This is a genomic window from Bradyrhizobium sp. I1.14.4 (genome assembly GCF_050435825.1).
Classification (GTDB): Bacteria; Pseudomonadota; Alphaproteobacteria; order Rhizobiales; family Xanthobacteraceae; genus Bradyrhizobium.
Window position 1 is genome coordinate 56,111 of record NZ_JBNDLA010000020.1, and the last position, 55,458, is coordinate 111,568.

Here is a 55,458-nt window from a genome sequence, read left to right on the forward strand (position 1 = left end):
AGTATGTGCAAATCAACAGCATCGTGCCACGCCTGTACTTGACGACGCGCATGATCATGGACCTGTCCGACGGCAAGGTGAAATAGACCGGCAGGGATACAGCACGGCGTTGCCACGGGCCGGGCCTCTCAGGCGGTCGCCGCCTCCGCCTTGGCGAGGCGGAAGCTCAGCGTGAACTGGGCACCGCCGGACGGCAGGTTCTCTACCCTGATCGTCGCGTCGTGATCGTCGACGACGCCGCGGACGATCGAGAGCCCGAGCCCCGCTCCGTCGGTGCGATGGCGTTGACGATCGCCGCGCCAGAAGCGCTGGAACAAGAGGCCCTGCTCGGCGGGCGCAATCCCCGGCCCGCAGTCGCGCACCTGCACCGAACCGTCCTCATGCACCTCGACATCGACCGAGGTCTTATCGGCGGTGTACTTGATGGCGTTCTCTGCCAGATTGAAGATCGCGCGCTGCAGCATCTCGGCATTGCCCCTGACCCGCACCGGACTATCGGTGCCGCGCAGCGCAATGTCCTTCCGCTGCGCCAGCGCGTAGGGCGCGATCGAGCCGACCACCTCGGCGCACACCGCGCGCAGGTCCGCGGTTTCGCCGGGGTCCAGCACCAGCGTATCGAGCTCGGCGATCTCCAAGAGCTGGCTGACGATGCGGCTCATGCTCTCGATGTCGGCATGCAGCTCCTTGGTCCCCTTGCCCACATCCAGCGTCTCGATCCGGGTCGTCAGGATCGCGAGCGGGGTGCGAAGCTGATGCGCGGCATCGGCGGTGAACTGGCGCTGCACGTGAAACCCGTCCTCCAGACGGTCGAAGGCCTGGTTGACGGCGGTCACCAGCGGCAGGATCTCGCTGGGAATCCCCTCCGTCGGCAGACGGATGTCGGTCCTGGCCGGTCCGATGCTCCTGGCCTCCTCCGAAGCGCGCAGCAGCGGAATCACGGCGCGGCGAAAGATCAGGATGTCGGTCGCAAGCAGGATGAGGAGGATCGGGATGGTGATCCAGCCGACCCGGCGGAAGAAGTTGGAAACGATGTCATCGATGATGACGTCGCGATGCGACAGGTCCTCGGCGACCTGGATGCGCAGCGTCTGGCCGGCAACGAGCTTGGTGGCGCTGGCGCCGGAAATCCGGTCGGCCAGGGTCGGCAATCGCGGAGCTCCGCGATGCGACGAAAACAGCAGATTGTCGTCCGCATCGTAGATGTCGTAGCGATAGCGGCCGTAAGCGTCGGAATAGAGTCCCCTCAGGCTGTCCGGCAGGTTGAGCTGAACCTTGCCGGTGGAATCGACCACGAGGTTCTGGCCGAGATCGGCGGCCTGATCGCGCATCGCTTCGCGATGCAGCTGGTTGATCTCCGAATTCAACAACCACAGCAGCAGTAGTGGCAGGAAGATCGCCGCGACCGCGACCGCCACGATATGCAGGAACACGATCCGCGAGGTCAGCGACTTGAAGCGGAACACCGCTACTTCTCCTCCGCCATCAAATAGCCGACGCCGCGAATGGTGTGGATGATGACCTTGGCGCGGTGCTCGGCGAGCAGCTTGCGAAGCCGCGACACATAGACCTCGACCGCGTTCGAGGCGACCTCGCCCGACAGACCGAAGATATGGTCCTCGACGTTCTTCTTCGGCACCACCCGCCCCTGCCGCCGCAGCAGGATCTCCAGCACAGACGTTTCACGCGCGGAGAAGACGTGCGGAGCACCGTCGACGAACACCTGCTTGCTCTCGGTGTCGTAGACAAGATTGGCGAGCTCCAGTGAGGAGCCGAGCAACTGGCCGGGCCGGCGCAGGATGGCTTCGAGCCGCGCCACCAGCTCTTCCAGCGCGAACGGCTTCGCCAGATAATCGTCGGCGCCGCTGCGCAGGCCGCTGACGCGATCCTGCAGACCGTTGCGCGCGGTCAGTACCAGAACCGGAAGCGGGTCGTTCTTGCGGCGAAGCTCCGACAGCACCGACAGGCCATCGCCATCGGGCAGGCCGAGATCGAGGATCATGGCCGCATAGCTGACGCTGCGCAACGCATCACGCGCCTCGGCAACGCTGTTGACGATATCGGATTCATATCCCGCCGCCATCAGCCCGCTGGCCAGCAGCCTCGATAGCTCGGCATTGTCCTCGACGATCAGAAGGCGCATCGCAGCAATCCTGTCTTCATTCGGTTCGTTCTCCGCACCCGTCGCGATGTGCCAGCCACGCAAAGCGGATCGCATTTCAGGCGTTCGCGCCTTGCAAACGATACACAGGTCGCCTCGAAATCGTGATCACGATGTGGAAAAGCCCCGGGACGTTGCCCCGGGGCTGTGCGCGTCGCGATCGCGGAGCCGGGTTTAGCTCTGTGCGTGGCGCGCCATGAAGTTATCGTAGCCGACTTCGGCGACCTGGAACCACTGATAGCCGTTGCTGGCAAAGCTGTTGAGAGACTCGTACACCTTCTTGAAGTCGGCGTTAGAGGACGAGACCTCGTTGTGCAGCTCCTTGGCGGCCTTGAACGATGCCTCCATCACCGGGGCCGGGAAAGCATGGAGCTTGGCGCCCGCCGCCAGCAGGCGCTTGAGCGCCGGCGGATTGGCCTGATCGTATTTCGCCATCATCCAGTTGTTGGCGTAGTGACCCGCCTGTTCGAGAACGGCCTGATAATATTTCGGCAACGCATTCCATTTGTCGAGGTTGACGAACGATAGCAGTATCGGCCCGCCTTCCCACCAGCCGGGATAGTAGTAGTGCGGAGCGACCTTGACGAAGCCGAGCCGCTCGTCGTCGTAAGGGCCGACCCATTCCGCGGCGTCTATGGTGCCTTTCTCGAGTGCCGGATAAATGTCACCGCCTGCGATCTGCTGTGGCACGGCGCCCATCTTCTGCAACACGCGCCCCGCAAAGCCGCCGATACGGAATTTGAGGCCCTTCAGGTCGTCGACGCTAGCGATCTCCTTGCGGAACCAGCCACCCATCTGGCAGCCGGTGTTGCCGGCGAGCAGCGAAGTGACGTTGTACTTCTTGTAGAATTGGTTGAGCAGATCCTTGCCACCCCCAAGCATATACCAGGCCTGGTTGATGCGCATGTTCGGGCCGAAGGGTACCGAAGAGCCGAAGGTGAAGGTCGGGTCCTTGCCGAAATAATAGTAAGATGCCGTGTGGCCGATCTCGACGGTGCCGTTTTGCACGGCATCGAGCACTTGCAGTCCGGGCACGATTTCGCCAGCGGCGAACGTCTGGATCTGAAATTTGTTGTCGGTTGCCTCGCCAACCATCTTGGCCATCACCTCGGCGCCGCCATACAGCGTATCGAGCGATTTCGGCCAGCTGGTCGGCATTCGCCATTTGAGCTCCGGCATCGATTGGGCGATCGCCGGCGCTGCGACGGTCGCGGCGCCCGCGACGCCCAAGCCTGTAACCTTGATGAAATCTCTTCGCTTCATTTTGAATCCTACCCTTTGTGATTGTGCTTGCACGAACGGCGAGGTTCGAGACCGTTCCGCTCGATCTTTTCTTGCCTTGACCCAACCGGGGTCATGCGCGCCTTCGTCGAGAGGCTTGGGTACGAGCATGGAACATCCCTCCGCCGAACGCCAGACGCAAAAAACCCGGCCTTCTTGCGAAGGCCGGGCGACTAAAGTCGAACGGAGGCTTGATCAGCCGCGCGTGCGCGAGCGGATCATGAAGCTGTCGAAAGTGTATTCGGCGACCTGCCACCACAGATACTGGTCGGAACGATACGCCTGCATGGCGTCGATCGACTTCTTGAAGTCGGCGTTCTTGGCCGAGATTTCACCCCACAGCTCGTTGGTCGCCTTGAGGCAGGCCTCGAGCACTTCGTTGGTGAACGGCCGCAGCTGGGTGCCGCCGGCAACCAGCCGCTTCAGCGCCGCCGGGTTCTGCATGTCGTAGCGTGCGGCCATCCAGCTGTTGGCGTTGGCGGTGGCGTTGGTCAGGATCGCCTGGTAGCCCTTCGGCAGCGCATTCCACTTCTCGAGATTGGCGAAGGCGTGCACTGTGGGACCGCCCTCCCAGAACCCCGGATAGTAGTAATATTTCGCGACCTTGGCGAAGCCGAGCTTCTCGTCGTCATAGGGGCCGACCCACTCGGCGGCGTCGATGGTGCCCTTTTCGAGCGCCGGATAGATGTCGCCGCCGGCGAGCTGCTGCGGCACCACACCGACCTTCTGCAGCACCTGGCCGGCGATGCCGCCGATGCGGAATTTGAGGCCGGAGAGATCGGCGACCGTCTTGATCTCCTTGCGGAACCAGCCGCCCATCTGGGTGCCGGTGTTGCCGCAAGGGAAGCCGATCACGCCGAACTTCTTGAAGAACTCGTTGCCGAGCGCTTCGCCGCCGCCCTGGTACCACCAGGAGTTCTGCATCCGGGCGTTGAGGCCGAACGGCACCGACGCGTAGATCGCAAACGTCGGGTCCTTGCCGACATAGTAGTAAGACACGGTGTGGCACATCTCGACGGTGCCGTTGGAGGTTGCGTCGAGCGCCTGCAGGCCGGGCGCGAGCTCACCGGCCGCGAACACCTGGATCTGGAACTTGTTGTCGGTCATTTCGGCGACGTACTTCGACAGCTGCTCGGCGCCACCGTAGATGGTGTCCAATGACTTCGGGAAGCTCGAGGTCAGACGCCACTTGATTTCAGGCGAGGACTGCGCGATCGCCGGCGCGGCAACCGCCGTCGCGGCAGCACCGGCCGCAGAAACTTTCAAAAAATCACGACGCTTCATCGTAAGGCTTCTCCTTGAGGGACGTTTCCCAGTGACCGCAAGCAGTTCTCCGGCAGGACGCTCGAAGGCCTGCCGAGGCGCTCTGGGTCGGCCCTTTAACACGGAAGGCGCCTCACGGAAACGCGACAATGGCATGACCGCGCCAATTAAACGAAAGTCTGATGATGCGGGAAATCCGCTGGAAAATACGGGCTCAGGCGGCGGCGATGGCGCGTTCCGGCTGCACGGGGACCTTGCTGCCGACCGCGCGGTAAATCGCCGCGTACGGGCCGACCGGTTCGCCCTCAACCATCGGTGGACCTGAAGCGATCAACGCCGCATCGCCTTCCGCGCCTTCTTGGCTTTATCGGCCAGATGCCGCCCGCGCCGGATCCAGCTTTGCGCGGTCGTCTTGCTGACGCCATACGTCTTGGCAATCGCCTCGGCAGCCTCGCCGATCGAGTCGGATTTCTTCGCAACGTTGAACGCCATCCGGGAGGCCTCTTCGCGCTTCTCCCGTGTCAGATGCTTGCGGCGTTCTTTCTTCGCTTCGCGTGCTGCCATGTGACGGTCGCCTCACGACCCTTCCGCAGTTTCGGCTTCACCTGCGGCCGCCTCCACTGCTCGACGAGTGGTACGATTCGGCCGACAAGGCACAAACATACAGGCCGGAACCGATTCAGCAATCGTCCGAGGCGACAGACCTGTGAAGAAAGGGATCCCTGCCCTTAAGGGCCCGTCGGCCCGCCAGGACAGCAACGCGGGCTCAGGCTGCGGCGATGACGCCTTGCAGCTGCTCGCGGACCTTGCCGCCGATCGCGCGGTAGATCGCCGCGTGCGGGCCGTCCGGCTCGCTCTCAACCACCGGGTTACCGGAATCGGAAGCGGTGCGGATCGCGATGTGCAGAGGCACCTCGCCGAGGAACGGCACCCCGAGCTTTTCGGCCTCGTGGCGGGCGCCGCCATGGCCGAAGATGTCCGAGCGCGTGCCGCAATGCGGGCACTGGAAGTAGCTCATGTTCTCGACAATGCCGAGCACCGGCACATTGACCTTCTTGAACATCGCCAGTCCCCGCCGCGCATCGATCAGCGAGAGGTCCTGCGGCGTCGAGATGATGACGGCGCCCTTGAGCGGGACGTTCTGCGCCAGTGTGAGCTGGGCATCGCCGGTGCCGGGCGGCATGTCCACGACCAGCACATCGAGCGTGCCCCAGGCGACGTCGCGCAGCATCTGGGTGATCGCCGACATCACCATCGGCCCGCGCCAGATCATCGCGGTGTCCTCCTCGACCAGGAATCCGATCGACATGATCGACAGGCCGAAGCGCTGCAGCGGGATCATCTTCTTGTCGTCGTTGAGCTGCGGCTTCTCGCGGATGCCGGTCAGCCGCGGCACCGATGGGCCGTAGATGTCGGCATCGAGCAGCCCGATGCGCAGGCCGAGGTCGCGCAGACCGAGCGCCAGGTTGAGCGCCGTGGTCGACTTGCCGACCCCGCCCTTGCCGGAGGCAACCGCAATGACGGCCGCGATACCGGGGATCTCGGCCTGGCGAGCCATCGGCGATGCCGCGCCGGGCGGGTGCGGATGACGGTGCGCGGATGCAGGCGGGACACCGCCGGCCGGTCGCGGCGCAGGCGCCGCACTGCCCGCCTTGCGCTCCGCGGTCAGCGCGATCATCGCGACGCTGACACCCGGAATGGCGCGCACGGCGTTCTCGGCCTGCGCGCGCACGCTCTCCCAGGCGCGGGCTTCCGCGGCATCGACGTTGATCGAGAAGAACACCTTGCCGTCGGTGACCGTGATCGCCGACAGCACATTGGCGTTGGTCAAGGCTGTGCCGCGCGGCGACATCACCTTGGCAAGGCAATCGAGAACCTGTTGCTGCGTCACGCTCACCGCGCATCTCCTGCTCTTAAGCGGGGAGTGATCTCCGCGCAAACGCGTCGCGTTTGCGCGCCGGAAAACCTCAGTTCCGGATCACGCCCAGGAGACGACCCATAGAGCGTTGCAGCGCAAAAGGCTACCTCGCTCCGACGTCGTCCCGCCGCTCGGCCGGCGCCGCGCCCCCTTCCTTGGCGGCCTCGTAGTTCAGCTCGATCATCACCCCATTCGGGTCGTTCACGAAGATCTGCCAGAGATCGCCGCCGGGAACCTGGCGCGAGTCGAATTCCATGCCCTTGGACTCCAGCCGCTTCTTCATCCCGTCAAAGCCGTGACTGGCAAAGGCAACGTGATGGACGACGCCGGAATCCGGCTTTTGTGCCTCGTCGGTCGATGAAATATCGACCAGATGCACGACCGCCTTGCCCTCGCTGTACATCCACGCGCCGGGGAACGCGAAGTTCGGCCGCGCGCCTTTTTCGAGGCCCAGAATGTCCTCATAGAACCGCACCGTGGCGGAGAGATTCCGGGTCCGGATATTGAAATGATCGAGCACACCGACGCTCATGCCCATGCGATACACTCCCTTTTTTGTGAAGTTCTTTGGTGGGGCGATCCTAGCACAAAACGGGGTTCTGCCATCCAACGAAGCCGTTGCCCTCCGCTGCGCAGGGGGTATGGTGCGGCTCCTTCCATGGACGGAATGCCCCGCCCGCCGCGACATTGCCGGCAGGCCACGGAGGCGATCACCACGGCAATCACAAGGTAACAGATATGGCTAAAGTCGCTTTTCTCGGTCTCGGCGTGATGGGTTTCCCGATGGCGGGACACCTCGTGAAAAAAGGCGGCCATGAGGTCACCGTGTACAACCGGACCGCGGCGAAGGCGAAGGAATGGGCCGACAAGTTCGGCGGCAAGACCGCGCCGACGCCGAAGGCCGCCGCCGAAGGCCAGGACTTCGTGATGTGCTGCGTCGGCAACGACAACGACCTGCGCTCGGTCACGATCGGTCCCGACGGCGCCTTCGCCGGCGTCAAGAAGGGCGCGACCTTCGTCGATCACACCACCGCCTCCGCCGAGGTCGCCCGCGAGCTCGATGCCGCCGCCACCAAGGCCGGCTTCAAGTTCGTCGACGCGCCGGTGTCCGGCGGCCAGGCCGGCGCCGAGAACGGCGTGCTGACGGTGATGTGCGGCGGAACCGAAGACGCCTACGCCGGCGCCGAGCCGATCATCACCGGCGCCTATGCGAAGATGTGCAAGTTGCTCGGACCGGCAGGCGCCGGCCAGCTGACCAAGATGGTCAACCAGATCTGCATCGCCGGCCTGGTGCAGGGCCTCTCCGAAGGCATCCACTTCGCCAAGAAGTCCGGTCTCGACGTCGCGGCCGTGATCGAGACCATCTCCAAGGGGGCGGCACAGTCCTGGCAGATGGAGAACCGCTACAAGACCATGAATGAAGGCAAGTACGATTTCGGCTTCGCAGTCGAGTGGATGCGCAAGGACCTGGCGATCGCGCTGGCGGAAGCCCGCCGCAACGGCGCCACGCTGCCCGCCACCGCACTGGTCGACCAGTTCTATGCCGAGGTCGAGAAGATGGGCGGCAAGCGCTGGGATACGTCGAGCCTGCTCGCCCGCCTGCAGCGCTAGCTGCTCGCATAGGCCGCGGTGACCCGCGTCGGCGGGTCACCAGCCATGCAGCGTCGTCTCGCGAAGGAGAATTCCCCTTTGAAGGTCGCGCCGCCAAAATATCGAAAACAACCCCATGCAAAGGAGCTGGCCGGCCGCCGACATTCGATAGGGCAACTTGACACGTCGGGCAAATCAGGGGCACACTTCCATTATTCCGAAATTGTAACTTCTAGTTGGCGGTTTAGTGCACTGTCACCGTAATCCGCCTATCGAAAAACTGCGCTCCTTATCATGGGCTTCTCCCGACGAATACTGTCGAACCATTCGGAGTTACGACGTTAAGCTGCGCACCCGGCGGAAACATGCGCGGAAGGAGATTTGTGCAGCTCGAGCAGACGGTTGGGTTGTTTATAAACAGAGTGCCCTCTGAAAGTCCCTGCTCCTGCATAACAGCCGCCGCGTGACCTTCGACGTGAGTTCGCGTGACTATATCGAAGCCCGAGGTCCCGCGCGGAATGTCAGCAGCAGGTCCAGCCCACCCACTTTCGAGGGATAGATCTCCAGCGGAATTACGGTGACAGTGCACTAAATTGATTGCCCTTCTCGATGCATCATGCCGCATGGCCCGCCTCGCCAGTCTCGTCGTCCTCGGTCATCCGCACCATGTCACCCGGCATGGCAATGGCCGGGCGCGGACCTTCTTCGGCGACAGCGGCTACGCGCTCTATCGCGACCTGCTCGCGGAGATCAGAACACCGCAGCTGCAGCCCTGACGAAACCCGATCTCGAGCGGACCGTGTATCTGCGCGGCTGGCCGTTCGGTGCGGTTCCGCCCGTGATCCTGGTGGGTGCCGCGGCGCTGCTGCTGGTGAGATGGTGAGATGGTGAGATCCCTCGTGCGCCACGGCGCCCGGCAAAGGTTAATTTAACCTGCGGTTAACGAGTTTCTTTAGCTCTTTAAGTCATCGCTTAATGATTTAGCTGCACAGATAGACAATGCAAAAGGCCCGCGCGGTTCGCGGGCAGGATTTGTGTTGTTGATGAGTAATCCCGCAGAAAAGCCTGAAGTTGTGCAGCTTCCGGCAGGCCCTCAGGTGGCGGCGCCGGTGAACAGCCGGCGCGTTGCCGCGCAGCGGGTGCGTGAGGCGCGGGATCGGTTAACGTCAACCAGTGGAACCCGCCCGGCGTTCGACGCCGAACTGCTCCGCCAATACGCCCAAACCCGGATCTCGGCGTCCTATGTCGTGATGCTGCTCGTGGTGGCAACCGGCGTCCTGTTTGGCCTCTGGATGAAGCCGATCCTGGCCGGGGCCTGGACCGTCGGCATCCTCTGCGTCCATCTCGCGATCATCCGCAGCTGCTCGCGCTTCCTCGCCGAGCCCACCTCGGTCGCGGTGACCCGCAAATGGCGGACGCGCTTCGTGCTGCTCGACCTGCTCTACGGCCTGTGCTGGACCGCGATCCTGATCCACCCCGCCGGGCGCGATCTCGCCTCCAACACGCTGATGATGTTCCTGATGCTGCTGGTGATCGCAGTCTCCAGCATGCTGGCGGCGAGCCTGCCGATCGCAGCACTCGCAGCAACCGTTCCGGTGACGGTCGGGATCGCGCTCGACCTCGTGCTCAACGGCGCGTTCGACAATTACGTGCTGGCGCTGCTCGCGCTTGCGGCCGAGGGCTATTTTGCGCTGCTGGCGCACCGCCTGCATTCGACTACGCTGGCGACACTGGAAGCCCGCGCCGAAAAGGACGCGCTGATCGGCGAACTGGAACAGGCCAAGGCGATCTCCGACGAGGCGCGGCACCGCGCCGAATCCGCCAACGTCGCCAAGTCGCGCTTCCTGGCCCAGATGAGCCACGAGCTGCGCACGCCGCTCAACGCCATCCTCGGCTTCTCCGAGGTGATGAAGAGCGAGATCTTCGGCGCGCACGCCGTGCCGGTCTACAAGGAATATTCCGCCGACATCCACAATTCCGGCGTGCACCTCCTCAACCTCATCAACGAGATCCTCGATTTGTCGCGCATCGAGGCCGGCCGCTACGAGCTGAACGAAGAGGCCGTGGCGCTGGTGCATGTCGTCGCCGATTGCCACCATCTCTTGAAGCTGCGCGCCTCCAGCCGCGGCATCACCATCCACGAAGTGTTCGAGCATGGCATGCCCAGGATCTGGGGCGACGAGCGCGCTATCCGCCAGGTCGTGCTCAACCTGCTCTCCAACTCGATCAAGTTCACGCCGCAGGGCGGCGAAATCTGGCTAAAGGTCGGCTGGACCGCGTCGGGCGGGCAATATCTGAGCGTCAAGGACACCGGAAGCGGCATCGCCGAGGACGAGATTCCGGTCGTGCTGGCCTCATTCGGCCAGGGCTCAAACTCGATCAAGTCGGCGGAACAGGGTGCGGGCCTTGGATTGCCGATTGCGAAGAGCCTGATCGACATGCATGGCGGCACCTTCACGCTGAAATCGAAGCTGCGCATCGGTACCGAGGTGATCGTGACCTTGCCGCCGGAACGGGTGATGAGCGCGCTGGCGCCGATGTCGGAGGAAGCGCCGCCGATGCAGCCGGAGCCCGTCGAGTCCACCATGGGCGCCGACCGGAAACGGGTGCGCCGCAAGTCTATCATGAGTGCCGGCACCGGATTGTAGAGCATGTCGCGGACAATCGTGACGCGGTTTTGGCCAGAGCCGTTTCCGTTCCGATGGAATCGGAACGGGGCTCCACATTCCAGTTTTGACGTGTCTGCTTTACGCGAACCGGTATCCACTTCGCTCGAAAACGCTTTAGCAACGAACGCAGGGCGTTCGCGCGACGACCATGCTCGCGACAAAAAGCCGGGGCGTGATGCAGCATCCCGCCTCAGTCGGCTTGCAGTCACGGCTGAAACCGTTCAACACTTGAAGCATGAGCTCAGAAACACCGTGTATCGCAGTCTGCATGATGGACCCCAGGACGAAGCTCTGCTTCGGGTGTGGTCGCACGCTTCCGGAGATCGCGCGCTGGCACAAGATGGACCGCACCGAGCGGCTGTCCGTGATGGCGAATTTGCCGGCGCGCATGGCCGAGGCTGGGCTCGAGCGCATGGAGCCGCATCCGAAGCGCGCCTGATCGGCATTGCGGCGGGAGTTGCACCGTGACCCGCATCCTCCTCGTCATCCTGCTGCTGATGGCAACCGCCGGCGCCGTCGTCGCCTACGGCGATCCCGACCAGATCGCCCGCGCCAGGGAGAATCTGACCCAGATCTTCGGCCGCAGCACGGCTGCCTCAGCCTCCACTTCCTCGTCCGCTCCCGCGGTGCAGATCACGCGCAGCCAGGGCGGTGAGTTCGCGTTCCGTGCCAAGATCAACGGGGTCAGCGCACCGATGGTGATCGACACCGGCGCGACCTCGGTCGTGCTGACCTGGGAAACCGCCAAGGCGATCGGACTGCCGACCGACATGCTCGAATACAATGTCGACCTGGAGACCGCCGGCGGTCACACCAAGGCGGCACGGCTGACGCTCGATCGTCTCGCGGTCGGCAGACTGGTCGAGAAATCGGTCCCGGCGCTGGTGATGCAGCGCGGGCAGATGAAAACCAACCTGCTCGGCATGAGCTTTCTCGACCGGCTCGAGAGCTGGGGGGTACGCTCCGACACGTTGATGCTGACCGGCTACCCCGACATCACCGGGAGTATCACCCCCTCTGGCCGCCACCGACGCCCGCGCACGGTCGTCGACTAGGCGCGCGCGGAGAGTGCCTTCCGCGTGGGCAACGTTTGCGCCAGCGATCAACGCAGGCGCGCACGCCGAAATCAGTCTCCGAGGCGGAACGCCCCGGCGTCGCCTATCGCGCCTATGAGACATAATCCGGGCACGGCGCTGTCGCTGAACTACCGGCGCGACAACCGGATGCCGCATTTGTTCAATTTCCTGAAGATCGCACAGGACGTCACGCGGCGTCAGCGCAAGCCGTAACCCGCGCCGTCAGGCCGCGACCGGCGCCGGCGCGCTATCGTCAACGCGTGCGAGCGCATCGGAAAGCACGTTGATGTCAGCGCCCGGCCGAACGCCGTTCTCCGCGAGGTGCCTGCGGAACGCGCGCGCGCCGGGGACGCCATGGAAGGCACCGACGAAATGGCGCGTGATCGAATGCAGCCGCGTGCCTTCCGCCAGCTGCCGCTCGATATAGGGCAGCATGGCTGCGAACACGTCCTTCATCGTGGCGTACGGCGGAGCTTCACCGAACAGCTCGGAATCGACTGACAGCAGCCGCCACGGCTCCTGGTAGGCCGTCCGCCCCAGCATCACGCCATCGACGTGCGCCAGATGCTGCTTCGCTTCGGCGAGGCTCGCGATGCCGCCATTGATGATGATGGGCACATCCGGCAGAGCCGCCTTGAGACGATAGACGCGATCGTAGTCGAGCGGCGGGATGTCGCGGTTCTCCTTCGGCGACAGTCCGTTGAGCCAGGCCTTGCGCGCGTGCACGACGAGTGCATCCGCGCCGGCGGCAATCACGCCACGAGCAAGCGCATCAAGCGCGACTTCCGGATCCTGGTCGTCGATGCCGATCCGGCATTTCACCGTGACGGGAATCCGCACCGCCTGCTTCATCGCCGCAACACATTCGGCGACCAGCCCGGGCTCCGCCATCAGGCAGGCGCCGAAACGGCCATCCTTCACCCGATCGGAGGGACAGCCGACATTGAGATTGACCTCGTCATAACCGAACTGCTCGCCGATCTGCGCGGCGGTCGCCAGATCCCGCGGATCGGAACCGCCGAGCTGCAGCGCCACCGGATGCTCGCTGACATCGAAGCCGAGCAGCCGCGCCCGGTCGCCATGGATCACGGCGCCCGTGGTCAGCATCTCCGTATAAAGCCGCGCCCGCCGTGACATCAGGCGATGGAAGACCCGGCAATGCCGGTCGGTCCATTCCATCATGGGCGCGCAACTAAATTTCCAATTCATATCAATGACTTAGAGGTTTTGTCGGTCCAATGCAACGAGAACCGACCGAATTTTTCCTAAGCAAATTCAACGACGTATCTGCTGGTTTGATTTCAAGACCACTCTCGGGGTGCCAAAGTGTGCCACGGGTCTTACCACTTCCAATCGATGCGCTCCATTTGGTGTGCCGCGAGGATCAACTGAAAAAGCCGCCCGGAGGCGGCTAACCAAACTGCTTCGATGATGTGGCGTGGCGTTAAATCAAATCCGGCTATGGCCGCCTTCAAATGCATCAGCGGGAGAGAACGACTTGTAGCCGTCCTCGTAGACCACGTAGTATCCGCCAACTTGCGGGTTGTGCTTGCGGACGTATTCACCTCCAACGTAGAACTTCCCATATCCATCATCGGCAGCGGCGTGATCCGGAAATGCGATGGACCGGCCACCGTTCCGGCGCGCAACGCCCGGCGGGATCCGCGCGAACGCTGCGTTGGCAAAGACAAGCGGTCGGATCGGTGCGGCCGCGGAGCTGCCGATGCGAGATTCCTGGAAGGCTTCCGGACCACATCCATTTTCAGGTCGACGAGGACCGGACAATCCTGCTCCATGCCGATCGTCGGCACGATTCATTTAAACCGCATCCTTGGCGACCTTGAGAGGCGACGCCTTGACCGACTTGCTGGCAGGCTTGGCCGCAAATTCCATCGGTTCTTTCGTAAACGGATTTACGCCGCTGCGAGCTTCGGTTGCGGGTTTGTGTACCACTGACATTTTCACAAAGCCGGGAATGACGAACTCACCGGACTCGTTCAGCTCCTTGTAACCGACGGTCGCCAGATACTCGATGACCGATCTCACGTCCGTCTTGGCAAGTTGCGTGCCTTCTGCAATTGCGTCGATCAATTGATTCTTGGTCATCTTGGCCATTTCGGGATTCCTTTGAATTCGGTGCGGGCAAGCTGCGATGTAACTCTGCCTGGAACGCGGTGAATCCGCGCAAAGCGCTTCTGATTCATGCGTCATGAAGTCAGCGGGCTTAGAACCTATCGAGGGCCAAAATGCAAGCGGCGGCTCGCCGTGAGCTCCGTACTTGCTTTCCCACGGAACGGCGTCTCCGTGATAGTCGCCTGCGCTCGCTTGGATTGCGGACGATGAGCCGGTCGTCGGCCTTGAGGTCGGTCTCGTCTCCAGCGAGCAGGCTCGGGATGCTTTGAAATATTCCTAAGCCTCACGCTGAGAATGCTCTATCCGGCACTTTCACACGAACGGCAGGAAGATATCGGGCCGTTTGGGTAGAAGCCGCCGAAAATAGCGCCGTCCTTCAGCAGAAACGGCATTGCTGCCGGCAAAGAAGTCGTCCGGCATATGGCGCGTTTTGCCGGCCACACGCGCGAGCGGCACGATTTGAGGTTCGATGCGATGATCGTCATAATGCAGCACCACCGAGCCGCTGCCGGTCAAGGCGCTTTGCGCGGAAAATGCGCCAGCGTCGAAAGCCTCCTTGCGGTCGGTTTGGTCGATCACGCCGATATATCCGCGCGGCAGATAGCCCAGCGTATCGACGCGCGCCCTTGCCCCGGGAAAACGCGATTTCAGCGCTTTCTGGATCTCGATGCCGAGATCGCCGCCGGTCAATTGCAGATTGCCGTGGGCGTCGCGCTCGACCGCCTCGCCCGCCAGCGCCTCGGCGAGAGGCCGTCCCATCTCGTCCTGCACGCCCTCGGACATCGAAACGATGCAGCGGCCCAAGCGCGCATAAACCGCATCGACGTCGTCGAGGAACCGGGCGACGGAAAACGGCTGTTCCGGGACGTAGATCAGATGCGGGGCATCGTCGGGCGATTGCTGCCAGCCTGCGGCGGCGGCGGTGAGAAAGCCGGCATGGCGGCCCATGACGATGGCCACATAGATGCCGGGCATGGCGCGAAAATCGAGATCGGCGCTAACAAAGGCATTGGCGACGAAGGCCGCGGCCGAGATGAAGCCGGGGACGTGATCGTTCTCCATCAGGTCGTTATCGATGGTCTTGGGGGCATGCACAAAATGGCAGGTGCCACCGGACTGTTGACGCAGCAGTTCTAGCGTTCCGGCGGTGTCATTGCCGCCAATATAGACGAAGGCACGCGCTTCGAGCCGGTCCAGCGCCGCGAGGATATCAGAGCATGCGTCGGAATCTGGTTTGTCGCGGGTCGAGCCGAGCGCCGAATTGGGCGTGTTGCCGAGGCGGTGCAGATCCGCCTCGGGGATGGCGGTAAGGTCGACGACGTTGCCCGCCGTGAGGCCGCGCACGCCATGGCGCGCGCCGAGAATCCGCAACGACGGATCATGCTTGCGCGCGGCAAGGATGGCACCGCACAGCGTCTGGTTGATCACGGCGGTGGGGCCGCCACCCTGGGCAATGACGATCGATGGCATGGATCCTCCATGATTTATTTCTTGCTGTGCCGCCGGCGAACTGTGAGCGACGATTGAAGCGAAGATTGGCCAATCCTGCAACGAGCTGTGGCCTGCGGCGAATGGATCTTTGGATCTGCGTCTTGCTAACCGTGCTAACGGTCGCGCTTGGGAACGTCCGCCTTGCGCCGACAGCGGTCGATCCACAATCCACTTCGACAATCACCAGCTTGCCGGACAGGTCACGCCCTCTCGACACGCCCGTCCGCCACTGACGCCGAAGGACTCGGTTCGGCGGGCTCACATCGATTGTCTCTAGATTATCTTTGATCTCCCGGCGCACAGATCGTGCACACGCGGCCTCTAACAGATTGAAAAATTTGAACTATCGCTCCAATCCATCATGGGCAAGTTTGAGCTGGTCTAGCTCAAGCAATCGAAATCCAACGAGCCTGTTTCTTGCCGACGGGAATGGCGCGGTTCGACGGCGCGGGGGAGCAGCGCTGTCCTTGACGATCCATTTTGTGTAATCTCGCTGCACTCGACCTCTTTGGGAGGATTGCCGTGAGAGCCTTCCTGCTCGCTTGCGTGGCCGCTGTCGTCGTGGCGGGAGCCAGTGCCGCGGTCCTTGACCGCGTGCAAGAGCCGGTCGCAGAGGCCTTTGCAACGACGGCCGTGCGGCTTTAGCGATCTCGCCCCCGAGGCAGCGTTGGAGGCAGCGTTGCTCCTACTCCGCCGCCGTGGCGGCCGGCTTCGAGCCCGCATCATTGGCTGCGGCGCGCGCCTCCTCCTCCAGCCACAGGCTGTGGTGCTCTTTCGCCCAATTGACGTCCACGATGCCACTGCCCATCGCCTCGAAGGCGCCCTGCATACCGATTGTGCCGATGTAGATGTGGGCGAGCATCACCGCGACGAACAGTACCGCCACAATCGCGTGGACCACCGCGGCCATTTGCATGCCTTCGATGCCGGACAGGTAGAACGGGAACATCAGCTGATATCCGGTGATCGCAACGGCGGCGCCGCCGATGACGACGATCCAGTAGACCGCCTTCTGGCCGGCGTTGAAACGATAGGCCGGGGGATGGTCGTGACCCACGATGCCGCCACCACGCTTGATCCACTCCACATCGACCTTGTTCGGGATATTGCCGCCAAGCCACATCAGAAAGATCGACACCACTCCGATGGTGAACGGGAAGCTCAAATAGTTATGCGCGTACTTCGCCCATTGCGACCATTCGGAGAATGCTTCGTGGCCGATCAGCGGCAACAGCAGCGGACGGCCGAACGTGATGTTCAGTCCGGAGATTGCGAGAATGATGAAGCAGCTCGCCGTCATCCAGTGCACGAAGCGCTCGAAAGCGCCAAAGCGCACGATCGTGCGCCCTGATCTTCCGTCCTGAATCCGGACCATGCCGCGGGTGAGATAGAAAGCGACGAGCACCACGAGCATGCCGAGGATGGCAACTCCGCCGACCCAGCGCAGGGTGACGTTGCGGAATTCCCGCCACTCGCGCCCCGCAGGTTGCTCCAGCACGCCTGACCGCTGATCCGGAATGCTGACGCGTCCCTGGATCCGGTTGAGCTCCTGCAGAAGCTGTTGCTCCTTCACCGCGCTGGCGGTCGGGTTGACCTGCTGGGCGATGGACGGCGCCGACACAGTGATCATCAAGGCAAGCGCCCATGCTCCGAGGGCGAGACGGAAGTATCTTGCAAGAGACGCCATGAGCTCCTCCCGGTATGTGCGTGAAACCGCCTTCAGGATTCGATCGTTTCGCGATAGGCGGTCTTCCATCCCCAGGCGCCTGAGCCGTAGCCGCGCTTCACCACACGTTCCCTGTAGATCTGGGCGATGATCTCGCCGTCACCGGCGAGCAACGATTTGGTGGAGCACATCTCGGCGCAGAGCGGCAATTTCCCTTCGGCGAGGCGATTGGCCCCATACTTCTCGTACTCCTCCTTGCTGCCGTCGGCCTCCGGGCCGCCGGCGCAGAACGTGCATTTGTCCATCTTGCCGCGGGAGCCGAAATTGCCGACCTTCGGATATTGCGGCGCACCGAACGGACACGCATAGAAGCAATAGCCGCAGCCGATGCACAGATCCTTGGAATGAAGCACGACACCGTCCGCGGTCGTGTAGAAGCAGTTCACCGGGCAGACCGCCGCGCAGGGCGCGTCGGTGCAGTGCATGCAGGCCATGGAGATCGATCGCTCCCCCGGCTTGCCGTCGTTGATGGTGACGACGCGGCGCCGGTTGATGCCCCAGGGGACCTCGTGCTCGTTCTTGCAGGCGGTCACGCAGGCATTGCACTCGATGCAGCGGTCGGCGTCGCAGAGGAATTTCATCCGAGCCATGTGCGTTGCTCCTCTAGGCTGCGACGATCTGGCAGAGAGTGACCTTGGTCTCCTGCATATTGGTTGCAGGATCATAGCCATAGGTCGTGATCGTATTGGCGCTCTCGCCAAGCACGATCGGATCGGTTCCCTTCGGGTAATTGCCACGAAGGTCCTTGCCCGCGAGCCAGCCGCCGAAATGGAAAGGCATCCAGGCAACGCCCTTCCCGACCCGTTCGGTCACCAGCGCCTTCATTCTGGCACGCGAGTTGTTTTCAGCGCCGCTCACCCAGACCCAGCCGCCATCCTTGATGCCGCGATCGGCGGCATCGGCGGGGCTGATCTCGATAAACATGTCCTGCTGGAGTTCGGCAAGCCAGGGATTGGTTCGCGTCTCTTCGCCGCCGCCCTCGTATTCGACCAGGCGGCCCGAGGAGAGGATGAGCGGGAATTGCTTGGCAATCCCCTTCTCCACCGCGGCCTTCTGCACGGAGAACCCGATGTTGGGCATGCGGAACTGCTTGGCATCGGGCAGCGTCGGATATTTCGCGACCAGATCGACACGCGGCGTATAGATCGGCTCACGGTGAACCGGAATGGGATCCGGCAGACCGAACGCATTCATGCGCGCCTTGCCATTGCCGTAAGGCACGCAACCATGCATCAGTGCGACGCGCTGAATGCCGCCCGAAAGGTCCAGCGACCACGACACAGCGTCGGGGGTGGCCGGATTGATCCTGTTGATCGTGGCCATCTCCGCTTCCGTTAGATCCTTGTCCCAGCCGAGCTTCTTGAGGCTCGCCAGCGTGAATTCCGGATAGCCGTCCTTGATTTCCGAATCCTTCGAATAGGACCCGTCGGCAAGCAGGCTGACCTTCCGCGTCGTGCCGTCGGCCAGCTTCTCCTCACGTTCGATGCCAAAGCGCGGCCGGAACGTGCCGCCGCCATCCATCACGCCGAGATTTGTATTGTAGAGCAGCGGCGTGCCCGGATGCCTGACCTCCGGCGAGCCCCAGCACGGCCAGGGCAGGCCGTAATAGTCGCCGCCGACTTCCGGATCGTCCTTCGGAGCCCGCATCGTCAGCATGTCGAACTTCGCCTGGTTCTTCATATGGGCCTTGAGACGCTCGGGCGATTGCCCGCAATAGCCGGTCGACCAGCTGCCGCGATTCATTTCGCGCAGGATGTCCTCGGCCTCGGGCAGATTGTTCTCGACCTTGATGTTCTTGAACATCTTGTCGGCGAAGCCGAACTTCCTTGCCAGCAGATAGGTGACCTCGAGGTCGTCCTTGGATTCGAAGATCGGCTTCACGATCTGCTCACCCCACTGCAGCGAGCGGTTCGAGGCGACGCGGGACCCCTTGCACTCGAACTGGGTGGCGACCGGGAGAATGTAGAGGCCGTCCTTGCGCCCGGCTTCCACCGCGAGCGAGGCCCAGGTGGTCGGATGCGGGTCGGCGATGACAAGCAGGTCGAGCGCCTTCAGGCCCTTCAGGGATTCCGGAATTCGGGTGATGCTGTTGCTGGCGTGTCCCTGCACGAACACCGCCCGCACATTGTCTTTCTGCGCGACCTGGTCTTTCGGCAGCGTCACCGCCTCGAACCAGCGGGTCAGCGGGATGCCGGGCGCTTCCATGATCTGCTTGGAGTCGAAGCGCGACTTCAGGAAGTCATAGTCGACTTCCCAAACGCGCGACCAGTGCTTCCACGCTCCCTCGGCGAGCCCGTAGTAGAACGGCAGCGTGACGATATCGAGCCCGACGTCGGTCGCGCCCTGCACGTTGTCGTGGCCGCGGAAGATGTTGGCGCCCATGCCCGGTCCGCCGACATTTCCGGTCATCAGGAGCAGGATACAACTCGCCCGCACATTGGCGGTGCCGACCGTCTTCTGAGTCTGACCCATGGCCCAGATCAGCGTCGACGGCTTTTCCGTTGCGAACATCTTGGCGACGCGCTTGAGCTGTTCGCCGGGAATGCCGGTAACGCGCTCGACCTCCTCCGGATTCCATTTTTCGACCTCCTTGCGGAGATCATCGAAACCGTAGACGCGCTGCCGGATGAATTCCTTGTCCTCCCAGCCGTTCTGCAGGATGTGCCACATCATACCGTAGAGCACCGGGATGTCGGTGCCCGGCCGCATGCGGACATATTCGGTCGCGTGCGCCGCGGTTCGCGTCAGACGGGGGTCGATGACGATGAAGTTGGCCTTCTGGAGCTCCTTGCCCTCAAGCAGATGCTGCAACGAGACCGGATGCGCCTCGGCCGGATTGCCGCCCATGATCATCTGGGTCTTGGCGTTACGGATGTCGTTATAGCTGTTTGTCATCGCGCCGTAGCCCCAGGTGTTGGCCACGCCGGTGACGGTCGTCGAATGACAGATGCGCGCCTGATGGTCGGTGTTGTTGGTGCCCCAGAACGCGCCGAGCTTGCGGAACAGGTAGGAACCTTCGTTGGTCATCTTGGCCGATCCGAGCCAATAGACGGAATCGGGACCCGACTTCTCGCGCACCTCCAGCAGCTTGTCGCCGATCTCGTTGATCGCGGTCTCCCAGGAGACCCGGGTCCACTGCCCGCCCACGAGCTTCATCGGATAGCGCAGCCGCCGCTCGCTGTGCACGAGCTCGCGCACCGAGGCGCCTTTGGCGCAATGCGATCCGCGATTGATCGGGGAATCCCAGGTCGGCTCCTGGCCGATCCATACGCCGTTCAGCACTTCCGCGGTCACGGTGCAACCAACCGAGCAGTGCGTGCAGATGCTCTTGCGCGCCGTCGCTCCCGCGGTGAGCGGACCCGCGGCGGCAGCCTCCGCCTTGCGGACGTTGCCGAGGGGCAGCGTGCTGAGCGCAGCAAGCGTGCCGCCGGCGAGACCGGACCGGCGCAGGAACGTGCGGCGGTCGAGCCCACCGGTCTGCCCGGACAGGAGGGTCGCGACGGATCCACGTCGGTCGGAATCGGAACGCTGTGTTCTCCTGATCAGCATGGCCGCCTCCCTCAGCGCGGATAGCGATTGACGCGATAATACGCCTTCACGTGTTCGGTTTCTTTGTAGCGCGCCTTGCGCTTTTCAGCGTCGGTCTCGCTGTCGGCCTGCGCTGGCGCGATCAAGGGGGTTGCCAGCGTGGCGCCCGCGCCGACCGTGCCGATTCCGACCTTGCGAAGGAAGTCGCGGCGGCCTGCCGTCATTTTCTTCTCGTCGCTCATTGCACCTCTCCTGGACCGGGCAGCCCATCAATTGGCGAATTCGAACGCCTCTGTTTCAATCTCCAAAAACACGCATCCCAGCGCCCCGACCGCTCGATAGAATTTGGCGCTTTCGGCCTTCGTCATGTCGGCGAACAAACGTCCGATCCAGCGGGACACATGCTTCTCGAAGAAGGCGCGCTGTGCTGCGAGCGACGCCGGGAAGCGACCAGCCACAAGGCCTGCCATGATCTCGCACAGCGTCGCCGCGTGGTCCTCGGGTTCTGGATTACTCTCAATCCGCTCAATGCCGAGCGCGGCCAGATCGTCGCGAAGTCGCGACAGCGGGCGCTCGTTGAGGAATCCGGTTAGATAGTAGGAAGCATAGGGCAGCAGCTCGCCGCGCCCGACGCCGACGAACAGGTCAAAGAATTCGCGTTCGACCTCGGTTGCGACCGCCATCGAAGCAGAATCCGCAAGAGCGGAGTGGGCGCGCCCAAGCGGCGTCACATCGCCGCTCAGTTGCGCGATCTGCTCAAGGAAGGCTTGCGACGGCGCCGACGAGAGCAGGGTCGCAAGCAGTGCGTATTCCTGCGCGCGTCCGGCTTCGATCGGATCAATGTCCGAGATCGCAAGGTCGCTATAGAGATCGGGACGAAGAATTTTTCGCGAGACGCCCGTCGCGATTTCGACCGCAATCACGCGTTGCACCGGCACCCGATTCCAGTTCGACACCGAGGGCTGGGCAATACCGATTTTCCGGGCTAGCTGGGCTACGCCTCCGGCAGCATCGATGGCACGTTCAAGGCCCGCATCGCGCACGCCGCCCTCCCATCTTAGGGGCCAAGCGCTTGATTGCGTTTGCTTAACAAAGACTAGTCGGGTGCTTGGAAGCGGTCAATCGATGTGCATAGCCTACGGCTATAGCATTTGGTCGCAGCCTATCGAGGCAGCGCGCCGCCATGCGTGCGCCGCCGAACGCCAGCCTCTTCGCCCGCGCCGGGCAGTTGCGGTGCAGCGGAGATTGGGGGCAATTCCGCGGTTGCGGACCCATCGGACCGTGTGAGATCCGCGCGCGCCTTCACCGAATTTGGTGCTTGCGCCAAATCGTCGACAGCAGCAGCAGTCGGTCGCATGGCGTCTTCCGCAGTCTCTTCGATCGAATTGGTCGCGTTCTCGGCGACCTGCACGAGGTCCCCGACAACGCGGCGGACGAGTGCGTCAAGCTGCTCGGCCGAATAGTCCAGCGGACCGAAGCCCGGCATGGCGGTCGGGTCGTTGAAGTCCCAGGCGTTTTCCGCCAGCCCAATGAAATCGCGAATGGCAGGATCGGCACTCCAGGCCCGGCGAAGCGCCGCACGGCTCAACTCCTGAGGAATGCCCTTGCGAAGGAAGGCCGAGACGTCGGTCGCGGCATCAATGGATTCGATGGGTGGCAGGCTCGACAAGTCCACCTCGGTGGGACAGGGCTCCGCCACGTCAGGGCCGGCCACCGCCGGCACATTCGCCTCAGCGGGTTGTTCGGGTCTTGGTTCAGCCTGGCCGTCCCTCGACGCCTGCTTGCGTCGCGACCAGCGCGCTAGAAAATCGTCTTCGCTCATTCGTGCCCACCTTCATGGCGCCGCTGCGCCAGCGCCTCCGGATCGGCGCGGCTCCGCTCGCGCTTGAAGAACTCCTTCTCGACGTGGTGCTCGGCGATGAAATCTTCAATCGCCTGGCGCAGCACCTCGGGCATCGGTACCGCTTCGACGAGATTGGCACCGGCCGCCGTGAACGCCTCGCCTTCGGCAGGATCCGCCGTGACCACGGAAAGGAGGTAGGGCGAGGCTCCCTCGGCAGGGCTCAACACGATCCAGATGCTGGGCGCTCCGGAGGTGAGATTGTCGCGGTAGCGATCGGTTTCCGAGCGGTAGAGATCGACTGTCGCGCTGCCGGCGTAAAACAGCGTCACGCCATCCTGCTCGCGGATCACCGTCCACGGCGTCATCTCCGGCTCGTCCGGCAGCACCCCGACGCCGCGCCAGACGACGTCGATCCACGGTGAATCCGCTCTGCGGCGCTCGACCACGACGCCGACGGAGATGCGGACCAGCGGCTCGGCGACGGGGCTCATGTCACAGCCTCCAGACGCTTGATTGGCAGTCCCGTCAGCAAGTTCTGCGGCTTCATCCGGACGATCTGAGCGGACGTCATTGCAAGGATCAGATAGGCCGGCATGCGCCCCGCGGCGTCAACGATCAGTCCGGGATCCGCAAAGCTCAGTCGAAACAACGCCAGCACACGCCCCGCGGACCGGTCGTCGAGGGATTCGCCTTGCCAAAGCCGGTCACCGATGCCGGTCGCCTCGGAATCCAGGCCCACATACCAGGTGAGCTCGGCGTTGCGCATTTCGGTCAGAGGCTCGATCGCCACGTCGATCCCGAGCAGATGCGAGATCCAGCGCCGCATTGCGGCGGCCAGCGAGGCCTGCCCACGCCCTCCGCCGGTCAGATCAAGCGCCATATCGAACTGGTCACTACGTTGCCAATAGCTGTCGGCGTTCTCCTCGCCGAGAACGTCGAGTTCGCTATCGCTCGTCGCACCCAGCATGGACATCAGCGACAGCACCGGCGTCGGGCTGCGCCCGCCAAGGATTTCCTCGTCCCCCAGCAGCAGCAAATGCTCGTGCGGCAGGATCCGTTGCGGCCGAAAGAACAACTCGGCTGCGCGCAGCTGAAACGGATCCTCGCAGCGATCAAACGCATTGCGCAGGATCACATGCACCAACTGGTTCATGAACAGCGGCGGTAGATTGACCGAATCTGAACGAACCGTTGCGAGATAGGCGGCCTCCAGCGTCGGATGGCGCAGCAGGAGGTCACGAAATGCCAGCACGAATTGCCAATTTTCCCGCGCATCGGCATCGCCGATCGCGGCCACCTCCTTGTCACCGACCGGGAGGCGCGGATCGGCCAGCAATTGCCGGTGCAAGCGACGCTCGACCGCGCACGCGTCATCCGGCGGCATCAGCTCGGGGCGCGCGAAATAGGCCTTCAGGTATTCATCCGTGACAACGAGCCCGCCGCTCGCGTTGCGATCGAGCAGATGGTGGCCGCAGGCGATCCAGAAATCCTTCATCGCCAAATCTTTCATCGCCGCGGCTCCTTGCTCATGTCGGCAAGATTGAGGTCGCCGCCGGGCTCGACGTCATCCTGCACTTCCATGAACGAGAACGCCTTGCCGTGCCCCTGCCCCTCGCGCAGCCGCAAGCTTCGGAAGGACTCGTGAACCTCGCCGTCGCGCACCGAGCGGTGGACGGCAATCAGCGTGCTAATCGGATGAGCACAGAGCGATTGCGCAAAGGCTATCTCCTCTTCCGCCGCGACGCGCGCAGTTGCAAGATCCGGCGCGCCGAACCGTTCGACCAGCCGCTTTGCAAGCAGCTCCACCAGCGCGCGGCGATCGTCCATGGTCGCAGGAACGATCTGCGCCAGCGTCGACCAGCCCCAGGATTGCACTCCGAGAAAACCGCCGCGGAACGCGGAACGGTCCTTGCCGTCCAGTTGCGCCAAATCGCGATCAAGGAAGCGGAACGCGCCCGACACCGCCCATTCGCCGGGCTCCGCGGGCGCGTCGAATACGAACGTGTCGGACGGATCGAGCGCAATGGTGCGCAACAGCTTCACCGGCGCGGCCCTCCGAGCTTCGGATCGAGCCACGAGGGCGATAGCAGGCATCTCCTCAAATCGCGCCGCTCGGTCTCATCTGCGCCAACCCGGCGCATCAGAAGATCGCCGTTGTCAGCGATCGCGCGAGAGGTCTGCGGTTCGTCCGTCAGCCGGTTCAGGAATTCGCGTGCGACGGCGTCAGAACCGTCGACTTGCCAGGTTTCGGTCGCGAGCATCAGGTGCCGCGCAAAGCTTTCCGTGATCTGAACCGCGCCGGCCTCGCCAAAGCCCTCCTGGTCGAGCGCCGACGCAAGTGGATGGACGCCCGCCTCAGCCTCGGTCATCGCAACCGTCCGGATCATGGCACCGAACACCAACCAGCGTGGCGGCTCATCCTCTTTCGAGGACGATGGCCAGCCAAGCCGGCCGCCACCGACCAGCCCGCCGTCGACACGGACCGCATCCGGCCAGTCGATGGCGACCTCCTTGTTCGGCGGTGCATAGGCGCGCAAGGCGTCGGTCAATGCCACCATGGCGGCATAAAAAGCGCGGCGCGCGGTGCGCAAGGGCTCGCCGGGTTCGAGCACGACGGCGAACTCGGCTAGATCGAAGCGCCCGACAAAGGTCAGCGTACCTGCCCCGCTTTCCTCCGCGATATCGACGGCATGGGCGAAGGCATCGCGCGTCTCGCGCAGCCTCACGAGCGTGAACGGCGGAGGCAGCTCAACGGGCTCCAAGATCGATGAGCGGGTGCGGACGGTCGGCGACAGACGGACCTCCAGCTTCCATTTCTTCCCATGTGATAATAGCTTATCCGACCAACGGGGACGGCGCGAGTCCGCCCCCGCGTTCCCCGACCGCTTTGGGAGGTGAATAGCTGCGTATGCCGGATTCGCTAAAGACGATCCTGATCTGCTCGTGCGAAGACACGATGCGTCTCGACACCGCTACGATCAAGCGAGGATGTCGCAACAGCGAGATCACCGAATTCCGACACCTGTGCCGGGCCGAGCTGGATCGGTTTCGCGATGCAGCGAAGGTTGCGGGCCCGATGATCGTCGGCTGCACCCAGGAGGCGCCGCTGTTTGCCGATGCAATAGAGGGCCGCTCGGCAAGAACAGAGTTCGTCAACATCCGGGAGACCGCAGGATGGTCCCTGGAAGGGCGACAGGCGGGGCCGAAAATGGCAGGGCTGCTCGCTGCAGCGTCCGAACCTGTGCCGGCCTACCCGTTTGTCAGCTTGTCGAGCGAGGGCGTGATCCTGATCTATGGCCGCGACGACGTTGCGGTTGAAGCGGGCCAACTGCTGGCAGATCACCTCGACGTGACCGTCATGATCACGAGGCCAGCGCAGATTGCGCCACCAGCGACGACATCGTTCCCGATCGTCAGGGGAACGATTCGCAATGCCAATGGACATCTGGGCGCCTTCGAGCTTGTGATCGACGACTATGCCGCGTCTCGCCCCTCCTCGCGCGACGCGCTGCTGTTCGAGGCTCCGCGCAACGGCCTGACGTCGCGCTGCGACCTCATCCTGGACCTTTCCGGCGGGACGCCGCTTTTTCCCGCGCATGACCTGCGCGAAGGTTATCTCCGCGTCGACCCGGGAGACCCGCCCGCAATGCTGCGCGCGGTCCTCAAGGCACGCGATCTCGTCGGCAGTTTCGACAAGCCGAAATACGTCAACTTCACCGCAGAGCTCTGCGTGCATTCGCGGTCGAAGCTAACGGGGTGCCATCGCTGCCTCGATCTTTGCCCGACCGGGGCGATCACACCGGATGGCGATCACGTCAGGATCAATGCGGAGGTCTGCGCCGGATGCGGCCAATGCGCCGCGGCCTGTCCGACCGGCGCGGCAACCTATGCCCTGCCGCCAGCCGACGCGCTGTTGCACAAATTGCGCGCGATGCTCTTGTCCTATCACGCAGCCGGCGGCGCCAATGCCGTCGTCCTGCTCCACGACAGCCAGCACGGCACCGCGCTGATCGATGCGCTCGCCCGCCATGGCGACGGGCTTCCGGCCAGCGTGCTGCCGCTCGCGGTGAACGAGGTTACGCAGGTTGGACTCGAAGCTATCGTTGCTTGCTTCGCCTATGGTGCGGCGGGGATACGCTTTCTCCTTCGCGCAAAGCCGCGGCATGACGTCGCCGGCCTCTTCAAGACGATCGCGATGGCCGATGCGATTATCTCGGGACTTGGGTTTGCAGGACGCAGGGTCGAAGCAATCGAAACCGACGATCCGGACGCACTCGGCAAGACGCTCTGGTCAGTCGAGCCTGCGCCGACTGTCGAGCATCCCGCGACCTTCCGGACCGTCGGCAAACGGCGCGAACTGCTTCGCCTCGCGCTTCACGAGTTGCACCGCCTCGCTCCGTCGCCGGTCGACGTCATCGCTCTGCCCGAGGGCGCACCACTTGGCACGATCAGCGTCAATGTGGAAGGATGCACCTTATGTCTGTCGTGCGTGTCGGCTTGCCCGACCGGAGCGCTGCGCGACGATCCCGAACGCCCGGTGCTCAAATTCGTCGAAGATGCCTGCGTGCAGTGCGGTCTGTGCCAGAGCACGTGCCCGGAAAAGGTGATTACGCTCAAACCACAGATCGACTTCCGTGCCGCCATGGCCCCGGCGACGATCATCAAGGAGGAAGAGCCGGCGCTTTGCATCCGCTGCAACAAGCCGTTTGGCGTGAAGAGCACGATTGAGAAGATCGCGGCAAAACTCGAGGGCCGGCACTGGATGTATCCCGTCGGCGACAGGCGGCTCGATACGGTGAGAATGTGCGCTGATTGCCGCGTGATCGCCATGAGCGAGCAGCAGTTCGACCCGTTTGCCGGCGTGCCACAACGCGCGGCGCCTCGCACGACCGACGATTATCTGCGCGAACGGGAACCCAAGAATTAGAACCGATTCAATTGTGGGGAGCAGCACACCTAGGAAGGCGCACCATGTCTCATCTCACCAAAGCTCATTTTGCATTTATTGCCGTTGTAGTTGCCCTTGGCGCAGCGATGATGCCGGCGCCCGTCGAAGCCGCGCGCCTGTCGAAAGCCGACAAGGTCGCCCTGAAACAGGCGATCGTTGCCTGCAAGGCTGAAGCGAAGGGCAGGAAGGTCAAATGGCTCGCGCGCCGGAAATACGTGAACAATTGCGTCACCGAGGCCCTGAAGGAACATCCGAACGTCGACGTTGTTCGATTGATCAAGGAGCATCCAAACATAACGGACCTCCCGGTAGAGAAATGGCCAGGGTACTAGCTGCATAACGCTTGCGTAACGGGCCGCTACCGTCGCCCCGACGTCGCACGCCCCAGGAAATCCGTGAGCGCCTTGCGGTCCTCGACCGACCCGATCCGCTGCTCCGGCATTTTTGTGCCCGGCGTATAGGCATTCGGACCTAGCTCGAAGAGTCTTGCCACCGTTTCGGGAGTCCAGACGATATCCATCTTCGTCAACGCGTCGGAGAAGCGATATCCCGGCAACGTCGCGATCCTGCGACCATACAGGCCGTCGAGCGTGGGGCCGGCGCGCTGCGGCTCGTTCGCGGACAGCGTGTGACACGCAACACACGCCCTAAACACTCCGGCGCCACGATCTCCCGCATAGGCCGCCAGGGGATCGCTTTGCGCAGCCTGCGGCGGCGAGCCGATGGGATTGCCCGTCCGCGCGTTCCAGCGCCGGATCCTGCCGTCCGCGCCTCCCGTCAGCAACGTTGCATTGTCAGGCAGAAATGCCACCGACCAAACCGGCGCCCCTTGAGCGGCCAGCGATTGCACGATGCTCCGCGTCCTTCGGTCGATGACGGAAACTCCTCCGCCAATTTCCGTTGCCGCGATCAACGTGCCGTCCGTGGACATCGCCAACGCAACGATCGGGGTCGACCCGATCAATACCTCACCGGTCTCATGGCCGTCCGATGTCAGAAACCGTATGTTCGCGTCGCCTCCGCCCGTTATGATCTCACCGTCGGGCGCGACTGCCACGGCGTTGAGAGGTGACTGGAGCAGGACGACCTCCGGCGTTCCTGCCACCATCGGCCAGATTCTCAACTCGCGGTCGTAACCGACGCTGACCAGCGATTGTCCATCCGCAGAGAAGGCAACTCCGTTCACGTTCTGCGTATGCCCTTTCAGCACCTGCGACGCGCCGCCGACGAGTGACCAGACACGAACCATATGGTCCCACGATGCCGTGGCGAGCCGGGTTCCGTCCGGCGAGACGACGAGCGAAACGATTGGCGCCTGATGGCCCTCGAAAACCTGATCCGGCTGCTCCCGGCCGGATGTCCAGATCGCGATCCGCGCGTCGGCTCCGGCGGTCGCCATGCGTCCATCCTTCAGGAAGGTGACCGCATTTACCGCATCGGAGTGAAAACGGAGGACTTGCTCCGCGGATTGGGTCCTGAGTGACCATCGAATTGCTGATGTGTCGAAGCTGCCTGACAGAGCACTGTTGCCATCGCTCGAGATTGCAATCGCCCGAACGGGTCCGCCATGACCCGCGAGTTGACCTTGCGCCGGCGCTGAATCAAATGCCCACAGGGCGGCAACGACGCACAGATTTGAAAGCCAATTCATTGGCGGCTCGCGGGTCGGCGACGAGGCTGCCGTTGCCTTGCAGGATAGCTTGCACGCACTGACCAAGGTCAACGACAGGAGCCGTTGTTCGGTTTCCATGCTGCGCCGCGGGATTGGAACGGCCCCGCTACTCAATGCCGCAATGGCGTCTTGTCGGCTTGAACCGAGGGTTACCGGCTCCTATGCTGAACCGGAAGCGTCAGGGATGACGGCATGCAAATACGACCCAAAACGTATCTGCATTTCATTTCGCTGTGGCGATCACTTCGCAACTCGATTTTGCCACGCCATGGCGACGTGCCCCGTAAGACGTCACCATCGCTCGTTTTCGTCGCGGTCGTACTGGCGTTTCTCTTGGCTATCTTGGAGATCGATCTTCATCGAGGTAAATTGGAATCGCTTGGCTTACTCCGAAACCACGACTCGCCTCCAGCCGCCTTTTTAGGCCCGTAGCGTTCGTCGCCCGACCAGGTTTCAATCTGAAGCGCTCCTCAGCGTTGATCCTGGCTGCGGGTCGCTTCGCCCGACCGGTGGCTGGCTAGCGCGTCGTCTCTCTGGGGAAGACCAAGGACCGGTCATCAAAGTCCTCGGCCGGCAACTTGGCTGCACTGCGGGCGCCTTGCAGTTCTTGCAATGTCGCACTGCTCGCCATATCCGCCCGCCCGACCGCCGAGACCGAGTGTGAGCGCGGGATGACCAGCACCGCGATAAGAAGTGCGAAAGTGGTGACGACCGCTACCACCAGACCCTTCATGCGAAATCTCCGTTCGGTTGGAGCTGCCCCCGAAGAAGTTTTGCAGTGATCTGATTAGTGCTGACCGCAACGTCGCGATGTGAACCGCCTCACATGCCCTGGAAATTTTTCACCGAATCGCCTTTCGGGTTCCGCACGATTAAAGTCGACGGCAACGGCCTTGTACGCAAGGACGTGGCCGACAGCTCGTCCCCCGACATCAGCATTTTTCACCGTTGCGTTGAGGCTCAGGCAGCGGCGACCTCGTGGCCCGCCATGACTTCCAGCGCTCTCAGAATTGCAGAATGGTCCCAGTCTTTGCCGCCGAGGGCGGTACAGGCGTTGAACAGCTGCTGGGCTGAGGCCGTACCTGGCAGCGACAACCCTAGCGCCCGCGCGCCCTCCAGCGCGAGGTTGAGATCCTTCTGATGCAGCTCAATGCGAAAGCCCGGATCAAAGTTGCGCTTCAGCATGCGCTCGCCGTGCACTTCGAGGATCCGGGACGACGCAAAGCCACCCATCAACGCCTGGCGCACCAGCGCAGGGTCGGCGCCCGCCTTGGAAGCGAACAGCAAGGCCTCGCTCACCGCCTCGATGGTCAGCGCCACGATGATCTGGTTCGCAACCTTGGTGGTCTGGCCGTCGCCGTTGCCGCCGACATGCGTGACATTCTTGCCCATCGTTTCAAACACAGGCTTCATCGCATTGAACGCCCGCTCCCGCCCGCCAACCATGATGGTCAGGCTTGCGGCTTTGGCGCCAACCTCGCCGCCGGAAACCGGCGCGTCGAGATAGTCGGCCCCGAGCGCATCGATCTTCCGTGCAAACTCCTTCGTCGCCAGCGGCGAGATCGAGCTCATATCCGCCACGATCATGCCTTTGGAGACGCCCTCCGCGACGCCGCCGCTACCGAACAGCACCGCTTCCACATGCGGAGTGTCCGGCACCATGATGATCACGGCATCCGCTTCCTGCGCGACTTGCTTGCCGGACTCGCAAGCGACACCACCGTCCGCGATCAGCTCGGGCGGAAGCGGTGCGACGTCGTGCAGGAACAGGCGATAGCCGGCAGCCAGGAGATGGCTGGCCATCGGACGTCCCATAGTGCCGAGCCCGATGAATCCTATGTCTTTCATTGTTGTCGCTCCTGTCAGCCGAATTAGAGCGTTTTCCAGCGAAGTGGATACCGGTTCGCGCGAAGAAAACGCGTCAAGACAAAAATCCAGAGCTTCGTTCCGATTCAATCGGAACGGAAAACGCTCTAGGTCACGAAGGTCTGCGCGGCGTGCCAGGCGAGGCTCTCGAGCGTGCTCGTCCGTGGCTTGTATTCACATCCGATCCAGCCGCGATAACCGATGCTGTCGAGATGCTTGAACAGATAGGAATAGTTGATCTCGCCGGTCCCCGGCTCATAACGGCCCGGATTGTCGGCGAGCTGGACATGCGCGATCCGGCCGAGATGCTTCTGCAGGGTCCGCGCCAGGTCACCCTCCATGATCTGCATGTGATAGATATCGTACTGGATGAACAGGTTGGATGAGCGAACTTCGGAAATGAGCTGCGCCGCTTGTTCCGTTCCGCTCAGGAAGAAACCCGGAATATCGAGCGTGTTGATCGGTTCGATCAGGAGCTTGATGCCATGCCGGGCGAGCGCGTCAGCGGCGAAGCGCAGATTGGACACCAGGACTTCGCGCAGTTCCGCCGCATCCGCTCCGGCGGGAGCGATGCCAACCAGACAGTTCAGCTGCCGGCATTCCAGAGCCTTCGCGTAGTCGATCGCGCGCACCACGCCGTCGCGAAATTCATCGACCCGATTGCGCAGGATCGCAATGCCGCGCTCGCCAGTGGCCCAATTGCCGGCCGGAAGATTGTGCAGCACCTGGGTCAGCTCGGATCGCACCAACTCCTCCCGCAACTCGCTTTTGTCGAAGTCATAGGGGAAAAGATACTCGACCGCGTTGAAGCCGGCGGCTTTGGCGGCTGCGAACCGGTCGAGGAACGGCAGCTCGTTGAAGAGCATGGTAAGGTTGGCGGCGAATTGAGGCACGGGTGGTATCTCCACTTGAAGCGCTGAATGATGTCGTCAGGCCGGCAACAGCGTGCTGGATCGTGCTACGCTCGGCTCATCATCGAGCGGAACATCGAGCACTTCCTCGAACTCGACGATGTTGTCGATCTCCGTTCCCATCGCGATATTGGTGACCCGCTCGAGAATGAACTCGACCACCACGGGCACCCGGTGCTTCGCCATCAGCTCGCGCGCGGTCGCGAACGCGGCCTGTGCGTCGTTCGGATCCGTCACACGGATCGCCTTGCATCCCAGCCCCTCTGCGACGGCGACATGGTCGACACCGTAGCCGCCGATCTCCGGCGCGTTGATATTCTCGAACGAGAGCTGGACGTGATAGTCCATATCGAAGCCGCGCTGGGCCTGCCGGATCAGCCCGAGATATGAATTGTTCACGACGACGTGGATGTAGGGCAGATTGAACTGCGCGCCGACCGCGAGTTCCTCGATCAGGAACTGGAAGTCGTAATCACCCGACAGCGCGACAATGTCGCGGTTGGGATCGGCGGCGCGTACGCCGAGCGCGGCGGGCAGTGTCCAGCCGAGGGGACCGGCCTGTCCGGCGTTGATCCAGTTGCGCGGGCGATAGACGTTGAGGAACTGGGCACCCGCGATCTGCGACAGTCCGATCACGGTCACGTAGCACGTGTCGCGGCCGAAGGCCTTGTTCATTTCCTCGTAGACGCGCTGCGGCTTGATCGGGATGTTATCGAAGTGGCTCTTGCGCAGCATCGATCGCTTGCGGTCGCGACAGGCTGCGGGCCAGGCCTGCCGATCGCGCAGCTTCCCCGACTTCCGCCACTCCCGGGCGACGCTCACGAACATTTCCAGCGCGGCCTTGGCGTCCGATGCAATTCCGAGATCCGGATTGAAAACGCGTCCGATCTGTGTCGGCTCGATGTCGACATGCACGAATTTGCGACCCTTCGTGTAGGTCTCGATCGAACCGGTATGCCGGTTGGCCCAGCGGTTTCCGATGCCGAGCACGAAGTCGGATTCGAGCATCGTGGCGTTGGCGTAACGATGGCTGGTCTGCAAGCCGACCATGCCCGCCATCAACGCGTGATCGTCAGGAATGGCGCCCCACGCCATCAGCGTCGGGACGACCGGAACGTTGACCGCTTCGGCGAAGGCGACCAGGAGTTCTGATGCATCGGCGTTGATCACGCCGCCGCCAGCCACGATCAGCGGCCGCTCCGCGGCGTTGAGCATCTCGAGCGCCTTCTCGATCTGCTTGCGCGTCGCCGCCGGCTTGTAGACCGGCAACGGCGAATAGGTCTCGTCGTCGAACTCGATCTCGGCCAACTGCACATCGAGGGGAAGATCGATCAGCACCGGTCCCGGCCGCCCCGACCGCATGACATGGAACGCCTGGCTGAACACCCGCGGCACCAGCGCCGGCTCGCGCACGGTGACGGCCCATTTCGTCACCGGCTTTGCGATCGCTTCGATGTCGACGGCCTGGAAATCTTCCTTGTAGAGCCGCGCCCGCGGCGCCTGACCGGTGATGCAGAGGATCGGAATCGAATCCGCGATCGCCGAATAGAGGCCGGTGATCATATCGGTTCCGGCGGGGCCCGATGTGCCGATGCAAACGCCGATATTGCCTGCTGTCGCCCTGGTATAGCCTTCCGCCATATGCGAGGCACCTTCGACGTGCCGCGCCAGAATGTGCCGGATTGAGCCATTGCGCTTCAGCGCGGAGTAAAGCGGGTTGATCGCCGCGCCGGGAACGCCGAACGCGCAGGTGATCCCCTCGCGTTCGAGAATGCGCACTGCTGCATCCACTGCTCGCATTTTCATCTGATGATCCCGCTTCGCTATGAGTTGGCCTGAGCAGGATCATCAGGCCCGCGGCCATCGATCTCAACGCAATCGATGGGATTTTCCGCGCTGTGGCAACGCCCGTGATTTCTTGTATGTCTCCAAGTGATTAGCGCCAACGAAAAAATGGAAATCGGCAAGGACGAGAAAACCAGCAGGCCTCACGCCTGCTGCAGCGCGAGACCGCTCCCGCGAAGCTCTGCCGAGAGCTCGGCTGCGATCTGGTGCACGGTAGCGCCGATGTCCGGCAAGCGATCATCTGTCAGCCGATCCGCCATGCCCGATACCGAAATCGCGGCAAATGGCTCGCTGCAATCGTTGAAGACAACCGCGGCCACGCAGCGCAGGCCGAGCCGGGCCTCTTCGTCGTCCACCGCATAACCCTGACGCCGCACGGCCTCCAATTCCTTGAACAGCTCGCCCGGCCGAACAATCGACTTCTCCGTCAGGCGCGGCATGCCGCGGCAGCGGATGATCGCGTTGACGTCGGCATCGGAATACGCGGCCAGCACCGCTTTCCCCATTCCCGAAGCGATCATCGCGACGCGTCCGCCGACTTTGGTCAGCGAACGCATGATCTCCCGGCTTTCGATGCGGGATACGACAATGATGGATTCATCATCGACCACTGCAAGATTGGCCGTTTCCCGGGTCTGGTCGCGAAGCTTGCGCAGATAGGGCAATGCCCGCGCGGAAAAATTTCGCCGGCGCATGAAGGTCGAGCCGACCACGAAGCTTTGCGCACCGATGTGCCACTTGGATTCCTCGCGGTCGAACTGCACGAACCTGCGGTTCTCCAGGGTCGTCAGCAGCCGATGAGCCGTCGACGGCGGCAGGCCGATGCGGATCGCAAGATCGGTCAGCCGATAGCCTTCGTCATCCTCTGCGAGCGCTTCCACGATCTGCAGCGCGCGATCGACAGATTGAACGCCGCCGTCTCGCGCGTCGTGATCCGGCTGTGCGCGAAAATCGGGATCGGACGGCTTGCGCCGGATCGGCTCTCTTTTCATCACGACCTGCCCCTAACCGGTTGCGGTTCAGAACGAAATTGCTCGTCGAATGAGCACCAGAGTTGGTATATGGCATGCCAAATAGCTTTGAAGTCAAGGCGGCACGATTCGCGAATAGGTCAGCATCTTTGCCGTTTTCTCTGCAAATTGCATGGATTCTTTTGTTTGACTTCTGGAATAATGTATACCACGATTATTTGGTAACGGCCCAATCACGCAACCGGGAGGACGATGCCATGTACGTCGGGGACATCCTTCGCACCAACAGTGCGCACGTGGTGACGATCGGCTCGAACGAAACCGTGAGTATTGCGGCGAACCTGATGTACGCGAGCAATGTCGGCGCACTGGTGGTCAGGAACGTCTCGCGCAGCAAGGACGCCGCCGTGGTCGGAATGTTCAGCGAGCGCGACGTCGTCGCTGTGATCGCCGAGCGTGGCACCGGTGGTCTCGCCATGAAGGTCGCGCAGGTCATTTCGCCGCGGCCGCTGGTGTCCTGCAATTCGCAGGACAAGCTCACCGATGTCGAGCATCTCATGGCTCGTCACGGGATCCGCCATATCCCGGTCATCGACAACGGCCGGCTTGTCGGCGTCGTGAGCATGCGGGACATCGCCTTTGCTTTCGAGGAGGCCGCCTGCGCGGCCTGACAGACTTTCTCAAGGCCATTGCTACACGATCCGGTTCGAGCCGCTGCTGCGCGTGCCGTGCCCCCACTCTGCTCGCGAGGATTTCATGAAAATCTGCATCTACGGCGCCGGCGCTATCGGCGGCTATCTCGGTGTCGAACTTATGCGCGCTGGCGCCGATGTCAGCCTGGTCGCGCGGGGCGCGCATCTCGCCGCGATGCGACAGAATGGCTTGAAGCTCCTGATCGGCGAAGAGGAGCGCGTGGTGCATCCTCGCTGTACCGATAACCCCGGCGAACTCGGCGAGCAGGATTACGTCATCATTTGCCTCAAGGCACATTCGATCACCGGAGTCATCGAGCCCATGCGGCCGCTGCTGGGTGATCGGACCCGCATCGTCACCGCCGTCAACGGCATTCCCTATTGGTATTTCTACAAGCATGGCGGACGGCACGAAGGATCGACACTCGAGAGCATCGATCCGGGCGGACGGCAGTGGAACGAGCTCGACCCTGCGCGCGCCATCGGCTGCGTGGTGTATCCCGCCACCGAGATCGAAGCGCCGGGCGTGATCCGCCACGTCTACGGCAACAACTTTCCGCTGGGCGAGCCATCCGGCGAGATCACACCGGACGTCCAGAGACTTTCCGAGCTGTTCGCTGCGGCCGGCATGAAGGCGCCGGTCCTCGACCGCATCCGCGACGAGATTTGGCTCAAGCTGTGGGGCAATGTCTGTTTCAACCCGATCAGCGCCCTGACCCACGCGACCCTCGACGTGATCTGCAGCAATCCTGGCACGCGCGCACTGTCAAGAGCGATCATGCTGGAAGCCCAGGCGATCGCGGAAAGTCTCGGCGTCAAGTTCCGGGTCGATGTCGAGCGCCGCATCGAGGGTGCGCGCAAGGTCGGCGCGCACAAGACTTCGATGCTGCAGGATCTCGAGCGTGGACGTCCCGTCGAGATCGATCCGCTGATCACCGTGGTGCAGGAGATGGGCCGGATGACGGGAATTGCGACGCCCGCGCTCGACGCGGTGCTGGCCTTGGTCGCGCAGCGCACCAGGCTGGCGGGCCTCTATGATGGGGCGGCCGGCGCCGCCGAAACACAATCGCTTGCGGTGGCGTGATCCCGATGGCCAATGTTACACGCTGGGTCCGCTTCCGCCACCATACCGAAATCGGCTTCGGGCAACTCACCCCGTCCGGCATCTCCGTACACGCAGGAGAGATGTTCGGCGACACACGGCCGACCGGACGAACGCTGGCGCTGGACGATGTCGAGCTGCTGGCCCCGACCCAACCGAGCAAGATCATCGCGCTCTGGAACAATTTCCACGCCCTTGCGGCGAAGCTGAAATCACCCGAGCCGGCTGAACCGTTGTACCTGTTGAAAGCCCCGACCAGCGTCACCGCACCTGACGCCGTCATCAGGCGCCCAGTGGGCTACGATGGCAAGACGACCTACGAAGGCGAGCTCGGCATTGTCATCGGCAAGAGCTGCACCGCGGTCGCGCCCGAACAGGCCGACGCCTTCATCTTCGGTTATACCTGCACCAACGACGTCACCGCCGCAGACATTCTCAATCGCGATCCGACCTTCCCGCAATGGGCGCGGGCCAAAGGCTTCGATGGATATGGCCCCTTCGGTCCCGTTATTGCCTCAGGCCTCGACCCCGCAAACCTTGTGGTGCGCACCATCCTCAACGGTGTGGAGCGTCAGAACTACCCGATTGCGGACATGATCTTCAGTGCGCAGGCGCTGGTCAGCAAGATCTCGTACGACATGACGCTGTTGCCAGGCGACCTCATCTGCTGCGGGACATCGATCGGCGTCGGGGTGATGAAGGAGCCCGTCAATACGGTCACCGTCGCGATCGACGGAATCGGCGAGTTGACCAACGAATTTCGTCAGTAGGCGGCTGCAGGACGACAGACTGACGCCGGACCAAACGACCAACACTTCTTTTGGGAGCGCACATGATCTCCAGCACGAAACCGGTATCGTCGCCCGGAGGCTTCCGCTGGCTTCAGCTAGCGATCGGCATCGTCTGCATGGCGATGATCGCCAACCTGCAATACGGCTGGACGCTGTTCGTTGATCCCATCGACGCGAAGTTTCACTGGGGTCGTCCGGCCATCCAGCTCGCCTTCACGATCTTCGTGATGACCGAGACGTGGCTTGTGCCGGTGGAAGCCTGGTTCGTGGACAAATACGGCCCCCGCATCGTCATCATGTTCGGCGGGCTGATGATCGGATTGGCCTGGGTGCTGAACTCATACGCCTCTTCTCTCGTCACGCTTTATGCAGCAGCTGTCGTCGCGGGCATTGGCGCGGGCGCCGTCTACGGCACTTGCGTCGGTAATGCGCTGAAATGGTTTCCGGACCGGCGCGGGCTGGCCGCAGGCGCGACCGCCGCGGGGTTCGGCGCCGGCGCAGCGCTCACTGTCGTGCCGATCGCCAACATGATTGCCGCCAGCGGCTACCAAAGCACCTTCCTGACGTTCGGAATCGGGCAAGGCCTCATAGTTCTCCTGCTGGCCTGGTTCGTTCGCGCGCCGCATGGCGTCGAGGCCCCCAGGAGAAAGCATCTCAATCTGCCGCAAAGCGCGATCGACTACACACCGCCCCAGGTGCTGCGCACTCCGATCTTCTGGGTCATGTACGTGGTGTTCGTCATGGTGGCTTCGGGCGGGTTGATGACCGCCGCGCAAATCGGGCCGATCGCCCATGACTTCAAGATCGCCGAGACGCCAGTCACCCTGGCGGGCTTCCAGATGGCGGCGCTGACCTTTGCCATCTCGCTCGATCGTGTCTTCGACGGTTTCGGTCGCCCGTTCTTTGGCTGGGCCTCCGACACCATCGGCCGCGAGCACACGATGTTTATCGCGTTCGCAACCGCGGCGCTGATGTTGCTGACGCTGTCCGCCTACGGCCACATTCCGGTTGTTTTCGTGCTGGCAACGGCGATCTATTTCGGGGTCTTCGGCGAAATCTACAGCCTGTTTCCTGCGACGTCGGGCGACACGTTCGGCGCCAAATACGCAACCACCAACAACGGCATGCTCTACACGGCGAAGGGCACGGCGGCGCTGCTCGTGCCGCTCGCGAGTATCATCTCCTCCCAGCTCGGCTGGCAGGCCGTGTTCATCGTCGCGGTTGCGCTCAATGCCACCGCGGCCCTTACGGCCTTGTTGGTGATCAAGCCGATGCGGCGCGCGTTCATTCTCGGCAATGAAACTGCGGCAAACGCTGCAGTCGCTCGCGCAACGGCCCTCCCCGCTGACGGCGATCGACTTGAGGCACCGGTGTCTTACGACCGTCTCAAGAAGGCGCCATAACACCAGACCTATTGGCCGGAGCGCAAACGATTGAACGACAAATGGACGGACGTGCGGGCTCGGACGGCGCTCCGGAATATCTTCGATGCTGCCATCGCCAGCTGCGATCCAAGGCTAACCATTGCGCGCGCCTTGCCGGCCAAGCCGAAGGGCAGATGCATCGTCGTCGGCGCTGGCAAGGCTTCGGCCGCGATGGCGGCTGGCCTCGACGCGGCCTGGCCCGATGTCGACCTTTCAGGCGTCGTGGTGACACGCCACGACCATTCAGTCCCCGCGGGCCGCATCGAAGTGCTCGAGGCGTCTCACCCCGTGCCGGATGACACGAGCAAGGCCGCCGCCCTTCGCATGCTCAGCGCCGTTCAGGGGCTTTCAGCGGATGATCTCGTCATCGCTCTGATGTCCGGCGGCGGCTCGGCCCTGATGACCCTTCCTGCATCCCCGATGACCCTTGCCGACAAGCAGGCGCTCAACCGGGCACTGCTTGCAAGCGGCGCAACGATTGCCGAGATGAACGTCGTCCGCAAACATCTGTCCGCGATCAAGGGCGGCCGGCTGGCGCTCGCCGCCCGCCCCGCCCGCGTCACGACCCTCGTGATATCAGATATTCCCGGCGACGATCCCGGCGCGATTGGCTCCGGTCCCTCGCTGCCGGACAGCAGCACAAGAGCCGATGCGCGGGAGATCGTTGGCCGGTTTGCAACCGACCTGCCGGACGCGGCGCGGCTTATCCTCGAGCAAGCCGACGAGACCCCAAAGCCCGGCGAGATCGACACCGATGTCCGCATCCTCGCGGCGCCGTTCCATGCGCTTGATGCTGCGGCCAGCGCCGCGCGGGATGAAGGCCTGACCCCGATCACCCTTGGAGACGCGATCGAAGGCGAGGCACGCGAACTCGGAACCGTGATGGCGGGCATCGCCCGGTCGGTCGCGAGGCATGCGCAGCCCGACCCTGCCCCTGCCGTGCTGCTGTCCGGCGGCGAGACGACGGTGACGATCGGACGCGGGCCGGCGGGGCGCGGCGGCCGCAACACCGAATTCCTGCTGGGGCTTGTCATCGCCCTGTCCGGTGCATCCGATATCTGGGCGATTGCCGGAGACAGCGACGGTATTGATGGAACGGAAGATGCGGCTGGAGCTTTGATCAGTCCGGATACGCTGCGGCGGGCCGCCGCCAATCGCCTGGACGCACGGGCCTATCTGGCAGCCCATGACAGCTACACGTTCTTCGACCGCCTTGGAGACCTCGTGCGCACCGGGCCAACGCTTACGAACGTCAACGATATCCGCGCTGTGCTGATTGCAGCCGGCAAGCCAGCAATGAGGTGACCCATGCGTCGTCATCGACGGGCCAAGATCGTCGCAACCGTCGGCCCCGCCAGCAGTTCCCCCGAGATGCTCAAGGCGCTGCTGCTGGCAGGCGTCGATACGTTTCGTCTGAACTTCAGCCATGGAACCCAGAGCGACCACGCAAGCATCCATGCCGCGATCCGAAGGCTGGAACAGGAAGTCAGCCGTCCGATCGGCATTCTGATGGACCTCCAGGGTCCGAAGATCCGCGTCGGCACCTTGCGAGATGGAAAGATTACCGCGGTGACAGGCGAGACCATTCGGTTCGTTCTGTCCGGATCGGATGGCGACCGATTCTCAATTCCCCTCCCGCATCGGGAAATCTTTGCGGCCGTAGCTCCTGGCCACGACCTTTTGATCGACGACGGCAGGGTCCGCGTTCGCGTCACCGGGCTGGGTGACGATTTCATCGAAGCCAAGGTGATTGTCGGGGGTGCGATCTCGAACCACAAGGGAATCAATCTACCGGGGACGGTCCTCGATCTTTCACCGCTCACCACGAAGGACCGCCTCGATCTGGAGTTCGGCCTGAAACTCGGCTTCGATTGGGTCGCCTTGTCATTCGTGCAGAAGCCCTCCGATATCATCGAGGCGAGAGGCCTCATCGGGGACCGCGCCGGCCTGATGGCCAAGATCGAGAAGCCTGCTGCGCTCGAACGGATCGACGATATCATCCAGTTGTGCGACGCCATCATGGTTGCGCGGGGAGATCTCGGCGTCGAAATTCCGCATGAGGACGTGCCGGGGCGTCAGAAGGAACTGGTACGCGCGTGCCGGCTTGCCGTGAAGCCCGTGATCGTCGCCACGCAAATGCTGGATTCCATGGTCACCGCCCCTACGCCGACACGTGCGGAAGTCTCCGACGTTGCGACCGCCATCTATGATGGCGCAGACGCGGTGATGCTGTCAGCGGAATCGGCGACGGGCCGCTATCCGCACGAGGCGGTCGAGATGATGGACCGCATCATCCGCAGCACGGAACAGCACAAGATGTACCGCTCCATCATCGAGGCGACCCAGCCCGGCGAAGAGCAAACGCCGCCGCATGCCGTTGCAACGGCGGCCGCCGACCTCGCCTCCGTCGTCCGCGCCGCAGCCATCGTGGCCTATACTTCAAGCGGAACCACTGCCGCACGCGTAGCGCGCAAGCGCCCGAGCCGCCCGATCCTCGCCATCACCCCAAGCCGCGAAGTCTCCCGCCGCTTGTGCCTGCTTTGGGGTGCCCATAGTGTTCTTTCCGACGACGTTCAGAGCTATGAGGAGATGGTCGAGCGCGCGACTGCATTCGCGCGTGCAGAGCAGTTTGCATCAAGCCGAGATCTTCTGGTCGTGGTCGCCGGCATCCCCTTTGGGAAGGCGGGAACAACAAACAATCTGCGCGTTGTTTCGCTTCCCTGACAGAACCATCGGATCAGCGCAGACGTGACGATCGATGCCGAGAGTGGCTTTGATCCGTACCAGAATAACCGCTACTGCAAGGATTATCACAAGGGCCTCCGCGCCGGCCTCGGACCGAAGGCCGAGCTGATCGTGGCCCAGGCCTCCTACGAGCTCGCCGACCCGACAATCGGCTCGCAGATCGTCCAGCTCACGGCCGCCGCACAATCGATCCGCAAGGTCTACGAGCTCGGCTGGAAGCCGCTGCACGTGATTGGCGGCACGATGGCATCGGTCGAATCCATCCCGAAGCCCGCAGGCCTCGAAGGGACCGGTCGCAACGCAGTTCCTCAAGCAGCCGGGCGACCTGGCCTGGAGGGGCCAGGGCCGCTATTCGAAATGGACCGGCTCCGATCCGGGATAGGAATGGGCGACGAACTCGCAGAACGCGCGGGCCGCCGGAGAAAGCTTCGTCTTGTCCTTCCAGGCGAGCCCGACATCCATGGTGTGGACATCGTCATCAAGCGTCTTGAGATCGATGCGATGTCCCTCGAGCGACCAGGGACGGTAGACCATGTCCGACAGGACGGTGATTCCCATCCCGGTCGCGACCATGCTCCGAACTGCTTCAACCGACAGAGTACGGAAGATGACGTTCGGCACGTGCGCCGTATGTTGCCAGTAGCGCATCGCGGAGCGTTCAGCTTCATCGACGGTCAACATCAGATAAGGCTCGCTCGCCAGGTCTGCCAGCTTGATGCTGTCCTTGCGAAGGAGCGGATGATTGACGCACGTCCACAAGCGACGCGGTGATCGCAACAATAGCCGCGAGCGAATGGCGTGCCGGTCATGCAGGTTCGCGACCAGCATGATGGCCGCATCGACGCTACCGCTGATCAGGCTCTGCTCGATCGCATCACGTTGAAACTCGTGCAACCGGACCGTGATGCCCGGAAAGGAGCGCCAGAACCGCGACAGCAGCGGCGGCAGGAAGTATCCGGCAACGGTGTAGCTCACGGCCACGTCGACCGTGCCGTCGACCTGTGTTCCCCAGCGATGCGGCCCCCGTGTCGCGTCCGACACACTCGCCTCGATCGCGCGGGCGCGCTGCAAGAACTCGTGGCCGTCAAAGGTCAGCGTTACGCCGTTGGAATGACGGTCGAACAATTTGCGGCCGAGCTCCGCCTCGAGGACCTTAATGGACGAGGTGACCGCCGACTGAGTCACGTTCAGAGCTGCCGCGGCCGCGGAAACGCGTCCGCTCTCCGCCGTCGCGATGAAATGCCGAACCTGACGGAACGTCAGAGACATAAAAATTTCCGATATCAGCGAACGATATTTCGAATTTTACAATCCCCCGGCGGAACGGAAAGATCAATCCGTCGGTTGCGGGCGGGAAGGCGTTGAGATGATGTCCGATGGTTTGGAATTGGTCGCTCGCGACGTCAGCGTCCAATTCGAAGGCCTGAAAGCACTGTCCAACGTAACCTTGACCGTACCGCGGGGCCGCATCGTCGGGCTGATTGGCCCGAACGGGGCCGGGAAAACCACCCTTATCAATGTATTGACGGGTTTTCAGCCTGTCGGCACCGGCACCGTTGAGCTCGAAGGCGAAACGCTCAACGGCATTGCAGCGCATATGCTGCGACGCAAAGGCGTGGCCCGGACGTTCCAGTCAGGTCGACTTTTCCGCGATCTGCCGGTGATGGACAACCTGGAAGTGACCGGCGTCGGCCTTGGCCAAAGGCCGACCCGACGCGATCGGCGAGGCCGAACGGGTCATGGCCTGGCTCGGCATTTCACATCTTGCCAGCACCATTGCCGGCGCGCTGCCCTACACGGACGAGCGCCGCGTCGCCATCGGCCGCGCGATCATGTGCACGCCGCGGTATCTGCTGCTCGATGAACCGGCGGCGGGCATGTCGGAGCACGAGAGCCACGAGCTCGCTGCCATCATCCGCCGGATCGCACGCGAGCTCAATGTCGGTGTGCTACTGATCGAGCACAATATCGGCCTCGTGCTCGAGCTCTGCGAGCGCATTTTCGTCCTCGACTCCGGCGAGGTCATCGAAGTCGGCCCGCCCGCTCAGATCCGCGACAGTGATGCAGTTCGACATGCCTATATGGGCACTCAGCGCGACGAGTTGATTGCGCAGGTTACTGCCGAAGTGGCCGTCGCGTCATGACAGCACTCGCCGTCGATGACATCACGGTGAGCTATGGACGGCTCACGGCGCTCCGCGGCGTGACACTGAAGGTCGACGAGGGCGAAATCCTGTTCGTGACGGGCCCGAACGGCGCCGGAAAATCGACGCTGCTCAACGCCATCGCAGGTGTCGCACCACCGGGTTCCGGATCCATCATGATCGATGGTGCAGAGATCACGGGTGCCGCGCCCGAAGACATCGCCCGGCGCGGATTCTCGCTGGTTCCGGAGGGACGCAACGTTTTCGGCGCGCTGACGATCGAGGAGAATCTGAAGGTCGGAACCGGCATGCGGGCCGACCGCAAGAAGATCGCCGACGACCTGGCTCAGGTCTACCAGGAATTTCCGATGCTGGCCGAGCGCCGCCACACCCCGGCGGGCATGCTCTCCGGCGGCCAGCAGCAGATGCTCGTCATTGGTCGCGCGCTGATGACCGCGCCGCGCATCATGGCCATTGACGAGCCATCGCTGGGTCTCGCGCCGAAAATCATCGACCAGGTTTACGAGATTCTGGTGCGACTGCGGGCACAGCGCAAACTCACCCTCCTGATCGTCGAGCAGAGTTCGGCACGCGCCATGATGACGGGCGGGCGGATGGTCCTGATCCGCGGCGGACGCGTCGTGCTCGAGGGCCCGGCTGCCGACATGATCAGGGACGATCGCCTGAAGCAGACCTATTTCGGCTTCGGAGATCATTGAGATGCGCGAGCTGCTCCAGATCGTCTTCGACGCGCTGAGCCTCGGCAGCCTCTATGCCCTGGGCGCGCTCGGCATCGCCCTGATCTTCGGCGTCATGCGGCTGGTCAACTTCGCCCACGGCGATTTCATCGCGTTTTGCGTCTTCGCCATGCTATGGCCGTCGATCGATGCGGCAGCGATCGTATTTGCCGGCCAGCTGTCGTTCTATCTGCTAATTCCGCTTCTGCTGCTGATCGGAGCCACGCTGTCGATCCTGTCGGAGGTCGTCGTCTTCCGTCGCTTCCGCAACGCCAATCCGGCGACGATGATGATCGCATCCTTCGCGCTCGGCTTCGTCATCCGCCATCTCTTGTTGATGCTGTTTTCCAGCCGGCCGAAGTCGATTACGCTGTGGCCGAGCCTCGGCCTGCCGGTCGAAGTCCTCGGTGCCCACATCCCGATGCTCCAGGTCGTGACCATCATCATCACTCTGTCCGTGTTGGTGATCCTCGTCCTGTTCCTCAAGCGCACGCGCTTCGGGCTCGAGATGCGCGCGGCGGCCGATAATTTCACGATGGCGCGTATGCTCGGGGTCCGCGCCAACGGCGTGATCCTGCTGGCCTTCGCCATCAGCGGCATGTTGGCGGCCACGATAGGCCTGATCCTGGCGACCAATTCCGGTACCGCCGACATCGGCATGGGTGCCAACGTGATGCTGATCGCGTTCATCGCGACCGTGATCGGCGGCCTCGGCAGCATTCCCGGCGCCGTTGCCGCCGGTTTCCTGATCGGTGCGGCCAGCGTCGTGTTCCAGGCGACCTTGCCGCATGACGCTCGCGTGTTCCGCGATGCTTTCGTCTACGGCGCCGTCATCGTCGTCCTCCTGGTGCGGCCGCAGGGCCTGTTCGCACCGAAATCCGCCAAGCAAAGGGTCTGATTGATGTCGCAGCGGCCGTCCGTCATTCGGCAAACGGTCATCACGCCGATCGTGCTGATCGTGGCGCTGCTCATCATGGCCGCCCTCACCTATCAATTCGGCAGCCGGGCCTTCAACCGCACCGTGGTCGAGATGTTCATCAACATCATGGTGGTGGTCGGGCTCTACGTCTTCGTCGGCAATTCGGGCCTGCTCTCGTTCGGCCATATCAGCTTCATGTGCCTCGGCGCCTACATGACCGCCTGGCTCACCATTCCGCCGGTGATGAAGTCGATCACGCTCAAGGGCCTACCGGCGTGGCTGCTCCATGCGCAACTGCCGATGTGGGTGGCGACGCCGATCTCCGGCCTGTTTGCAGCACTGTTTGCGCTGATCGTCGGGCGCGTCATCATGCGCCTGTCGGGCATCGCCGCCTCGATCGCGACCTTCGGCCTGCTCGGCGTCATCAACAATGTCTATTCGAACTGGGATTCGGTGACGGGCGGACAAGGTTCGATCGTCGGCATTCCGCCCACCATGAACGTCTGGACCGGATGGATCGGCGGCGCTGTGGCCATCGCGATCGCTTATCTCTATTCGATCTCGCGCTCGGGGCTCGCGCTTCGCGCCACGCGCGACGAAGCGGTCGCGGCCAGCGCCTCCGGCATCGACATCGTCCGCGAACGGCTGATCGCCTTCGTCGTCAGCGCCTTCATCATCGGGCTCGCCGGCGCGCTGTACGCGCATTTCCTGAGCATCGTCAATCCTGGCGCATTCTATCTGCGGACGACCTTCGTCACGCTGTCGATGCTGGTGGTCGGCGGGATGTACAGCCTCAGCGGAGCCGTCTCAGGGGTGGTCGCGATGTCGGTGCTGATCGAGCTGTTCCGTGATCTCGAGAAGGGCATCAGCCTTGGCGGGCACACCTTCGGCTTGCCGAACGGTGTCCAGGAGATCGCGATCGGCATCATCACCATCGCGATCCTGACCTATTTGCCGACGGGATTGACCCGCAACCAGGAGTTCTCCTGGCGTCGCTGGCCGTTGCAGCGCGGCCTGACGCGGCCGGTCCAGACCGCGCTGAAGGAACTGCACTGACGCTCGTTTGTACAATTGGAGGAGTGGCTTATGCGCTTTACGACGTTACTCAGCATTTTGGCCGGGGCATCCGCGCTCTGGTTCACACCGGCCCAGGCAGCCGACGAGATCGTTGTTGGATTTGCGACCGCGGCATCCGGATTCATGCAAGCCTATGACAAGCCGGCGCAGGATGCGGCGCTGATCCGGATCGATGGGATCAACAAGGCCGGCGGCCTGCTCGGCAAGAAGATCAAGCCCGTCTTTGCCGACACCAAGACCGATCAGGCCGAAGGCGCCAAAGCCGGCCTTGCAGTGCTCGACCAAGGTGCCGATCTCGTCATCGTCTCCTGTGACTACGATTTCGGCGCGCCCGCGGCACTGCAGGCGCAGGCCGCCGGCAAGGTTTCCTTCTTCCTCTGCGCCGAATCGATCAAGGCCGGGATTCCCGGCGTCGGTCCGTTCTCGTTCTCGGCGTCGGTGCTGGCGCCGGTGCAGGGAGCGACCATGTCGGAATGGGCTTACACCAAGAAGAATGCGCGCAGCTTCTATCGGCTGCTCGACAGCTGGACCGTGTACAACAAGGGCATCTGCGACGGCTTCGACTGGATGCTGCCGAGCCTGAAGGACGCCAAGCTGGTTGGCAGCGACACCTTCAAGAACGACGACGCCTCGATTGCCTCACAGATCACGCGGATCAAGAGCCTGCCGAAGGAACCTGACGCCATCATGCTCTGCACGATGATGCCGGGCGCCGTCTCCGCCATCAAGCAGATCCGCGCCGCCGGCATCAAGTCGATGATCCTCAACGGTTCGGGCGTCGACGGCAGCTACTGGATGAACGCCGTTCCGGATCTGTCGAACTTCTATGTCCCGGTGCAGGGATCGGTCTACGGCGACGATCCGAACCCGAAGGTCAACGAGTTCAACAAGAAGTACAAGGACGTCACCGGCGGCGACCCGTCGAGCCAATATGTCTATCCGGGCTACGTCCTGATCGATGTCTGGGCCAAGGCGGTCGAACGTGCCAAATCGACCGATGCGGCGGCCGTCGTGGCTGAGCTCGAGAAGATGAACAACGAGACCACGCTGTTCGGGCCGCGCACCTTCACCAAGGACATCCACCATCAGAACCAGGGCCGCTACCTGATCGTCGACACCGAGGCCGGCAAGCCGAAGGTGATCGACCAGTGGACGATCTCGGAAAAGATCCCGCTCGATTATCTGGTGTCCAAGTAACCCGGCAACGCGCCGCCCCGGGGTGCGCCAGACGGCCCCCGGGGCGGCCTCGACGGTCGTATGCAAAGCCTGTTGGAAGGAAATCGAGAGATGGTCGTGATCAACTGCGACATGGGCGAGGCCTACGGCCTCTACAAGATGGGTGACGACAAGGCGTTGATGCCTCATATCGACGTCGCGAACGTCGCGTGCGGTTTTCATGCCTCCGACTTCAATCACATGCGCAAGACCGTGCAGCTCGCCAAGGAATTCGGCGTCAAGGTCGGCGCGCATCCCTCGCTGCCGGATCTGCAGGGATTTGGCCGCCGGGAGATGATGATCAGCCGCGAGGAGCTGACCAACTGCCTGCTCTATCAGATCGGCGCACTCAAGGCCTTCCTGGATGCCGAGGGCATGGCGCTCAATCATATCAAGCCGCACGGCGCGCTCTACGGCATGGCGTCGCGCAACGAGGAAATCGCCGAGGCTGTGGCTGATGCCGCTGATGTCTACAAGGTGCCGCTGCTCGGCATGAAGGGAACGCTCCACCAGCAGGTCTACGAGCGGCGCGGCCACGCTTTCGTCGCCGAATACTATGCCGACCTCGACTACAATGCCGACGGCAGCCTGATCATCACACGCGAGCACGAGGCGAAGGATCCGGCCGATGCTGCCACCCGATGCGCAAGAGCGGTCAATGAAGGGAAGACGCGCACGGTGGCGGGAAACGATATCGTGGTCGGCGCCGATTCGATCTGCATTCACTCCGACACGCCGAACGCCGTCGCCATTGCGGAGGCCGTTCGCGAAGCGGTCCGTCCCTATCTCTCCGCGCGCTGAGCGTCGCGCCAACAACCAAGCAATCACCTCAGGAGGAAACCATGGCAACGCAGCAGATCTTCTCGCCGCTCCCGGGAATCTTTTACCGCAAGCCGGCACCGGACAAGCCGGTCTACAAGAACGACGGCGACGTCGTCGCGGAGAGCGACACGATCGGGCTCATCGAGGTGATGAAATCCTTCAATGAGGTGAAGGCCGGCATCGCCGGCAAGATCGTCCGCTTCCTGGCCGAGAACGAGGATGCCGTGATGGCCGGCCAGCCGATCGCTGAAATCGACGCTTGAACCCCCAACCAGTCATGGCGATCAAGAAGCTCCTCATAGCCAATCGCGGCGAGATCGCGGTGCGCATCATCCGCGCAGCGCGCGATCTCGGCATTGCAACCGTCCAGGTCTACAGCAAGGCCGACAAGGACTCGCTCGCGGTCAGGCTCGCCGACGAGTCGATCGATATCGGTCCGCCGCAGGCGTCGAAATCCTATCTGAACCAGGCGGCCATCCTGGCCGCGGCGCAGAGCGCCGGTGCCGACGCCGTCCATCCCGGTTATGGCTTCCTGGCCGAGAACGCCGAGTTCGCGGCTGCGGTCGAAGCGGCTGGATTGATCTTCGTCGGCCCGGCCGCGCAATCGATCCGGCTCATGGGCGATAAGGTCGCGGCGCGCGAGGCCGCCGCCTCGGCCGGCGTGCCGACCGTCCCCGGAAGCCAGGGGCGACTGGAATCGGCGGAAGCGGCTTTCTCCCTGGTCGAGAGGACCGGCTTCCCCGTGATGATCAAGGCCGCCGTGGGCGGTGGCGGACGCGGCATTCGCATCGCTCGCTCCGCCGAGGAATTTCATCATCTGATGCCGCAGGCGCAGGCTGAGGCGCTCGCGGCCTTTGGCGATGGCGGGCTCTACGTCGAAAAGCTGATCGAAGGCGCGCGGCATATCGAGGTCCAGGTGCTGGGTGACGGACGCGACGTGATCCATTGCTTCGAGCGCGAATGCTCGTTGCAGCGGCGCCGTCAGAAGGTCTGGGAAGAGGCCCCCTCGCTCTCGCTCACCCAGGCAGTACGTGAAAAGCTCTGCACGTCCGCCGTGGCGCTTGCGAAGGCGGTCAACTACCGTGGCGCCGGGACGCTCGAATATCTCTATGACGACACGACCGGCTACTTCCTTGAGATGAACACCCGCATCCAGGTCGAGCATCCGGTGACGGAAATGGTCACCGGCATTGACCTCGTGCGCGAGATGATCCGGATCGCCGGCGGCGCTCCCTTGCGCATCCGCCAGGACGAGGTGCGCGTCAATGGCCATTCGATCGAGGTCCGCATCAACGCCGAGGACCCCGCCAGGAATTTCCTGCCCAACCCGGGCACGGTGAGCGGGCTCAGTGTGCCCGGCGGCGACGGCGTGCGCTTCGACAGCATGCTCTATCAGGGCTACACGGTGCCCCCCTTCTACGACAGCCTGCTCGGCAAGCTGATCGTGCACGACAAGGATCGGCCGAGCGCCATCAGAAAGCTCGAGCGCGCGCTTGCCGAGCTCAGCGTCGAAGGTATTTCCACGACAAAACCGCTGCACCAGGCGCTGGCGCGCGACGCCGATGTGCAGGCCGCACGCTTCCATACGGCATGGCTTGAACCGTGGCTGGAGTCCCATGCTGCCGCCCTTGCCACCGCTCAGCCGCCATCGGTCGCGAAGGTCGCCCCATGATCGCGACAGAATCTGCCCCGTCAGCAACAGGAGGCCGCTAGTCATGCAAACCCGATTTTCATTCGGCGGCGACGAGCACATTTTCGCCGAGGTCGGCGAAGCGATGTCGCTTGAGGCCTTTTTCAAGAGTCTCTTCATCACCAATGCGGTGCGCGACGCCAGGATCAAGGGCGTAACCGAGATCTGCCCGGCAAATGCGTCCTATCAGGTCAAGTTCGATCCTGATCAGATCAAGCCCGACGATCTCCTTGCCGAGCTGAAGCGATTGGATTCCGCATCCGAGAAATCGGAACCGGTCATCAAGACACGGATCATCGAGATTCCCGTGCTCTACAACGATCCCTGGACGCATGAGACGTTGATGCGCTTCCGCGAGCGTCATCAGGATCCCAACGGAACCGACCTCGAATACGCGGCACGCATCAACGGTCTCGATAGCGTCGACGACTTCATCGAGGCGCATTCCAGCGCACCCTGGTTCGTCTCCATGGTCGGCTTCGTCGCCGGCCTGCCCTTCCTCTACCAGATGGTCGAGCGCAAGCGGCAGCTTCAGGCACCAAAGTATCTGCGCCCGCGCACGGACACGCCGAAACTCACCGTCGGGCATGGCGGCTGCTTCAGCTGCATTTACTCGGTGCGTGGCGCCGGCGGCTATCAGATGTTCGGCATCACGCCGATGCCGATCTACGATCCCAACCAGAACATCAGCTATTTGCGCGACTTCATGTGCCTGTTCAGACCAGGCGACATCGTGAAGTGGAAGCCGATCGACCGGGTGGCCTATGACGCAGCGGTCGCCGACGTCGATGCCGGTCGTTTTGCACCTGTTATCCGCAACGTCTCCTTCTCGCTGACCGAATTCAACCGCGACGTTGATGCCTACAACAGCAAGCTCGATGGAGTTCTCCATGGCCGTTAAGGTTTTGAAGCCGGGTCTAGCGACCACAGTCCAGGATCTCGGACGTCCCGGCTATTATCACATCGGCATCCCGCTCTCCGGCGGCATGGACCGCCACGCGCTGGTCGCCGCCAACCTGCTCGTCGGCAACGAGGCAGGTGCCGCCGTGCTTGAGGCCGTGTTCATGGGACCCGAGCTCGAATTCACCGAGGACGCCACGATCGCGGTCACCGGCGCGGAGCTGCCGCCGAAACTCGACGGCGAGCCGCGCGAAAGCTGGACCAGCTTCAGGGTGAAGCGCGGCCAGATCCTTTCCTTCGACTTCCTCAAGCAGGGCGCGCGCGGTTACATCGCGGTCGCCGGCGGCATTGATGCGCCTGTGGTTCTCGGCTCGCGCTCGACTTACGCACTCGGCGCACTCGGGGGCTTCAAAGGCCGCAAGCTCGAGGCCGGCGACGAACTGCCGGTCGGCCGTACCACCGCGACGGTCAAGGACGGCCGCACTGTTGCCAGGGATTTACGCGGGCAACCGGCAGGAATGCCGACGGAGCTGCGCGCAATGCCCGGTCTCTATTGGCACCGCATCACCGAGGCGGCCGGCAACGGGTTCTTCTCCGACACCTGGAAGGTCGCACCGGAAGCCGACCGGATCGGCTACCGCTTCAAGGGCGGCAAGCCGCTCGAGTTCGTTCCGCGCGAACCGCCGTTCGGCGCCGGCTCCGACCCCTCCAACATCACCGATGCCTGCTATCCTTACGGCTCGATCCAGGTTCCCGGCGGCACCGAGCCGATCGTGCTGCATCGTGATGCAGTCTCCGGCGGCGGCTACTTCATGGTCGGTACCGTTATCGCCGCGGACATGGATCTGATCGGCCAGCTTCAGCCCAACACGCCGGTGAAGTTCGTCAAGATCGACATGAATCAGGCGCTCGCGGCCCGCAAGAGCCGGTCGGAATTGCTGGGCAAGCTGCACAACGCCCTGGCGTAACCGCCGGTGGCCCGATCCGCTAAAGACAGACCCCAGCCACCGCCGATGGGGGTGATTGCGCGTGGTCGGCGCCGCTGCGAGTTCTCGGCCTGTCGGCACGAGAGTTGCAACGAATACCGTCGGGCTGAGAAACACCGCTCATGGGTTAGGCAACATCGGAACAACCGCGATGTCCGTTTCTCTGAAACAAATCCGCTACTTCGTCGCTGCCGCCGAGACCGGGCGTATCAGCCAGGCGGCGATCGACCTCAACGTCTCACAATCCGCGGTCACCGCGGCCATTCAGCAGCTCGAAGCGACCGTCTGCGCCCGCCTCCTGGACCGCACGCCGAACGGCGTAACCGTCACCATGGAGGGCGGCCGCTTCCTGTCCCAGGGCCGTCAAATCCTCGCCGCCGTCGCCGAAGCGGTGCGCAGCACGCAGATCTCCGCCGGTCCGCTGTTCGGGACGGTCCGCATCGGCGTCACCTATACCGTGTCGGGCTACTTCCTGCCGCGCCATCAGATGCGCTTCCAGGCGAGCTTTCCCGGAATCACGGTCGAGCTGTTCGAGGCGCCGCGCGATGTGCTCGAACGCGCGCTCGTCGACGGCGCGCTCGATCTTGCCGTGATGCTGGTCTCGAACCTGCGCGACAACGCCATGCTCACCAGCGAGACATTACTTCGATCGCCACGCCGGCTGTGGCTTGCGCCCGAGCATCCCCTGACCCACGCCGAGCGGGTCCACCTCGCCGACATCGCGACCTATCCCTACGTCATGCTCACGGTCGACGAGGCCAAGCACACCTCGATGCGCTATTGGAGCAACGCCGCTCTCGAACCGAAGACGGTGTTCCGCACCTCCTCGGTCGAAGCCGTACGCTCTATGGTCGCCGGCGGGATGGGGATCGCCATTCTCTCCGACCTGATCTACCGGCCGTGGTCGCTGGAGGGACAGCGGATCGAAACCCGCGTCATCGAGGACGAGGTGCCCAGCATGGATGTCGGTCTCGCCTGGCGTCGCGACACCAAGCCATCGGAAGCCGCCAAGGCGTTCCGCGACTTCATGCGCTTTGCGGTCGCTGGCGTGGGGCCGGCCCGGCCCCCCGTCAGCACTGATCATCGGCACCAGGCCGAGGAGGCGATCGAAATCTAGAATATCTGTTTCCGTTTTATTCGACTTGACGCCGTCCGGCCGTCCTCGCCAAACGTCGGCGCGCTGTTCGTCGACACGCTGCGCCTCTCCGGCGAACGCATCGAGGAAATGGACGAGACGGCGCGCACGATGACCGGAAGCTCGCGCGTTCGAGCGACGGGGCAACATTCCAAACTCGCGCGACGTCGTGTGCTAGCTAAGTGGATGGAAAGCCGCCACCTGGCCCGGAGTGCGAGACAGCAAGCGTCGCAAGGACTGTCCTGTTGCTGATCTCGAGTTTGCGGAAGATGTGGTGCAGATGAACCTTGATGGTACCGTCCGCCACTTTCAGACGGCGGCCTATCTCCTTGTTCGACAAACCCTCCGACACCAAACGCATGATCTGACGCTCGCGATCCGTCAGCATCGCAAGGTACTTCTCTGGGATCGCGGTTTGCGCACGGGAGATCGACTCCTCCGACGGCAGCGGTAACATCCTCTGGCCGTCTCCGACCTGCCGCAACGTCTGCACCAGAGTTGTGGGCTCCTCGTCGCTCAAGATAACGCCATAAGCTCCCGCGGCCGCCAACGCGGCGAGATCGCGATCCTCAACTGAGGTAGCCAGGAATACCAGCCGCACAGGGGGCGTGCCCGAATTTGCGATATCGAGCATTGCCTGCCCAAGAACGTCAGGCATCGACATGTCCAAAATGGCTATATCGGGCGCAACGCCCCGGATCGCTTCGAAACAGCTCGCACTATCGTTGCAACGAGCAACAACTCTGAAATCGCGCTCCGCTTCGAGCAGGCAGTTCAAACCCAATAAAACAACTGGATATCTGCTAGCAATTACCACACGACTGAAATGCATCTACGACCAATCCTCGGTCCCCTCCAATTTCGCTCGCCGCCCAGTTAATTAAAAAGCTACTCCAATTTGAGGCGTTCCGTAAGGTCTCGTCGTGTCGCGGTCTCCGTGAATCTACTGCCCGAGCGTCCTCAATAAGGGCGACTGTCACAGCTTGAGGTCGAGTTAGCTAATTGCCTCACCCAAAGCGAGCGCTCGCGGGGACGGCCAAGTGACTGTGCTCGTCGGGCCGCCGGCCTTCTCATGACGGCCGACATCTAAAAGAAGGTCTATAACTAAAGGTATATAGGGATATTGGGGATTAGCATCTAAAATTAATAAATTGTTTGACGCACGCTCCGGGCTTTTTTCGCCCCAGATTTGTCGGCTGGACCGAAATCTGAAAGAGCAATTTTCATGCGTCATCCTTTTGGCTTGGCAAGCCATAAATGAGATGAGTCGGTTTGAACCGATGAGCCAGTAGTTCATTTTTGTAGCGTCCGGGAGAGTTCCATGAGACGGCAGTATACTTTTTCAATTTGGCTTGGTGGCGAACGTAGTCTTCGAAAAGAAGGTCTTGCTAGGATCCTCAACTCAGAAAATTTTCAAGTCCTGGCTTCAATATCCGATGCTGACGAATTGCTTGAGAAGAACCTGCTAGGCGATGTGCCGGCCCATCAGGCGTTGTTCCTCATTGTTCACAGTGGCGACGATTTCGGCCCAACAGTCCACCAAATTGATTCCTTCAAGCGCCATCACGCGGACGGACGGGTTGCAGTCGTCGCGGACCACTATCGCCTGAGCGACTTGGTTGCCGCATTCCGGGCCGGTGCCACCGGCTATTTCATCGACGTGATGAACTGCGACGCGTTCATCAAGTCCATCGAACTCGTCATGATGGGTGGGACAGCATTCCCGCCGGCATTCCTGACGTCCGCCCTCGATGCCGAAATGCGCGATGTAGACGGCGATCCTCCGCCCAACGATGACGATAGCGCCGTTGCAAGAGCAGATGACAAACTTGTTCAGCAGCTTTCGCCGCGGGAAATCTCAATACTGCAATGTCTGATCGAAGGCGATTCCAACAAGTGCATTGCACGCAAGATCAATATTGCCGAAGCCACGGTGAAGGTTCACATCAAGGCGATCCTTCGCAAGATTCGAGTTCAAAACAGAACACAGGCAGCGATCTGGGGATTGAGTCACAGACCCTCGACTTGGCCGCCAAACAGGACCGCGCATCAGGACGCTGCCGCAGTCGAGCGTCCACTGCCACCCATGAGGGACATTTCCAAAATCACGCCGGCCGGCCGGCCGGCGCCGCTCGGCGCAATCGACCATGCGGCAAGCTACTTTGAAATGCCGCTTACGAACGGCCACGT

The 55,458-nt window shown here is 62.8% G+C and carries 58 protein-coding genes (2 of these 58 only partly in view); 27 read left to right on the forward strand and 31 right to left on the reverse strand.

Annotation, left to right across the window (positions count from 1 at the left end; translation table 11 throughout):
• Nucleotides 1–86: the final stretch of a M20/M25/M40 family metallo-hydrolase gene (locus tag ABIB78_RS29275; RefSeq protein ID WP_429030777.1), read on the forward strand. 1,204 nt of this gene lie to the left of the window's left edge; the window shows 86 of its 1,290 coding nt (coding positions 1,205–1,290); the start codon falls outside the window, past its left edge; its stop codon occupies nucleotides 84–86.
• A 42-nt stretch (nucleotides 87–128) separates the two neighbouring features.
• Here ABIB78_RS29275 and ABIB78_RS29280 read toward each other — a convergent pair whose 3' ends face one another.
• The 7 genes from ABIB78_RS29280 to ABIB78_RS29310 all read right to left on the reverse strand — a co-directional run bounded on the left by ABIB78_RS29280 (nucleotide 129) and on the right by ABIB78_RS29310 (nucleotide 7,158).
• Complete coding sequence (locus tag ABIB78_RS29280; protein ID WP_429030779.1) at nucleotides 129–1,463, reverse strand: sensor histidine kinase; 1,335 nt, start codon at nucleotides 1,461–1,463, stop codon at nucleotides 129–131.
• Nucleotides 1,464–1,465: 2 nt separating this feature from the next.
• The gene (locus ABIB78_RS29285; RefSeq protein WP_429030781.1) at nucleotides 1,466–2,140 is read right to left on the reverse strand and encodes a response regulator; all 675 of its coding nucleotides are present in this window, start codon (nucleotides 2,138–2,140) and stop codon (nucleotides 1,466–1,468) included.
• A gap of 192 nt (nucleotides 2,141–2,332) precedes the next feature.
• Nucleotides 2,333–3,421 (reverse strand): TRAP transporter substrate-binding protein, encoded by a 1,089-nt coding sequence (locus ABIB78_RS29290; protein ID WP_429030784.1) that lies wholly within the window; start codon nucleotides 3,419–3,421, stop codon nucleotides 2,333–2,335.
• A 213-nt stretch (nucleotides 3,422–3,634) separates the two neighbouring features.
• Nucleotides 3,635–4,723, reverse strand: a complete 1,089-nt coding sequence (locus tag ABIB78_RS29295; RefSeq protein WP_429030786.1) for a TRAP transporter substrate-binding protein — start codon at nucleotides 4,721–4,723, stop codon at nucleotides 3,635–3,637.
• A 309-nt stretch (nucleotides 4,724–5,032) separates the two neighbouring features.
• Entirely contained in the window at nucleotides 5,033–5,266 is a 234-nt protein-coding gene (locus ABIB78_RS29300) for a hypothetical protein (RefSeq protein WP_429030789.1), read from the reverse strand.
• Nucleotides 5,267–5,468: 202 nt separating this feature from the next.
• Nucleotides 5,469–6,599, reverse strand: a complete 1,131-nt coding sequence (locus tag ABIB78_RS29305) for a P-loop NTPase (protein ID WP_429030792.1) — start codon at nucleotides 6,597–6,599, stop codon at nucleotides 5,469–5,471.
• A gap of 124 nt (nucleotides 6,600–6,723) precedes the next feature.
• A complete protein-coding gene (locus tag ABIB78_RS29310) occupies nucleotides 6,724–7,158 on the reverse strand; it encodes a VOC family protein (RefSeq protein ID WP_429030795.1) in 435 nt (144 codons plus the stop codon).
• Nucleotides 7,159–7,358: 200 nt separating this feature from the next.
• Here ABIB78_RS29310 and ABIB78_RS29315 point away from each other — a divergent pair, with 200 nt between their 5' ends.
• Complete coding sequence (locus tag ABIB78_RS29315) at nucleotides 7,359–8,231, forward strand: NAD(P)-dependent oxidoreductase (protein WP_429030797.1); 873 nt, start codon at nucleotides 7,359–7,361, stop codon at nucleotides 8,229–8,231.
• A 271-nt stretch (nucleotides 8,232–8,502) separates the two neighbouring features.
• Here ABIB78_RS29315 and ABIB78_RS29320 read toward each other — a convergent pair whose 3' ends face one another.
• Nucleotides 8,503–8,835: a DddA-like double-stranded DNA deaminase toxin gene (locus tag ABIB78_RS29320; RefSeq protein ID WP_429030798.1), complete on the reverse strand. Its 333-nt coding sequence runs from the start codon at nucleotides 8,833–8,835 to the stop codon at nucleotides 8,503–8,505.
• Between ABIB78_RS29320 and ABIB78_RS29325 the strand changes: the two genes are divergently transcribed.
• The 4 genes from ABIB78_RS29325 (at nucleotide 8,834) to ABIB78_RS29340 (ending at nucleotide 11,934) form a co-directional block, all read left to right on the forward strand.
• Nucleotides 8,834–8,986, forward strand: coding sequence for a hypothetical protein (locus ABIB78_RS29325; protein WP_429030800.1), 153 nt, complete (start codon nucleotides 8,834–8,836; stop codon nucleotides 8,984–8,986). The two genes, ABIB78_RS29320 and ABIB78_RS29325, sit on opposite strands and share 2 nt — an antisense overlap.
• Nucleotides 8,987–9,253: 267 nt before the next feature.
• Nucleotides 9,254–10,858 (forward strand): sensor histidine kinase, encoded by a 1,605-nt coding sequence (locus ABIB78_RS29330; protein WP_429030802.1) that lies wholly within the window; start codon nucleotides 9,254–9,256, stop codon nucleotides 10,856–10,858.
• 256 nt (nucleotides 10,859–11,114) lie between these two features.
• Entirely contained in the window at nucleotides 11,115–11,318 is a 204-nt protein-coding gene (locus tag ABIB78_RS29335; protein ID WP_429030804.1) for a DUF1289 domain-containing protein, read from the forward strand.
• 25 nt (nucleotides 11,319–11,343) lie between these two features.
• Nucleotides 11,344–11,934: a TIGR02281 family clan AA aspartic protease gene (locus ABIB78_RS29340; RefSeq protein ID WP_429030805.1), complete on the forward strand. Its 591-nt coding sequence runs from the start codon at nucleotides 11,344–11,346 to the stop codon at nucleotides 11,932–11,934.
• 243 nt (nucleotides 11,935–12,177) lie between these two features.
• Here the strand turns inward: ABIB78_RS29340 and dusA are convergent, their stop codons facing one another.
• From dusA to ABIB78_RS29410, 14 genes are all read right to left on the reverse strand, one after another.
• Nucleotides 12,178–13,164, reverse strand: coding sequence for a tRNA dihydrouridine(20/20a) synthase DusA (gene dusA / locus ABIB78_RS29345; RefSeq protein ID WP_429030808.1), 987 nt, complete (start codon nucleotides 13,162–13,164; stop codon nucleotides 12,178–12,180).
• Between the two features lie 240 nt (nucleotides 13,165–13,404).
• The gene (locus tag ABIB78_RS29350) at nucleotides 13,405–13,773 is read right to left on the reverse strand and encodes a hypothetical protein (RefSeq protein WP_429030810.1); all 369 of its coding nucleotides are present in this window, start codon (nucleotides 13,771–13,773) and stop codon (nucleotides 13,405–13,407) included.
• Complete coding sequence (locus tag ABIB78_RS29355) at nucleotides 13,774–14,070, reverse strand: HU family DNA-binding protein (RefSeq protein ID WP_429030813.1); 297 nt, start codon at nucleotides 14,068–14,070, stop codon at nucleotides 13,774–13,776.
• Between the two features lie 330 nt (nucleotides 14,071–14,400).
• Nucleotides 14,401–15,558 carry a diphosphate--fructose-6-phosphate 1-phosphotransferase gene (locus ABIB78_RS29360; protein ID WP_429030815.1) on the reverse strand — a complete coding sequence of 386 codons (1,158 nt, stop codon included), beginning with the start codon at nucleotides 15,556–15,558 and terminating at the stop codon, nucleotides 14,401–14,403.
• Nucleotides 15,559–16,264: 706 nt separating this feature from the next.
• Complete coding sequence (locus ABIB78_RS29365) at nucleotides 16,265–17,266, reverse strand: formate dehydrogenase subunit gamma (RefSeq protein WP_429030818.1); 1,002 nt, start codon at nucleotides 17,264–17,266, stop codon at nucleotides 16,265–16,267.
• A 32-nt stretch (nucleotides 17,267–17,298) separates the two neighbouring features.
• Nucleotides 17,299–17,895, reverse strand: coding sequence for a formate dehydrogenase FDH3 subunit beta (gene fdh3B, locus ABIB78_RS29370; RefSeq protein WP_429030820.1), 597 nt, complete (start codon nucleotides 17,893–17,895; stop codon nucleotides 17,299–17,301).
• Between the two features lie 13 nt (nucleotides 17,896–17,908).
• Nucleotides 17,909–20,854, reverse strand: coding sequence for a formate dehydrogenase subunit alpha (locus ABIB78_RS29375; protein WP_429030822.1), 2,946 nt, complete (start codon nucleotides 20,852–20,854; stop codon nucleotides 17,909–17,911).
• A gap of 11 nt (nucleotides 20,855–20,865) precedes the next feature.
• Nucleotides 20,866–21,075, reverse strand: coding sequence for a twin-arginine translocation signal domain-containing protein (locus ABIB78_RS29380; RefSeq protein WP_429030824.1), 210 nt, complete (start codon nucleotides 21,073–21,075; stop codon nucleotides 20,866–20,868).
• Between the two features lie 27 nt (nucleotides 21,076–21,102).
• Nucleotides 21,103–21,876: a Cro/CI family transcriptional regulator gene (locus ABIB78_RS29385; protein ID WP_429030826.1), complete on the reverse strand. Its 774-nt coding sequence runs from the start codon at nucleotides 21,874–21,876 to the stop codon at nucleotides 21,103–21,105.
• Nucleotides 21,877–21,995: 119 nt separating this feature from the next.
• Complete coding sequence (locus tag ABIB78_RS29390) at nucleotides 21,996–22,655, reverse strand: DUF3306 domain-containing protein (RefSeq protein ID WP_429030829.1); 660 nt, start codon at nucleotides 22,653–22,655, stop codon at nucleotides 21,996–21,998.
• On the reverse strand, nucleotides 22,652–23,167 hold the full coding sequence (locus ABIB78_RS29395; RefSeq protein WP_429030831.1) for a DUF3305 domain-containing protein: 516 nt from the start codon (nucleotides 23,165–23,167) through the stop codon (nucleotides 22,652–22,654). Before ABIB78_RS29395 ends, ABIB78_RS29390 begins: the two co-directional genes overlap by 4 nt.
• A complete protein-coding gene (locus ABIB78_RS29400; RefSeq protein WP_429030929.1) occupies nucleotides 23,164–24,171 on the reverse strand; it encodes a DUF6352 family protein in 1,008 nt (335 codons plus the stop codon). The genes ABIB78_RS29395 and ABIB78_RS29400 overlap by 4 nt, the downstream gene beginning before the upstream one ends.
• An 11-nt stretch (nucleotides 24,172–24,182) precedes the next feature.
• Nucleotides 24,183–24,719, reverse strand: coding sequence for a DUF6505 family protein (locus tag ABIB78_RS29405; RefSeq protein WP_429030833.1), 537 nt, complete (start codon nucleotides 24,717–24,719; stop codon nucleotides 24,183–24,185).
• Nucleotides 24,716–25,438: a biotin/lipoate--protein ligase family protein gene (locus ABIB78_RS29410; RefSeq protein ID WP_429030836.1), complete on the reverse strand. Its 723-nt coding sequence runs from the start codon at nucleotides 25,436–25,438 to the stop codon at nucleotides 24,716–24,718. The genes ABIB78_RS29405 and ABIB78_RS29410 overlap by 4 nt, the downstream gene beginning before the upstream one ends.
• Nucleotides 25,439–25,632: 194 nt before the next feature.
• On the opposite strand from ABIB78_RS29410, the gene ABIB78_RS29415 reads away from it, so the two are divergent.
• On the forward strand, nucleotides 25,633–27,603 hold the full coding sequence (locus ABIB78_RS29415; RefSeq protein ID WP_429030931.1) for a 4Fe-4S binding protein: 1,971 nt from the start codon (nucleotides 25,633–25,635) through the stop codon (nucleotides 27,601–27,603).
• Between the two features lie 44 nt (nucleotides 27,604–27,647).
• Nucleotides 27,648–27,956 (forward strand): hypothetical protein, encoded by a 309-nt coding sequence (locus ABIB78_RS29420; protein ID WP_429030838.1) that lies wholly within the window; start codon nucleotides 27,648–27,650, stop codon nucleotides 27,954–27,956.
• Between the two features lie 26 nt (nucleotides 27,957–27,982).
• Here the strand turns inward: ABIB78_RS29420 and ABIB78_RS29425 are convergent, their stop codons facing one another.
• The 6 genes from ABIB78_RS29425 to ABIB78_RS29450 all read right to left on the reverse strand — a co-directional run bounded on the left by ABIB78_RS29425 (nucleotide 27,983) and on the right by ABIB78_RS29450 (nucleotide 34,910).
• Nucleotides 27,983–29,275, reverse strand: a complete 1,293-nt coding sequence (locus tag ABIB78_RS29425; protein ID WP_429030840.1) for a c-type cytochrome — start codon at nucleotides 29,273–29,275, stop codon at nucleotides 27,983–27,985.
• A gap of 538 nt (nucleotides 29,276–29,813) precedes the next feature.
• Nucleotides 29,814–30,029: a hypothetical protein gene (locus tag ABIB78_RS29430; RefSeq protein WP_429030843.1), complete on the reverse strand. Its 216-nt coding sequence runs from the start codon at nucleotides 30,027–30,029 to the stop codon at nucleotides 29,814–29,816.
• A 227-nt stretch (nucleotides 30,030–30,256) separates the two neighbouring features.
• Nucleotides 30,257–31,144: a 2-hydroxy-3-oxopropionate reductase gene (locus tag ABIB78_RS29435; RefSeq protein ID WP_429030932.1), complete on the reverse strand. Its 888-nt coding sequence runs from the start codon at nucleotides 31,142–31,144 to the stop codon at nucleotides 30,257–30,259.
• Nucleotides 31,145–31,269: 125 nt separating this feature from the next.
• Nucleotides 31,270–32,055: a hydroxypyruvate isomerase gene (gene hyi / locus ABIB78_RS29440; protein ID WP_429030846.1), complete on the reverse strand. Its 786-nt coding sequence runs from the start codon at nucleotides 32,053–32,055 to the stop codon at nucleotides 31,270–31,272.
• A gap of 36 nt (nucleotides 32,056–32,091) precedes the next feature.
• On the reverse strand, nucleotides 32,092–33,879 hold the full coding sequence (gene gcl, locus ABIB78_RS29445; RefSeq protein WP_429030847.1) for a glyoxylate carboligase: 1,788 nt from the start codon (nucleotides 33,877–33,879) through the stop codon (nucleotides 32,092–32,094).
• Between the two features lie 182 nt (nucleotides 33,880–34,061).
• Nucleotides 34,062–34,910 (reverse strand): IclR family transcriptional regulator, encoded by an 849-nt coding sequence (locus ABIB78_RS29450; RefSeq protein ID WP_429030849.1) that lies wholly within the window; start codon nucleotides 34,908–34,910, stop codon nucleotides 34,062–34,064.
• Between the two features lie 236 nt (nucleotides 34,911–35,146).
• Between ABIB78_RS29450 and ABIB78_RS29455 the strand changes: the two genes are divergently transcribed.
• From ABIB78_RS29455 to pyk, 6 genes are all read left to right on the forward strand, one after another.
• Nucleotides 35,147–35,560, forward strand: coding sequence for a CBS domain-containing protein (locus ABIB78_RS29455; protein ID WP_429030934.1), 414 nt, complete (start codon nucleotides 35,147–35,149; stop codon nucleotides 35,558–35,560).
• 85 nt (nucleotides 35,561–35,645) lie between these two features.
• Nucleotides 35,646–36,665 (forward strand): 2-dehydropantoate 2-reductase, encoded by a 1,020-nt coding sequence (locus ABIB78_RS29460; RefSeq protein ID WP_429030851.1) that lies wholly within the window; start codon nucleotides 35,646–35,648, stop codon nucleotides 36,663–36,665.
• Nucleotides 36,666–36,670: 5 nt separating this feature from the next.
• Nucleotides 36,671–37,453, forward strand: coding sequence for a fumarylacetoacetate hydrolase family protein (locus ABIB78_RS29465; protein WP_429030853.1), 783 nt, complete (start codon nucleotides 36,671–36,673; stop codon nucleotides 37,451–37,453).
• A gap of 62 nt (nucleotides 37,454–37,515) precedes the next feature.
• On the forward strand, nucleotides 37,516–38,877 hold the full coding sequence (oxlT, locus tag ABIB78_RS29470; RefSeq protein ID WP_429030856.1) for an oxalate/formate MFS antiporter: 1,362 nt from the start codon (nucleotides 37,516–37,518) through the stop codon (nucleotides 38,875–38,877).
• A 30-nt stretch (nucleotides 38,878–38,907) separates the two neighbouring features.
• Nucleotides 38,908–40,203 carry a glycerate kinase type-2 family protein gene (locus ABIB78_RS29475; protein ID WP_429030859.1) on the forward strand — a complete coding sequence of 432 codons (1,296 nt, stop codon included), beginning with the start codon at nucleotides 38,908–38,910 and terminating at the stop codon, nucleotides 40,201–40,203.
• A 3-nt stretch (nucleotides 40,204–40,206) separates the two neighbouring features.
• Nucleotides 40,207–41,622: a pyruvate kinase gene (gene pyk / locus ABIB78_RS29480; RefSeq protein WP_429030862.1), complete on the forward strand. Its 1,416-nt coding sequence runs from the start codon at nucleotides 40,207–40,209 to the stop codon at nucleotides 41,620–41,622.
• 369 nt (nucleotides 41,623–41,991) lie between these two features.
• On the opposite strand, the gene ABIB78_RS29485 is transcribed toward pyk, so the two are convergent.
• Nucleotides 41,992–42,912 carry a LysR substrate-binding domain-containing protein gene (locus tag ABIB78_RS29485; protein WP_429030865.1) on the reverse strand — a complete coding sequence of 307 codons (921 nt, stop codon included), beginning with the start codon at nucleotides 42,910–42,912 and terminating at the stop codon, nucleotides 41,992–41,994.
• A complete protein-coding gene (locus ABIB78_RS29490; protein ID WP_429030942.1) occupies nucleotides 42,797–43,240 on the reverse strand; it encodes a hypothetical protein in 444 nt (147 codons plus the stop codon). Before ABIB78_RS29490 ends, ABIB78_RS29485 begins: the two co-directional genes overlap by 116 nt.
• Between ABIB78_RS29490 and ABIB78_RS29495 the strand changes: the two genes are divergently transcribed.
• From ABIB78_RS29495 to ABIB78_RS29550, 12 genes are all read left to right on the forward strand, one after another.
• Nucleotides 43,124–43,507, forward strand: coding sequence for an ATP-binding cassette domain-containing protein (locus tag ABIB78_RS29495; RefSeq protein ID WP_429030935.1), 384 nt, complete (start codon nucleotides 43,124–43,126; stop codon nucleotides 43,505–43,507). The genes ABIB78_RS29490 and ABIB78_RS29495 overlap by 117 nt on opposite strands.
• The gene (locus tag ABIB78_RS29500) at nucleotides 43,419–43,787 is read left to right on the forward strand and encodes a hypothetical protein (RefSeq protein ID WP_429030938.1); all 369 of its coding nucleotides are present in this window, start codon (nucleotides 43,419–43,421) and stop codon (nucleotides 43,785–43,787) included. The genes ABIB78_RS29495 and ABIB78_RS29500 overlap by 89 nt, the downstream gene beginning before the upstream one ends.
• Nucleotides 43,784–44,506: an ABC transporter ATP-binding protein gene (locus tag ABIB78_RS29505; RefSeq protein ID WP_429030867.1), complete on the forward strand. Its 723-nt coding sequence runs from the start codon at nucleotides 43,784–43,786 to the stop codon at nucleotides 44,504–44,506. Before ABIB78_RS29500 ends, ABIB78_RS29505 begins: the two co-directional genes overlap by 4 nt.
• 1 nt (nucleotide 44,507) lies before the next feature.
• A complete protein-coding gene (locus ABIB78_RS29510; protein WP_429030870.1) occupies nucleotides 44,508–45,422 on the forward strand; it encodes a branched-chain amino acid ABC transporter permease in 915 nt (304 codons plus the stop codon).
• A gap of 3 nt (nucleotides 45,423–45,425) precedes the next feature.
• Nucleotides 45,426–46,499, forward strand: a complete 1,074-nt coding sequence (locus tag ABIB78_RS29515; RefSeq protein WP_429030873.1) for a branched-chain amino acid ABC transporter permease — start codon at nucleotides 45,426–45,428, stop codon at nucleotides 46,497–46,499.
• Between the two features lie 30 nt (nucleotides 46,500–46,529).
• Complete coding sequence (locus ABIB78_RS29520) at nucleotides 46,530–47,717, forward strand: ABC transporter substrate-binding protein (protein WP_429030875.1); 1,188 nt, start codon at nucleotides 46,530–46,532, stop codon at nucleotides 47,715–47,717.
• 90 nt (nucleotides 47,718–47,807) lie between these two features.
• Entirely contained in the window at nucleotides 47,808–48,536 is a 729-nt protein-coding gene (pxpA, locus tag ABIB78_RS29525; protein ID WP_429030878.1) for a 5-oxoprolinase subunit PxpA, read from the forward strand.
• Nucleotides 48,537–48,577: 41 nt separating this feature from the next.
• Nucleotides 48,578–48,820 (forward strand): acetyl-CoA carboxylase, encoded by a 243-nt coding sequence (locus ABIB78_RS29530; RefSeq protein WP_429030880.1) that lies wholly within the window; start codon nucleotides 48,578–48,580, stop codon nucleotides 48,818–48,820.
• A 14-nt stretch (nucleotides 48,821–48,834) separates the two neighbouring features.
• Nucleotides 48,835–50,229: an acetyl-CoA carboxylase biotin carboxylase subunit gene (locus ABIB78_RS29535; RefSeq protein ID WP_429030940.1), complete on the forward strand. Its 1,395-nt coding sequence runs from the start codon at nucleotides 48,835–48,837 to the stop codon at nucleotides 50,227–50,229.
• A gap of 43 nt (nucleotides 50,230–50,272) precedes the next feature.
• Nucleotides 50,273–51,148, forward strand: coding sequence for a 5-oxoprolinase subunit B family protein (locus ABIB78_RS29540; RefSeq protein ID WP_429030883.1), 876 nt, complete (start codon nucleotides 50,273–50,275; stop codon nucleotides 51,146–51,148).
• Entirely contained in the window at nucleotides 51,138–52,115 is a 978-nt protein-coding gene (locus ABIB78_RS29545) for a biotin-dependent carboxyltransferase family protein (RefSeq protein WP_429030886.1), read from the forward strand. The genes ABIB78_RS29540 and ABIB78_RS29545 overlap by 11 nt, the downstream gene beginning before the upstream one ends.
• A 169-nt stretch (nucleotides 52,116–52,284) precedes the next feature.
• The gene (locus ABIB78_RS29550) at nucleotides 52,285–53,250 is read left to right on the forward strand and encodes a LysR family transcriptional regulator (RefSeq protein ID WP_429030888.1); all 966 of its coding nucleotides are present in this window, start codon (nucleotides 52,285–52,287) and stop codon (nucleotides 53,248–53,250) included.
• Between the two features lie 196 nt (nucleotides 53,251–53,446).
• Here the strand turns inward: ABIB78_RS29550 and ABIB78_RS29555 are convergent, their stop codons facing one another.
• Nucleotides 53,447–54,100 carry a LuxR C-terminal-related transcriptional regulator gene (locus ABIB78_RS29555; protein ID WP_429030891.1) on the reverse strand — a complete coding sequence of 218 codons (654 nt, stop codon included), beginning with the start codon at nucleotides 54,098–54,100 and terminating at the stop codon, nucleotides 53,447–53,449.
• A 489-nt stretch (nucleotides 54,101–54,589) separates the two neighbouring features.
• Here ABIB78_RS29555 and ABIB78_RS29560 point away from each other — a divergent pair, with 489 nt between their 5' ends.
• Nucleotides 54,590–55,458, forward strand: partial view of a LuxR C-terminal-related transcriptional regulator gene (locus ABIB78_RS29560; protein WP_429030894.1) — the 5' portion only. 46 nt of this gene lie beyond the right edge of the window; only the first 869 of its 915 coding nucleotides appear in the window; it begins with the start codon at nucleotides 54,590–54,592; the stop codon falls past the right edge of the window.

What these genes read in the sequence shown, in the direction of transcription:
- ABIB78_RS29450 (WP_429030849.1), bottom strand. Translation starts at nt 34,910, where the DNA reads ATGAAAAGAGAGCCGATCCGGCGCAAGCCGTCCGATCCCGATTTTCGC.
- pyk (WP_429030862.1), top strand. Translation starts at nt 40,207, where the DNA reads ATGCGTCGTCATCGACGGGCCAAGATCGTCGCAACCGTCGGCCCCGCC.
- ABIB78_RS29485 (WP_429030865.1), bottom strand. Translation starts at nt 42,912, where the DNA reads ATGTCTCTGACGTTCCGTCAGGTTCGGCATTTCATCGCGACGGCGGAG.
- pxpA (WP_429030878.1), top strand. Translation starts at nt 47,808, where the DNA reads ATGGTCGTGATCAACTGCGACATGGGCGAGGCCTACGGCCTCTACAAG.
- ABIB78_RS29380 (WP_429030824.1), bottom strand. Translation starts at nt 21,075, where the DNA reads ATGAGCGACGAGAAGAAAATGACGGCAGGCCGCCGCGACTTCCTTCGC.
- ABIB78_RS29505 (WP_429030867.1), top strand. Translation starts at nt 43,784, where the DNA reads ATGACAGCACTCGCCGTCGATGACATCACGGTGAGCTATGGACGGCTC.
- dusA (WP_429030808.1), bottom strand. Translation starts at nt 13,164, where the DNA reads ATGAATTGGAAATTTAGTTGCGCGCCCATGATGGAATGGACCGACCGG.
- ABIB78_RS29315 (WP_429030797.1), top strand. Translation starts at nt 7,359, where the DNA reads ATGGCTAAAGTCGCTTTTCTCGGTCTCGGCGTGATGGGTTTCCCGATG.
- gcl (WP_429030847.1), bottom strand. Translation starts at nt 33,879, where the DNA reads ATGAAAATGCGAGCAGTGGATGCAGCAGTGCGCATTCTCGAACGCGAG.
- ABIB78_RS29555 (WP_429030891.1), bottom strand. Translation starts at nt 54,100, where the DNA reads ATGCATTTCAGTCGTGTGGTAATTGCTAGCAGATATCCAGTTGTTTTA.
- ABIB78_RS29300 (WP_429030789.1), bottom strand. Translation starts at nt 5,266, where the DNA reads ATGGCAGCACGCGAAGCGAAGAAAGAACGCCGCAAGCATCTGACACGG.
- ABIB78_RS29415 (WP_429030931.1), top strand. Translation starts at nt 25,633, where the DNA reads ATGCGTCTCGACACCGCTACGATCAAGCGAGGATGTCGCAACAGCGAG.
- ABIB78_RS29425 (WP_429030840.1), bottom strand. Translation starts at nt 29,275, where the DNA reads ATGAATTGGCTTTCAAATCTGTGCGTCGTTGCCGCCCTGTGGGCATTT.
- ABIB78_RS29545 (WP_429030886.1), top strand. Translation starts at nt 51,138, where the DNA reads ATGGCCGTTAAGGTTTTGAAGCCGGGTCTAGCGACCACAGTCCAGGAT.
- ABIB78_RS29335 (WP_429030804.1), top strand. Translation starts at nt 11,115, where the DNA reads ATGAGCTCAGAAACACCGTGTATCGCAGTCTGCATGATGGACCCCAGG.
- fdh3B (WP_429030820.1), bottom strand. Translation starts at nt 17,895, where the DNA reads ATGGCTCGGATGAAATTCCTCTGCGACGCCGACCGCTGCATCGAGTGC.
- ABIB78_RS29350 (WP_429030810.1), bottom strand. Translation starts at nt 13,773, where the DNA reads ATGAATCGTGCCGACGATCGGCATGGAGCAGGATTGTCCGGTCCTCGT.
- ABIB78_RS29320 (WP_429030798.1), bottom strand. Translation starts at nt 8,835, where the DNA reads ATGCGGCATGATGCATCGAGAAGGGCAATCAATTTAGTGCACTGTCAC.
- ABIB78_RS29465 (WP_429030853.1), top strand. Translation starts at nt 36,671, where the DNA reads ATGGCCAATGTTACACGCTGGGTCCGCTTCCGCCACCATACCGAAATC.
- ABIB78_RS29330 (WP_429030802.1), top strand. Translation starts at nt 9,254, where the DNA reads ATGAGTAATCCCGCAGAAAAGCCTGAAGTTGTGCAGCTTCCGGCAGGC.
- ABIB78_RS29530 (WP_429030880.1), top strand. Translation starts at nt 48,578, where the DNA reads ATGGCAACGCAGCAGATCTTCTCGCCGCTCCCGGGAATCTTTTACCGC.
- ABIB78_RS29420 (WP_429030838.1), top strand. Translation starts at nt 27,648, where the DNA reads ATGTCTCATCTCACCAAAGCTCATTTTGCATTTATTGCCGTTGTAGTT.
- ABIB78_RS29490 (WP_429030942.1), bottom strand. Translation starts at nt 43,240, where the DNA reads ATGCGCTGCAATGCCGTTGAGCGTTTCGCCTTCGAGCTCAACGGTGCC.
- oxlT (WP_429030856.1), top strand. Translation starts at nt 37,516, where the DNA reads ATGATCTCCAGCACGAAACCGGTATCGTCGCCCGGAGGCTTCCGCTGG.
- ABIB78_RS29310 (WP_429030795.1), bottom strand. Translation starts at nt 7,158, where the DNA reads ATGGGCATGAGCGTCGGTGTGCTCGATCATTTCAATATCCGGACCCGG.
- ABIB78_RS29290 (WP_429030784.1), bottom strand. Translation starts at nt 3,421, where the DNA reads ATGAAGCGAAGAGATTTCATCAAGGTTACAGGCTTGGGCGTCGCGGGC.
- ABIB78_RS29360 (WP_429030815.1), bottom strand. Translation starts at nt 15,558, where the DNA reads ATGCCATCGATCGTCATTGCCCAGGGTGGCGGCCCCACCGCCGTGATC.
- ABIB78_RS29550 (WP_429030888.1), top strand. Translation starts at nt 52,285, where the DNA reads ATGTCCGTTTCTCTGAAACAAATCCGCTACTTCGTCGCTGCCGCCGAG.
- ABIB78_RS29430 (WP_429030843.1), bottom strand. Translation starts at nt 30,029, where the DNA reads ATGAAGGGTCTGGTGGTAGCGGTCGTCACCACTTTCGCACTTCTTATC.
- ABIB78_RS29390 (WP_429030829.1), bottom strand. Translation starts at nt 22,655, where the DNA reads ATGAGCGAAGACGATTTTCTAGCGCGCTGGTCGCGACGCAAGCAGGCG.
- ABIB78_RS29515 (WP_429030873.1), top strand. Translation starts at nt 45,426, where the DNA reads ATGTCGCAGCGGCCGTCCGTCATTCGGCAAACGGTCATCACGCCGATC.
- ABIB78_RS29395 (WP_429030831.1), bottom strand. Translation starts at nt 23,167, where the DNA reads ATGAGCCCCGTCGCCGAGCCGCTGGTCCGCATCTCCGTCGGCGTCGTG.
- ABIB78_RS29375 (WP_429030822.1), bottom strand. Translation starts at nt 20,854, where the DNA reads ATGCTGATCAGGAGAACACAGCGTTCCGATTCCGACCGACGTGGATCC.
- ABIB78_RS29355 (WP_429030813.1), bottom strand. Translation starts at nt 14,070, where the DNA reads ATGGCCAAGATGACCAAGAATCAATTGATCGACGCAATTGCAGAAGGC.
- ABIB78_RS29540 (WP_429030883.1), top strand. Translation starts at nt 50,273, where the DNA reads ATGCAAACCCGATTTTCATTCGGCGGCGACGAGCACATTTTCGCCGAG.
- ABIB78_RS29365 (WP_429030818.1), bottom strand. Translation starts at nt 17,266, where the DNA reads ATGGCGTCTCTTGCAAGATACTTCCGTCTCGCCCTCGGAGCATGGGCG.
- ABIB78_RS29285 (WP_429030781.1), bottom strand. Translation starts at nt 2,140, where the DNA reads ATGCGCCTTCTGATCGTCGAGGACAATGCCGAGCTATCGAGGCTGCTG.
- ABIB78_RS29460 (WP_429030851.1), top strand. Translation starts at nt 35,646, where the DNA reads ATGAAAATCTGCATCTACGGCGCCGGCGCTATCGGCGGCTATCTCGGT.
- ABIB78_RS29325 (WP_429030800.1), top strand. Translation starts at nt 8,834, where the DNA reads ATGGCCCGCCTCGCCAGTCTCGTCGTCCTCGGTCATCCGCACCATGTC.
- ABIB78_RS29400 (WP_429030929.1), bottom strand. Translation starts at nt 24,171, where the DNA reads ATGAAGGATTTCTGGATCGCCTGCGGCCACCATCTGCTCGATCGCAAC.
- ABIB78_RS29520 (WP_429030875.1), top strand. Translation starts at nt 46,530, where the DNA reads ATGCGCTTTACGACGTTACTCAGCATTTTGGCCGGGGCATCCGCGCTC.
- ABIB78_RS29510 (WP_429030870.1), top strand. Translation starts at nt 44,508, where the DNA reads ATGCGCGAGCTGCTCCAGATCGTCTTCGACGCGCTGAGCCTCGGCAGC.
- ABIB78_RS29295 (WP_429030786.1), bottom strand. Translation starts at nt 4,723, where the DNA reads ATGAAGCGTCGTGATTTTTTGAAAGTTTCTGCGGCCGGTGCTGCCGCG.
- ABIB78_RS29435 (WP_429030932.1), bottom strand. Translation starts at nt 31,144, where the DNA reads ATGAAAGACATAGGATTCATCGGGCTCGGCACTATGGGACGTCCGATG.
- ABIB78_RS29455 (WP_429030934.1), top strand. Translation starts at nt 35,147, where the DNA reads ATGTACGTCGGGGACATCCTTCGCACCAACAGTGCGCACGTGGTGACG.
- ABIB78_RS29535 (WP_429030940.1), top strand. Translation starts at nt 48,835, where the DNA reads ATGGCGATCAAGAAGCTCCTCATAGCCAATCGCGGCGAGATCGCGGTG.